The following is a 57,671-nucleotide window of genomic DNA, read 5'->3' as shown; positions in this document are numbered from 1 at the left end:
TGCCGACCGCGGCCGAGCGGGCCGCCGACCGCGATATCATGCGGCGCGGGCTTGCCTGGTGCGCGCGCCATGGCATCACCTCGATCCAGAACATGGACGGCAATCTCTATCAGCTTGAACTGCTGGCCGAGATCGAAGCCGAGGAAGGGCTGCCCTGCCGCGTGCAGATACCGTTCCACTACAAGAATTTCATGACGCTCGACATGCTCGACAAGGCGTCCGACATGGCCAAGCGCTACAACAGTGAGTGGCTGTCATCAGGCATGGTCAAGGTGTTCTACGACGGCGTGCTGGATTCCTGGACAGCGGTCATGGTCGAGCCCTATGCCGACCGTCCGGACTGGGTGGGCGAGCCGCTGTTCACGCCGCAACAATTCATCGACCTGGCTGTCGCCGTCGACAAACGCGGGCTGCAGATCGCCGTGCATTCGATCGGCGACGGCGCCGTGCGCGCGGTGCTCGACGGTTACGAAGCGGCGCAGAAGGCCAACGGCAAGCGCGACAGCCGCCACCGGGTTGAGCACATCGAGGTCACCACCACCGCCGACGTTCCGCGTTTTGCCGAACTCGGCGTCATCGCTTCCATGCAGCCGCCGCACCCGCCTGGCGCCATGGATTTTCCGCTGGAGCCGACCGTATCGCGCATCGGGCCGGCGCGCTGGCCGTTGAGCTATGCCTGGCGGACCTTGAAGGATGCCGGCGCGCGCGTGGTCTTTGCGTCGGACTGGCCGGTGTCGCCGATCGATCCGATCCTGGGCATCCGGGCGGCAGTGTTGCGCAAACCGTGGGCAGAAGGCGACCCGGACCAGAGTTTCTCGCTGCATGAATCCCTCGCCGGCTACACCGTCGAAGGTGCCTATGCCGAATTCGCAGAGCACCGCAAGGGCATGATAAAACCCGGCTATATGGCGGATCTGGTGGTGCTCTCGGCCGATATCGAGGCGACCGCGCCGGAGGCGTTGCACAAGGTGCATCCGGTAACGACGATCTGTGGTGGCAAGATCACCTATCAGGCCTGACTGTGGCATGAGGCTTGCTAGCCAAATTACGAATTGAACTGTGATTCAGTGCCGGGCTTGCCAACATACCGGCCTTGTGTTCACATCGAACAGGGGAACATTCCGCCAGCAAGAGCGGGGTCAACAGTGAGGCGTAGTCGTGCCGGATAAACCGGATCGGAATGCGATTGAAGTTGTCAAAGTAAGCAAAATTTTCGGATCAGGAGAGGGCCAAGTCGCTGCCCTCGATACGGTCTCGGTATCCATCCGCGAAAACGAGTTCTTTACGCTGCTCGGCCCGTCGGGCTGCGGAAAGACGACGTTGCTGCGGCTGATTGCCGGCTTCGACTTTCCAACCGCCGGCGAAATCCTGCTCTACGGCCAGGACATCGCGCCGCTGCCGCCCTTCAAGCGGCCGGTCAACACCGTCTTCCAGTCCTATGCGCTGTTTCCGCACATGACAGTGGCCGAGAATATCGGCTTTGGCCTGGAGATGCTGGGCAAGCCGAAGGCCGAGATCAAGGCGCGCGTCGACGCGATGTTGAAGCTGGTCAAGATGGAAGCGCTCAGCGCGCGCCGCACCAGCCAGATCTCCGGCGGCCAACAGCAGCGTGTGGCGCTGGCCAGGGCGCTCGCACCGCAGCCGAAAGTGCTGCTGCTCGATGAGCCGTTGTCGGCGCTCGACTACAAGCTGCGCAAGGAAATGCAGATCGAGCTGAAGCGGCTACAGCACGAGACCGGGATCACCTTCATCTTCGTCACCCATGACCAGGAGGAAGCGCTGACGATGTCGGACCGCATCGCGGTGATGTCGTCCGGCAGGATCCTGCAGGTCGGCTCGCCGCGCGACATCTACGACCGGCCGTCGGAACGCTTCGTCGCCGATTTCATCGGCGAGTCGAACTTCCTCAAGGCCGAGGTGGTTGGTGTCTCGGCAGGCCGCGCGACGGTAAAACTGTCGTCGGGCACGGAAATCCCGGCCTCGCTGCCGGAGGGCCTGGTTCCCAAGGGCAAGGTTACCATCGTCGTGCGCCCCGAACATGCGCAGTTGAGCGCCGCAAGCCCCAGTGCATCGCTGTCGGGCACGGTCGAGAACATCGTCTATCTCGGTACCGACACGCATTTCCATCTGCGCCTCGCCGATGGTGAGCCCTTCATCGTGCGGCGCCAGAACAGCCGTGGCACCGGCGACGGTATCGTCCAGGGCGGCAAGGTCGGCATCCTGATTGGCGGCGACGCCGCCCAGGTCTTGAAGGACTGACGATGGCGACCGCAGAGGAAGTCGCCAAGGCAGCAGAGCGGCGCGATATCCGCGACCGCTGGCTTTTGTCAGCCCCAGCACTGCTGGTCATTTTTCTCGCCGCGACCGGCCCGTTGCTGATCGTGCTTGTCTATTCGTTCCTGACGCCCGGCGCCTATGGCGACGTGAAGTGGCAGTTTTCATCCGATGCCTGGTTGTCGGTGTTCATGGAACGCGACATTTTCGACGATACGCTTTCTCTCGCGGCAGCGCATGTCACCATCTTCTGGCGCTCGATCAAGCTTGCCGTGGTGACCACGCTCGCCACATTGGCGCTCGGTTTCCCGACCGCCTATTTCATGGCGACACGAAGCGAAAAGACCAGGGATCTCTGGCTCTTCCTGATCACCATTCCGTTCTGGACCAACCTTCTGATCCGCACTTTTGCCGTGCTGCAGATCATCCGCAACGAAGGCATCGTCAACACGATCCTGCTCAAGCTCGGCATCATCTCGGCGCCGATCCAGATCCTCTTCACCGATACGGCGATCCTGATCGGCATGGCCTATGTCTATCTGCCGCTGATGGTGCTGCCGATCTACGCCAGCATGGAGAAGCTCGATTTCCGGCTGGTCGAGGCGGGCTACGATCTCTACGCGACACGCTTCAAGGTGCTGCGGAAGATCATTTTCCCGCTGGTCAAACCCGGCGTCATCGCCGGCTCCATCCTGGTCTTCATTCCAGCACTCGGCGCCTATGTGACACCAAGCGTGCTTGGCGGCGGCAAGAATATGATGCTGTCCAACCTTATCGAATTGCAGTTCGGCCAAGGCCGCAACTGGCCGCTCGGTTCAGCGCTGTCGATCGCCGTCATGATCATCGTGATGGTGGCACTGCTTGCCTATGTGCGCAATGCCGGAACGTCAGGGGTGCGTCATGGCTAGCAATTTCTCCATCAAGCATCAGCCGGGCTTTACCGCGATCGCGGCGACCTGCTTCGTCTTGCTCTACCTGCCCATCATCGTGCTGGTCGTCTATGCCTTCAATGCGGCGAACTCGACATCGGAATGGGGCGGCTTCTCGCTCAAATGGTTCCAGTCGGCGTGGCAGAACACGCAGGTCATCGATGCGACCCTGCGTTCGTTCCAGATCGGCGCCACCGCCGCGGTGTTCTCGACCATCTTCGCCACCATGGCCGCGCTCGCCACGACGCGGACGGCACCCTATCCGGGTCTGACGTTCAAATATGCGGCGATCAACCAGCCGCTGATGGTGCCCGAGATCGTCACCGGCGTGGCGTTGCTGATCTTCTTCTCGCGCATCAAGATCTTCACCGGCTATTCCGGCCTCGGCTACCTGATCGCCGCGCATACGGCGTTCTGCATTCCCTTCGCCTATCTGCCGATCCGGGCGCGGCTGGAGAACATGGATCTGACGCTGGAGCGCGCCGCGGCCGATCTCTACGCGACGCCGTGGAAGACCTTTCGCCGCATCACGCTACCGCTTTTGTGGCCCGGCATGCTGGCCGGACTGATGCTGGCCTTCGTCATCTCGCTCGACGACGTCGTCATCACCGAGTTCGTCAAATCCGGTGGCCAGGACACGCTGCCCACTTACATGCTCGGCCAGATCCGCCGTGGCGTAACACCCGAGATCAACGCGATATCGACCGCTTTCCTGCTGCTCTCGGTCGCGATCGTCACGTTGTTTTTCTTCGTCAGCAGGAAACGAAACTGAAACCAACAATGGGAGTTAGAACGATGAACTGGAAGACAACAGCGACCGCCATGGGGTTGGCGTTGCTCGCTTCGACGGGCCTGGCTCGCGCCGATGGCGAACTGAACATCTACAATTGGGGCAACTACACCAGCCCCGATGTGATCAAGAAGTTCGAGGATAAATACAAGATCAAGGTGACCATCACCGACTACGATTCCAACGACACCGCGCTCGCCAAGATCCGGCAGGGCGGCACCGGCTTCGACATCGCCGTGCCATCGCAGACCTACGTGCCGATCTGGATCAAGGAAGGCCTCCTGCTCGAAACCGATCCGGGCAAGATGGAGAACTTCAAGAACGTGGCGCCGGAATGGGCCAATCCTGAATTCGATCCGGGCCGCAAATATTCGGTGCCGTGGGCGTGGGGAACGATCGGCGTCGTCGTCAACACCGATGCCTACAAGGGGCCGGCCGATACGTGGGGCATCGTCTTCAACACGCCCGACGAGCTGAAGGGCAAGGTCAACGTCGTTCCTGAAATGAACGATGTCATCTTCGCGGCGATCAAATATGTCGGCGGCCAGCAATGCACCGACGACAAGACGGTGCTGAAGAAGGTGCGCGACCTGCTGGTGGCGGCCAAGCCGAACTGGATCGCGATGGAATACAACACCATCGAAAAGATGGTACCCGGCGACTTCAAGGCGACCAGCGACTGGAACGGCTCGGCGCTGCGTCAGCGGCTGGCCAATCCGGCCATCCATTACAACTATCCGAAGGAAGGCTTTGGCCTGTGGAGCGACAATGTGGTCGTTCTTAAGGAGGCCAAGAACGTCGAGAACGCCAAGCTGTTCCAGAACTTCATCATGGATCCGGAAAACGCGGCTGGCCTCTCGGCCTTCCACCGCTACGCCAACGCCATCACCGGCTCGGACAAATACATGCCGGCTGACATGAAGGACGCGCCGGAAGTCGTCATTCCGGCCGACGCCAAGCCGAAAGGCGAATTCCAGAAGATGTGCGCGCCGGAAACGCAGGAACTCTACACGAAGATCTGGACCGAACTGCAGAAGTAATCTCTGAATGACGGACCCGGCGGCACACGCCGCCGGGTCTTTTCTTTTCCGGGAATAGCCTTTCATGGACTCCTATCGCAATTCCGACCCGCGGCCGCCGATCATGCAGGGCTCGCCGCCGGCCATGGTGCTGCCCAAGCTCGACTGGGACCGGCCGCCATGGAACCGCTGGGCGTTCCAGCATGTCCGCGAATTCCTGCCGACCGCCGAAGTCTGGCGCGGCAATGGCCATCGCCATCGCTTCGAACGCGCCGAAGTCGATCTCGATGGACTGGCGGTCAAGGACAGCACGGGTCAGCCAACGACGCTCGCCGGATTGCTCGACGAGACCTACACGGACGGCTTCCTGGTGCTCAAGGACGGCAGGATAGCCTATGAGCGCTATTTCAACGACATGGGCGAGCGGTCGCTGCACCTGTCGCAGTCGATGGCCAAGTCGGTCACCGGCTCGGTGTTCGGCATACTGGTCGGGCGCGGCCTGATCGATCCGGCCAGGCCGGTGACGGACTACCTGCCGGAATTGAGCGTCACCGGTTGGGCGGGAGCCAGCGTCCAGCACGTGCTCGACATGACCAGCGGGGTGCGTTTTTCCGAGGAATATACCGACCGCTATTCGGACATCGGCCAGGTCGATGTCGCCACCGGCTGGAAACCGGTGCCGCCGGGCAGCGATCCGGCCTTTCGCTGGCCCTCGCACATGTTCGAACTGATCCTCGGCCTCACGGAAACGATCCGCCCGCATGGCGCGGCCTTCGAATATCGCTCGATCGAGACCGATGTCCTCGCCTTCATCATGGAACGGGTGACAGGCAAGCGTCTGCCGCAGCTGGTTTCGGAAGAACTCTGGCAAAAGCTCGGCGCTGATGAAAGCGCCTGTTTCACCGTCGACAGTGCCGGCTATGCGGTCGCCGACGGCGGCTTCAACGCGACGCTGCGCGACTATGGCCGCTTCGGCCAGCTGATCCTCGACAATGGCGGCGGCGTGGTGCCGGCCGACTGGATCGAGGCGACGCGCAACGGCAGGCACGGGCCGGACTTCAATCCCAGCCTGCCCGAAGGCAGCTACCGCAACCAGTTCTGGATCGAGGATCCGCGCTCGCGCGCACTGATGTGCCGGGGGGTGTTCGGCCAGATGATCCACATCGACTGGAACACAAGCATGGTCGTGGTGAAGCTTTCGACCTATCCGGACTTCAGCAATGTCGCCTATTCGGTGGCGACGGTGAAGGCCGTGCATGCCATCGCCGCGGCACTCGACTGAGAGGCTGTTTGGAAACCCACTCCGGCGGCCATCGCCGGAGCACCTTTCGAAACAGCCTCCAAGAAACCCAAAGAAATCCAGAAGGATACGCCATGACCGGCAAGACCGCGTTCGAGACCCGCTACGGCTTCCGCCGCAATGAGGTGCTGCTCGCCAACTGGCGCGAAAACCCGTTCAATCGGTGGTCGTTCCAGAATCTCGGCGAGCTGGTGCCGACGGCGCCTGTGACCGCCGCCCCGGGTGGTGTCGAGGCACCGGTGCGGGATATCAGCGGCCTGCTGGGCAACAAGGTCACGATCGCCGGCGCGCCGGAGACGGTGGCTGATTTTCTTGTACGCTCGAACACCGACGCGCTGACGGTGATGAGGGGCGGCACGGTCGTCGGCGACTGGTTCGCACCGCATATGGACTTCGGCGCCCGCCACATCATCTTTTCGATCAGCAAGTCACTGACCGCCATTGTCGCCGGCATATTGGAAGGCGAGGGCTTGTTCGATCCAGAAGCGCCGGTGACGCATTACATTCCGGAAGCCGCCGGATCAGCCTACGCCGACGCGAGCGTTCGGCATGTGCTCGACATGAGCGTCAGCCTCGACTTCGAGGAGGCCTATCTCGATCCGGAAAGCGCCTTTGCCCGCTATCGCCGGGCGACGCTGTGGAATCCGGGGGGTGGCACGGAAAGCCTGCGCGAATTCATCCTGACCTTGCAGCGCCTTGCCGAGCCGCATGGCCAGACCTTCCGCTACCGCTCGCCCAATTCCGACCTGCTCGGCATCCTGCTCGAACGTGCCTCGGGCCAGCGCTTCACCGACCTGATGCGCGAGAAACTGTGGCTGCCGCTCGGCGCCGTCAACGAAGCCTCGATCGGCGTCGACATGGAAGGCACGGCGCGCACTGCCGGCGGCATTTCGGTGACGCCGCGCGACCTGGCGCGTGTCGGCGAGATGATGCGGCAAGGCGGCACGGCCAATGGCCGCCGCATCGTGCCGGAGGCATGGGTGCGCGATACGATTGCCACCGGCGGGAGTTCGGAAGCTTGGCAGCGTGGCGCGATGCTGCCGCTGTTCCCCAAGGGCCGCTATCGCAACAAATGGTACCAGACGGGCCTGCCGGGCGGCGCCTATTGCGGCATCGGCATCCACGGCCAGTGGCTCTATGTCGATCCCAGGACCGAAGTGGTGATCGCCAAGATGTCGTCGCAGCCGGTGCCGGTCGATGATCCGCTCGATATCGAGATCGTTGCCTTCTTCGAGGCGCTGAGCCGGATGGTCTAGCAGGGCAATCGCATCCCACCTCGATGTGAGCGCTGCCCCTCATCCGCCTGCCGGCACCTTCTCCCCGTATAGTGACGGGGAGAAGGGGGCTGGCGGCAGCCCCTGCGCCTCCCTTCAACGCTCGTGATTGGCGAAACCGGCGATGACAGCGTCCCTCTCCCCGTCACTATACGGGGAGAGGATGCGGGCAGGCAGGTGAGGGGCGGCGCCGACGCTTTGGAGGTGTCATTTCTGCGAAGTGGCAGGAGGATTGTCAGGTCCTTTCCTGTGGACCCGCCGGGCTGATGAAAACGCGGCGGTTGGCGGACTGAACGTCTGCGCCTATGGTCGCCGCTCTTTTCGACGAGAGCAGGAACGACATGGCATCCGACATCAAGCGCATCGCAGCCATCATCGCGGCCGAGATCACCGCGCGGCCCGAACAGGCCGCGGCGGCGATCGAACTGCTCGACGAGGGCGCGACGGTTCCTTTCGTGGCACGCTACCGCAAGGAGGTGACGGGCGGGCTGGACGATACGCAGCTGCGCTTGCTTTCGGAGCGTCTCGCCTATCTGCGAGAGCTCGATGCGCGCCGCGACACCATCCTTGGGTCCATCCGCGAGCAGGGCAAGCTGACCGACGAGCTTGAAGGCAAGATCGTCGCCGCCACCACCAAGGCGGAGCTGGAAGACATCTACCTTCCCTACAAGCCGAAACGGCGGACCAAGGCTGAAATCGCCAGGGAGCGCGGGCTGGGGCCGCTGGCCGAAGCCATCCTCGCCGACCGGTCGCTGGTGCCGGCCGAACTGGCGCTGACCTATGTGACCGACGAAGTGGCCGACGCCAAGGCGGCACTTGAGGGCGCGCGCGACATCCTGTCGGAACAGTTCGCCGAGAATGCCGACCTGGTCGGCAAATTACGGACCTACATGAAGGAACGCGCCTTCATGCGCGCCCGGGTGGTCGACGGCAAGCAGGAGGCCGGCGCCAAATTCTCGGACTATTTCGACCATGTCGAGCGCTGGTCCACCGTGCCAAGCCATCGCGCGCTGGCGATGCTGCGCGGCCGCAATGAAGAGGTGCTGTCGCTCGACATCGAGGTCGATGCCGATGACACGTCGCCGGTGAAGCCGGTCGAGCGCATGATCGCCAACGCCTATGCCATCGGCGGCAGCCTGCCGGGCGACCGTTGGCTGATGGAGGTGGCGGGCTGGACCTGGCGGATAAAACTGTCGCTGCACCTGACGCTCGACCTGATGCGCGACCTGCGCGAGCGGGCGGAAGAGGAAGCGATCCATGTTTTTGCCCGCAACCTGAAGGATCTGCTGCTTGCCGCGCCCGCCGGCTCGCGCGCCACGATGGGGCTCGATCCTGGCATCCGCACCGGTGTCAAGGTGGCGGTGGTCGACGGCACCGGCAAGGTGCTGACGACGACGACCGTCTATCCGTTTCCACCCAGGAACGATGTGCGCGGCACGCAGGCGGAGCTGGCCAAACTTATTCGCCTGCACAAGGTCGAGCTGATCTCGATCGGCAATGGCACCGGCAGCCGCGAAACCGAAAAGCTGGTGGCCGACATGCTGTCCGATATGCCGGCGGATGGTGGGCCGAAGCCGCTCAAGGTGATCGTCAGCGAGGCGGGCGCCTCGGTGTATTCGGCATCGGCGACGGCGGCGGCGGAATTCCCCGGCCTCGACGTGTCGCTGCGTGGTGCGGTGTCGATCGCCAGACGCCTGCAGGATCCGCTGGCCGAACTGGTCAAGATCGAGCCGAAGTCGATCGGCGTCGGCCAGTACCAGCACGATGTCGACCAGTACCGGCTTGGCCGCTCGCTGGAAGCGGTGGTCGAGGATGCGGTCAACGCCGTCGGCGTCGATCTCAACACCGCTTCGGCGCCGCTGCTGGCGCGCGTTTCGGGCCTTGGCGCATCGCTGGCCGACGCTATCGTCGCGCATCGCGATGCGACCGGACCCTTTGCCAGCCGCAAGGATCTGCTCAAGGTGCCCCGCCTCGGACCTCGCGCGTTCGAACAATCCGCCGGCTTCCTGCGCATCGCCAATGGCAGTGAGCCGCTCGATGCCTCTTCGGTGCATCCGGAAGCCTATGGCGTGGCCAAGAAGATCGTCGCCGCCTGCGGCCGCGACGTGCGCGCGCTAATGGGCGACAGTGCTGTGCTCAAGGCGCTCGATCCGCGTGTCTTCGTCGATGAGCGTTTCGGCTTGCCGACGGTGCGCGACATCCTGGCGGAGCTGGAAAAGCCCGGCCGCGACCCGCGCCCTGGTTTCAAGACCGCGACCTTCGCCGACGGCATCGACGATATCAAGGATTTGAAGCCCGGCATGCTGCTTGAAGGCACCGTCACCAATGTCGCCGCCTTCGGTGCCTTCGTCGATATCGGCGTGCATCAGGACGGGTTGGTGCATGTCTCGCAATTGGCCGACCGTTTCATCAAGGACGCACATGAGGTGGTCAAGGCGGGCGACGTGGTCAAGGTGCGCGTCGTCGATGTCGACATCAAGCGCAAGCGCATCGCCCTCTCGATGCGCAGGGATGGCGGAGAAGGTGGTGCATCGCGCAGCGGGCCACGTGACACGATTAGTGACGGGGAGAAAGGGCTAGCTGCATCGCCGTCACTCTTCTTGAAACGCTGGCGATTGGTGAAATCGCCAAAGACAGCCCCCTCTCCCCGTCACTATACGGGGAGAGGATGCCGGCAGGCAGGTGAGGGGCGGCGCCACCGCCCGTAAAGGTCACTGGAGGCATTCGAAGCCGCCAGTACTCAAGGCTTGCCGCTCTATCTTGCTTCCAGCCGATCAAACACCTGCTCCGCGGGGATGCCTGGGCCACTCTCCACACCTTTGCGAATGTCCTCGCGCAACCCGACGTGCATCAGCAGCCAGTCGCGAAAACTGGCGACCGGCGGGTGGCCACGCTTGTCGTGCGGGACGACGAGATAGTAGGCGCTGCGGCTTTGCATGGGTTGGCCGGGCGCGGGCACCAGCTGGCCGCGCTGCAGTTCGCCAGCGATGAGGATCAGCGGCAGAAGCGCCACGCCGAGCCCCGCCATGCAGGCTTGGGCGGCGGTGCCGAACTGTTCGAACTGCATGCCCGGTCCGGTCGGCGCGCTCAGGCCCTGGTGATCGAACCATTCGGTCCAGGCGCCAGGGCGCGTCGCCATGTGCAGCAGCGGCAGGCGGCCGATGTCCGCCGGTGTGGCGATGGCGCGGCCGGCGAGGAATTCGGGCGACACGACCGGTGCCACCGTTTCGCGCACCAAGAGCGTCGAGTCGGCCTCCGGCCAGTCAGGCAGGCCGTAGTGAATGGCGGCATCCAGCCGCTCGCGGGCGAAGTCGAAGCGGCCGACGCGGGTGACGAAGTTGATGGTGATATCCGGATTTTTTTCGACGAAATCGGGGATCATCGGCATCAGCCAGCGCGTGCCGAAGGTCGGCAAGATGGCAAGGTTCAGGATGCCGCTATGCCGATTGCTCATCAATCCAAGGGCCGCGTCACGCAACTGGCCAAGCGCCGACCGCACCGCGTCGGCATAGATTTCGCCTGCGGTCGACAGCCTGACATTGCGGCTGTCGCGTTCGAACAGCCGGCGGCCGAACTGGTCTTCAAGAAGCCTGATCTGCCGGCTGACCGCACCCTGGGTCAGGTCGAGTTCCTGGGCGGCAGCGGTGAAACTGCCCAGGCGGGCCACCGCCTCGAAGGCGGCAAGGGCGCTGATGTTGGGCAAAAGACGGCGCTGGACACTCATGATCCATTACTAACGCTCATTGATCGGCGAAGCAATTTCGTTTGATTTTTTTGGGCCGCGGGTCGATAAGCCGGCCAAGATTTTGCTTCATGCATGTCGTCATCCCAAAACCGCTGACACTTTTGGGCGACCTGCATCAGTTGGGAGAGAGCCATGGCCGCCGACAAGAATGCATTCGTCTGGGAAGACCCGTTCCTGATCGAGGACCAGCTTTCGGAAGACGAGCGCATGGTGCGCGATGGTGCCGCGGCCTTCGCCGCCGACAAGCTCGCGCCGCGGATCGAGGACGCCTATCTCAACGAGACGTTCGACACGGCGATCTTTCGGGAAATGGGCGACGCCGGCCTGCTCGGCATCACCATTCCCGAGGAGTTTGGCGGGCTTGGTGCCAATTACGTGACCTACGGGCTGGTCGCGCGCGAAGTTGAGCGCGTCGATTCCGGCTATCGCTCGATGATGAGCGTGCAGTCGTCGCTGGTGATGTACCCGATCTACGCCTATGGCTCGGATGAGCAGCGCAAGAAGTACCTGCCCAAGCTTGCCAGCGGAGAATGGATCGGCTGTTTCGGCCTGACCGAGCCGGATGCCGGCTCCGATCCGGGCGGCATGAAGACTCGCGCCGAGAAGACAGCCAACGGCTACAAGCTCTCCGGCTCGAAGATGTGGATTTCCAACTCGCCGGTCGCCGATGTGTTCGTCGTCTGGGCGAAATCATCGGCGCATGACAACCAGATCCGCGGCTTCGTGCTGGAAAAGGGCATGAAGGGGCTTTCGGCGCCGAAGATCGGCGGCAAGCTGTCGCTGCGGGCTTCGATCACCGGCGAGGTGGTGATGGAAGATGTCGAGGTCGGCGAGGACGCGTTGTTGCCGAACGGCAAGGGCCTTGGCGGTCCGTTCGGCTGCCTCAACCGAGCCCGCTTCGGCATTTCCTGGGGCTCGATGGGTGCCGCGGAAGATTGCTGGCATCGCGCCCGCCAGTACGGCCTCGACCGCAAGCAGTTCGGCAAGCCGCTGGCCGGCACGCAGCTTTACCAGAAGAAGCTCGCCGACATGCAGACTGAGATCGCGCTTGGATTGCAGGCTAGCCTGCGCGTCGGACGGTTGCTGGATGAAGGCAAGATGGCTCCGGAAATGATCTCGATCGTCAAGCGCAACAATTGCGGCAAGGCGCTCGACATCGCCCGCCAGGCCCGTGACATGCATGGCGGCAACGGCATCCAGATCGGCTACCACGTCATGCGCCACGCGCAGAACCTGGAGACGGTCAACACCTATGAAGGCACGCATGACGTGCATGCATTGATCCTGGGAAGGGCACAGACGGGCCTGCAGGCGTTTTTCTAAGCTGCGCCGATATTCAGGTGAGGCCGGCCTGCAAACGTTGGTTTCCTGCGCTTCCGGTGCTCACGTACTATAGGTACGCTCCGCTCCGGTTCTCGGAAACCATCGTTTTCGACTCGGCCTGACCTGAATCTCAATACACCTTAAGCCGGCACACCTGCTTAAATTAGGTGCACCGCAACATCTCTGCTTGGAGAATGGCCGCCATTTGTGTCAGGGTTCAGCGAATTCGTTTGAAACGCTGAATTCCGGGGCCCCATGGCAATTCTGGCAGCTGTCTACCATCTGACCCACTACAAATATGACCGGCCGGTGGTCCTCGGGCCGCAGATCATCAGGCTGCAGCCGGCGCCGCATTCCCGCACCAAGGTGTTGAGCCATTCGCTCAAGGTCGAACCGGCTAACCATTTCGTCAATCTGCAGCAGGACCCCTACGGCAACTTCCTCGCCCGTTTCGTCTTTCCCGAGCCGGTTATGGAACTGAAGATCGAGGTCGATCTCGTCGCCGACATGACGGTCTACAATCCGTTCGATTTCTTCGTCGAGCCGTCGGCCGAGGCGTTTCCGTTCGAGTATCCGGAAGAGATCCGCGACGATCTCGCCATCTACCGCACGCCGGAGCCGGCCGGTCCGCTGCTTTCGGCCTTGCTTGGGACCATCGACCGCAGCGCAAAGAACACCGTCAATTTCCTCGTCGATCTCAATGCCCGGCTGCAGCGCGAAATCGCCTATATCGTTCGCATGGAGACCGGTGTGTTCTCGCCGGAAGAGACGCTGGCCGCGAAAAAAGGCTCGTGCCGCGATTCAAGCTGGCTGCTGGTGCAGATCTTGCGCAATCTCGGCATCGCCGCGCGCTTTGTCTCCGGCTATCTGATCCAGCTCAAGCCGGATCTCGTCGCGCTGGACGGACCGCCGGGAACGGCGATAGACTTCACCGATCTGCATGCCTGGTGCGAGGTCTATCTTCCCGGCGCCGGCTGGATCGGCTTCGATCCGACCTCCGGCTTGCTCACCGGCGAGAGCCATGTGCCGCTCGCCGCCACGCCGCATTTCCGCAATGCGGCTCCGATTTCCGGTATGGCGAGCTTTGCCAATGTCGATTTCGGCTTCGAGATGCGGGTCGACCGCATCGCCGAACACCCGCGCATCACCAAGCCGTTCTCGGATGAAAGCTGGCAGGCGCTCGACGCACTCGGCAACAAGGTCGATGCAGCACTTGCGGAAGGGGATGTGCGGCTGACCATGGGCGGCGAGCCGACCTTCGTCTCGATCGACGATTTCGAATCCGCGGAGTGGAACACCGCCGCCGTCGGACCGACCAAGCGTGAGAAGGCCGATGCGCTGATCCGGCGGTTGCGCGAGCGCTTCGCGCCGGGCGGCTTTCTCCACTATGGCCAGGGCAAATGGTATCCGGGCGAGAGCCTGCCGCGCTGGACCTTCTCGCTCTACTGGCGCGCCGACGGCGAGCCGGTGTGGAGCGACCCGTCGCTGATCGCCCGCGAAAAGAGCGCGGCCGATGTCGGACCGAAACAGGCCGAAGACCTGCTGACGGCGATTGCCGCTGAGCTTGGCATCGAAAAATCCATGGTCAGCGAAGCTTATGAGGATCCGGCCGAGTGGCTGCTCAAGGAAGGCAAGCTGCCGGACAATGTCGATCCCTCCAACTCCAAGCTGGAGGATCCGGAAGAGCGCAGCCGCATGGCAAAAGTCTTCGAACGCGGGCTGACCAAGCCGTCAGGTTATGTGTTGCCAGTGCAGCGCTGGAACAGCCAGGCGTCGGGACCGCGCTGGCGTTCGGAAAAGTGGAAGACGCGGCGCGGCCGGCTGTTCCTGGTGCCGGGCGATTCTCCCGTCGGCTATCGCTTGCCGCTCGGTACGCTTCCCTATGTGCCGCCGGCGCAGTTCCCCTATATCGTGCCGGTCGATCCGTCGCTGCCGCGCGGGCCGTTGCCGGCGCGCGAGGCGATCCTGCCGGTAGCGGCTTCGACCGAACTCGAAGGCGCCGATGAAATGGCGCGCCGCCAGCAGGCGGTGTCGTTCACCGCGGCAAGCGGTCAACAGGACCGGGTCGAGCAGGAAATCACCGAGATCGGCGGCGCGGTGCGCACCGCACTCTCGGTCGAGCCGCGCGACGGCCGGCTCTGCGTGTTCATGCCGCCGGTAGAGGCGCTCGAAGACTATCTTGAACTGGTGGCGGCTGCCGAGAATGCAGCGCGGACCATCGGCCTGCCGGTGCATATCGAAGGCTATGGCCCGCCACACGATCCGCGCCTCAACGTCATCCGCGTCGCACCCGATCCCGGCGTCATCGAGGTCAACATCCATCCTGCCGCCAACTGGCAGGATTGCGTGGCGACGACGACAGCGATCTACGAGGAGGCGCGGCAGACCCGGCTTGGCGCCGACAAGTTCATGATCGACGGACGCCACACCGGCACCGGCGGCGGCAATCATGTTGTCGTCGGCGGCGCGACACCCAATGACAGTCCGTTCCTGCGCCGGCCCGATTTGTTGAAGAGCCTGGTGCTGCAGTGGCAGCGGCATCCGTCGCTGTCCTACCTGTTCTCCGGCCTGTTCATCGGCCCGACCAGCCAGGCGCCGCGCTTCGACGAGGCGCGTCACGACTCGCTCTATGAGCTCGAGATCGCAATGGCGCAGGTACCGCATCCCGACCGGGGCGCCGCACCCTTGCCGTGGCTGGTCGACCGGCTGTTCCGCAACCTGTTGACCGATGTCACGGGCAATACGCATCGCTCGGAAATCTGCATCGACAAGCTGTTTTCGCCGGACGGGCCGACCGGCCGGCTCGGCCTGGTCGAGTTCCGCGGCTTCGAGATGCCGCCCAATGCGCGCATGAGCCTGGCGCAGCAGCTCTTGGTCCGTGCCATTATTGCCCGCGCGTGGAAGAACCCGCTCGACGGCCGCTTCGTGCGCTGGGGCACCTCGCTGCATGATCGGTTCATGCTGCCGCATCATGTCTGGGCGGATTTTCTCGACGTGCTCGACGATCTCAAGCTCAGCGGCTTCGAGTTCCGTCCGGAATGGTTCGATGCCCAGCTCGAATTCCGCTTCCCGTTCTGCGGCGAGGTCCAGCACGCCGGGATCAAGCTGGAGCTGCGGCAGGCGCTGGAGCCGTGGCACGTGATGGGCGAACAGGGAGCGATCGGCGGCACCGTGCGCTTCGTCGATTCCTCTGTCGAACGGCTGCAGGTCAAGACCGAGGGGCTGAACCCTGAGCGTCATGCTGTGGTCTGCAACGGCCGCATCGTGCCGATGAAGGTCACCGACAACCGCGAGGTGGCGGTGGCGGGCGTCCGCTTCAAGGCGTGGCAGCCGGCTTCGGGCCTGCATCCGGCGCTGCCGGTCAACACGCCGCTGGTGTTCGACATCTATGACCGCTGGTCGGGCCGCGCGGTCGGCGGCTGCGTCTACCATGTCGCGCATCCGGGCGGGCGCAACTACGACACCTTCCCTGTGAACGGCAATGAGGCGGAGGCACGGCGGCTCGCCCGCTTCGAACCGCGCGGCCATACGCCGTCCGTCTATGTGCTGCGTGAGGAACAACCGGCGGAAGATTTCCCGATGACCCTTGACCTTCGGCGGCCGGCAAGACTCTGATCAACGATGGCAAAGGGGAATCACAAAAGGGTACGCGGCAAGCCGCAGATCCACAGCCTGCTGGAGCACTACCAGCCGATCGACGGCGTCGTCGACGAGATGGTCGATGCGTCAGGCACTCCCCGTCCGGTCTGGAAGCACTTCATTGAGGCGCTCGACGAACTTGGGGCTGAAAAGCTTGGCCAGCGCTTCGCGCGCGCCGACCAGTATCTGCGCGACGCCGGCGTCTATTACCGCGTCTATGACAAGGCCGGCGCCAATGAGCGCGAATGGCCGCTGGCGCATATTCCCCTGCTTATCGAGGACAGCGAGTGGGCCGCGATCAGCGCCGGCCTGGTGCAGCGCGCCGAACTGTTCGAAGAGACGATTGCGGACATCTACGGGCCGAACCGGCTGGTCGAAAAGGGCATCCTGCCGGCGGGGCTGATCGCCGCCAGCCCGGAATATTTGCGGCCAGTGGTCGGCACCAGCCCGGCTGGCGGCCATTTCCTGCATTTCTGCGCGTTCGAGCTCGGCCGTGGGCCCGACGGCCAATGGTGGGTGCTGGGCGACCGCACCCAGGCGCCATCCGGCGCCGGCTTTGCGCTGGAGAACCGCGTCGCCACCACGCGCGCGCTGTCCGATATCTACGGCGAGATGCATGTGCACCGCCTTGCCGGCTTCTTCCGCCGTTTTCGCGATGCGCTGATCGGTATGGCCAAGGAAACCGACGGCCGTGTTGCCATTCTGACGCCGGGGCCGCTCAACGAAACCTACTACGAACACGCCTATATCGCCCGCTATCTCGGCATCATGCTGCTCGAAGGCGAGGACCTGACCGTCTCCGGCGGCAGGCTGATGGTGCGCACGGTCTCCGGCCTGATGCCGATCAGCGTGCTGTGGCGGCGGCTCGACGCTGCCTTCGCCGATCCGCTCGAACTGCGCCCGGATTCGCAGATCGGCACCCCGGGCCTGGTCGAGGCGATCCGCCAGGGTGCGGTTGCGACCGTCAATGCGCTTGGCTCCGGCCTGATGGAAACACGAGCACTGCTCGCCTTTTTGCCCAAGATCTCGCGCGCCTTGCGGGGCGAGGAATTGCTGCTGCCTAGCGTCGCGACGTGGTGGTGCGGGCAGGCGACGGAGCGCGCGCATGTGCTGGCCAATATCGACCGCATGGTGATCGGTCCGGCGCTGTCGACACGGCTTGCCTTCGAGGATGACAACCAGACGAAGCTCGGCTCGGCGCTGTCCGCCGGGGAACGGGCGGAGCTGGTGGCGCGCATCGAAGGCGAAGGCGGCGCCTTCGTCGGCCAGGAAGCGGTCACGCTTTCGACGACACCGGTCTTTGTCGGCGGTTGGCTGGAGCCACGGCCGGCGAGCCTGCGCGTCTATCTGGCGCGCACGCCCGAGGGCTGGACGGTGATGCCGGGCGGTTTTGCCCGCGTCGGCCTGTCGCTCGATCCGACGGCGATTGCCATGCAGCGTGGCGGCCAGGCGGCGGACGTCTGGGTGGTCAGCGACAGACCGGTGGAGCGCGAGACGCTGCTGCCGCAAGAAGGCGACAGCTTCATCCGCACCAGGCCGGGCAGCCTGCCCAGCCGGGCGGCGGAAAACCTGACCTGGCTCGGCCGTTACATCGAGCGCTCGGAAGACACGGTGCGCATCCTGCGCGCCTATCATGTGCGGCTCGCCGAGACCTCCGATCCGGACATGCCGCTGCTTGCCGACATCAGGGATTATCTCGAACCTTTCGGCATCGATGTCGAGACGGCGATCCCGTCGGGACTGATCGGCACGCTGGATAGCGCCGTCTACAGCGCCGGGCAGATCCGCGACCGGTTCTCACCCGATGGCTGGCTGGCGCTCAAAGATCTGTCGAAGACCATCCATCAGTTCGCAACCACGGTGGCGCCCGGCGACGACGCGACACGGGCCATGACGGTCATCCTGCGCAAGCTCGCCGGCTTCTCCGGCCTGCTGCATGAGAACATGTACCGCTTCGCCGGTTGGCGTTTCCTCGAGATTGGCCGGCGGCTGGAGCGCGGCATCCAGATCGCCCGCACGCTGTCCCGGCTGACCGGCGCCAAGGCGCCGGACGGCGCGCTCGACATGATGCTGGAGATCGGCGACAGCGTGATGACCCACCGCCGGCAATATCCGGTGCAGGCCGGCCGGCGCACGGTGGTCGATCTCCTGGCGCTCGACCCGCTCAATCCGCGCTCCATCCTGTTCCAGCTCGAACGGTTGAAGGCAGAGATCGGCCTGTTGCCGTCGCTCGGCGGCGAGGGGCACATGTCGCCGGCGGCCAAGGAGATCCTGCAGCTCAACACCCAGATCGCCATCAAGGAGCCTTCCGACATGACGGCAAAGGCGCTGGACGATCTCGCCTATGAAATCGGCGGCCTCTACAACAGCCTCGCCAAAGCCTATTTCGGCTAGGCAGGTTCCGCAAAAGGGTCACATGGTTTTGCGACAAGACCCTGCGCCAAGACAAGAAAAGTAGCGCATGCTTTACGACATTCGGCTCCATCTCCATTACGACTATGCCGCGGCGGCCGGCGGCGGCCGCCATCAGATCCGCGTGCTGCCATCGACGATTTCCGGCGTGCAGCGCGTCATCGCCGCGTCATTGTCCTTTGCGCCGGCGCCCAACGAGCGTTCGGATTTTTTGGACTTCTTCGGCAACAACGTCACCTCGATCGCCTTTCGCGACGCGCATGACGCGCTCGACATAAGGATGAGCGCACGCGTATCGGTGTCACGGCCCGAGCCCGGGCTCGACGTGTCGCCGGATATCGGCCGGCTCAGGCAGGAACTCGCCGCAGTGCGGTCGCTGGCGTCAGATGCACCGCATCATTTCCTGACGGGCAGCACCCATGCTGGCATCGATGGTGCGATCACCCTCTATGCGCAAGGCAGCGTCGGCGGCTCCGCCGCCGGCACGGCGATGGACCTGTGCAATCGCATCCATCGCGATTTCACCTATGACGGCGAGGCGACGACGGTGCGGACCCGGGCCAGCGACGCCTTCAGGTTGAAGCGCGGCGTCTGCCAGGATTTTTCGCACATCATGATCGCCGGCCTGCGCGGACTCGGTATTCCGGCCGGCTATGTCAGCGGCTTCCTGCGCACCATCCCGCCGAAGGGCAAGCCTCGGCTGGAAGGCGCCGATGCCATGCATGCCTGGGTCAAGGTCTGGTGCGGGCGGGACGCCGGCTGGCAGGAATTCGATCCGACCAACGGCATGCGGGCCAGCAACGACCACATCACCGTCGGCTACGGCCGCGACTATTCGGACGTGGCGCCGATCGTCGGCGTGCTCAAGACCACCGGCGGACAGGTCGGCGAACAGGCTGTCGACGTCATTCCGGTTGTGCTCGAAAAAGCCTGAAAGCAGGCTCGGCGCCAGCGCTGTCGCCGGCTTTTCACACGACCTTTGGAACCAGCAATCGGCCCGCAGCTTATCTACGGATATTTGCGTGGAGCAGACATGCTGCAAAAATCCGGATCGTCGCACGGCCGGCCGGCTGACGAAGATGCTGTGCCGAAGAACGGGGCGCAAACCTCGGCCGATCATGCATCGCTTACCTATGTCAGCGATGCCGCGCCCGGCATAAGGCGGCTGAAGGCAGGCAAGGGTTTTTCCTACAAGGGACCGGACGGGCGGCCAGTTCCCGACGTCACGCGGGCGCGCATCGAGGCAATCGTCATTCCGCCGGCCTGGACGGATGTGTGGATTTCGCCGGACGCCGACGGCCATATCCTGGCGACCGGCAGGGACCAGCGCGGACGCAAGCAGTACCGCTACCATCCGCATTGGGCCGAAGAACGCGACGGCGCCAAATATTCTAGCCTTGTCGCCTTTGCCGAAAGTCTGCCGGCCCTGCGGCGCCGGATCGACAGCGATCTGCGCCGTCGCGGCCTGCCGCTCGAGCGTGTCGTCGCCGCCGTCGTCTGGCTGCTCGACAACACGATGATCCGCGTCGGCAACGCCGCCTATGCCCGCGACAACAACAGTTTCGGGCTGACCACATTGCGCGACCGCCACGTCGACATCGTCGGTTCAAGCCTGCGCTTCGCCTTCAAGGGCAAGTCCGGCAAGGAGTGGAGGCTGAAGCTGGTGGATCGCCGCATCGCTGGGATCGTGCGCGGCGCGCAGGACTTGCCCGGCCAAAAACTGTTCCAGTATCTCGACGAAGACGGCAACAGGCGGCCGGTCCGTTCAGAGGACGTCAACTGCTATATCAGGGAGGCCGTTGGCGATGCGTTCAGCTCCAAGCACTTCCGCACCTGGGGCGGCACCATCCACGCCGCGTCACTGTTTGCGCAGACGGAATTGCCGGAAAGCCAGGCGCAGCAAAAGCGGGTGATGAACAGCGTCGTCGACAAGGTCGCCGAGCGGCTGGGCAATACGCGCGCCGTCTGCCGCAAATGCTATATCCATCCGCAGGTGTTCGAGGCCTGGTCGCAAGGACGATTGCTCGACGAAATGGGGCAAGCCAACAAGCATAAGAGCTCGATAGACGGCCTCGATGGCGAGGAAGCTCTCGTGCTGAGATGGCTGAAGGTGTGCGAAAGCTGACCGGCGGCAAGGGCGGTTGCCAAATGCGCGGCACCCAGATTTTTTTATCGACGTCGTGTCGGGATCGGTCCTAGTGTTTCGTCCTTTGACAGAGAAAAGGACCAACCATGCTCTACGCAATCCTCTGCTATGCCTCCGAAGACGTCGTCAGCTCGTGGAGCAAGGCGCAGGACGATGAAGTCATAGGCAAGCTTCTCAACGTTCAGGAAAAGTACGTCCAGGCCGGACGACTTGGCCCAGTGGCGCGGCTGTTGCCGACCACGGCGGCAACGACGCTGAGAAAGGTCAAGGGCGAAGCCGTCGTCATCGACGGGCCTTTCGCGGAGACCAAGGAGCAATTCCTCGGCTTCTACACGCTCGAATGCGCAGATCTCGACGAGGCTGTCGAGTTCGCCCGTGAACTGTCCGACGTCAACCCGAGCGGCGGCTCCTACGAGATTCGGCCGGTTCAGATGTTTCACACCAACAAGATTCCCGCATGACCGAACTCGCCTGGATAAGCTCGACAATCAACACCGCCCGTCCGCAGGCGATGGGCGCGCTGCTGCGTTATTTCCGCGATCTCGATACGGCGGAGGAAGCTTTCCAGGATGCGTGTCTCAGAGCCCTGAAGAACTGGCCGCAGAACGGGCCACCGCGTGATCCGGCGGCCTGGCTGATCTTTGTCGGCCGCAACAGCGGCATCGATGCGGTACGCAAGCGTGCCAAGCAGGCGCCGATGCCGGAGGAAGACCAGATCTCCGACCTGGAAGATGCCGAGAGCGATATGGCCGAGCGGCTGGACGGCGCGCATTACCGCGACGACATCTTGCGGCTGCTGTTCATTTGCTGTCATCCCGATCTGTCGCCGACGCAGCAGATCGCGGTGGCGCTGCGCATCGTCTCGGGCATCACCGTCAAGCAGATCGCGCGCGCCTTCCTGGTCGGCGAAAGCGCCATGGAACAGCGCATCACCCGCGCCAAGGCGCGCATTGCCGACGCCGGCGTGCCGTTCGAGACGCCGGGCGCGGTCGAGCGCTCGGAACGGCTCGCCGCTGTCGCCGCCATGGTCTACCTGATCTTCAACGAGGGCTACTCGACCAACAGCGGCGAGGCGCCGGCGCGCGCACCGCTGTGCGAGGAGGCGATCCGGTTGGCGCGGCTTTTGCTCAGGCTGTTCCAGACCGAGCCGGAGATCATGGGGCTGACGGCGCTGTTGCTGCTGCAGCATGCGCGCGCGCCGGCCCGTTTCGATGAAGACGGAGAGATCGTGCTGCTCGAGGATCAGGATCGCAGCCTGTGGAGCCGCAAGATGATCGACGAGGGGCTGGCGCTGGTCGACAAGGCGCTGCGCCATCGCCAACCCGGCCCCTACCAGGTGCAGGCCGCTATTGCCGCGCTGCACGCCCGGGCCGAGAAGTCCGAGGACACCGACTGGGTGGAGATCGACCTGCTCTATGGCCTGCTCGAACAGATGCAGCCGTCGCCGGTGATCACGCTCAACCGCGCGGTCGCGGTCTCAAAGGTGCGCGGACCGGCGGAAGCGCTTGCCATGATCGAGCCGCTCGAACAGAGGCTTTCCGGCTATTTCCACTTCTTCGGCCTCAAGGGTGGCCTTTTGATGCAGCTTGACCGGGGCGAAGAGGCGCGTGTCGCCTTCGACCGCGCCATCGCGCTCGCCAACACGGCCGCGGAAGCCGCCCATATCCGCATGCATATCGACCGGCTGATGAAAGACGGTGCGGTACGGGGACCTGCCCGCACGGCGAAATGACTGACTTTTGGTCTGGTTCAACGGTCTGCTCTCGGCTTGGACCATGCCGGGGTGGCGATTTTCCCCTGGAACGAGTAATGCCACGCCATGACAGTGCCTGAGGTGTCTTTTCGGCACGCAGGCGACATGGCGCAAGGCTTGATCCGGCGCCATATGATGGCGACGGGATCTGAAAGGGACAAAAAATGACCATAGCGAAGGAAACGGCCGAGCTGCTGGCGAAACTGGGTGTGGCCAAGGACGCGCTTGTTGGCGGCGACCTGATCGTGCGCAGCCCGGTGACGGGTGAGCAGATCGCGGCGCTGAAGACGATCTCGCCGGCCGACGCGGCCAAGACCATCGATGCCGCGCACAAGGCGTTCCAGGCGTGGCGGATGGTGCCGGGCCCGCGGCGCGGCGAGCTGGTGCGGCTGCTCGGCGAGGAGCTGCGCACGCACAAGGCCGAGCTTGGCCGGCTGGTCTCGATCGAGGTCGGCAAGATCCCGTCCGAGGGACTTGGCGAAGTGCAGGAGATGATCGACATCTGCGATTTCGCCGTCGGTCTGTCCCGGCAATTGTACGGCCTGACCATCGCCACCGAGCGCCCGGGCCATCGCATGATGGAAACCTGGCATCCGCTCGGCGTCGTCGGCGTCATTTCCGCCTTCAACTTCCCGGTCGCGGTGTGGTCGTGGAACGCAGCGCTGGCGCTGGTCTGCGGCGACGCGGTGGTGTGGAAGCCGTCGGAGAAGACACCGCTGACGGCGCTCGCCTGCGAAGCGATTTTTGCCCGCGCGGTAAAGCGTTTCGGCACCGACGCGCCACAGGGCCTGGCGCCGGTGCTGATCGGTGACCGCGCGGTCGGCGAGATCCTGGTCGATCATCCCAAGGTGCCACTGGTATCGGCCACCGGCTCGACGCGCATGGGCCGCGACGTTGGCCCGCGCCTGGCCAAGCGCTTTGCCCGCGCGGTCCTGGAACTCGGCGGCAACAATGCCGGCATTGTCTGCCCGACCGCCGATCTCGACATGGCGCTGCGCGCGATTGCCTTCGGCGCGATGGGCACGGCGGGACAGCGCTGCACGACGCTGCGGCGCCTGTTCGTGCATGACAGCGTCTATGACGCCCTGGTTCCACGTCTCAAGAAGGCTTACGAAAGCGTCTCGGTCGGCAACCCGCTGGAGACCTCTTCACTGGTCGGACCGCTGATCGACAAGGCTGCTTTCGACGCCATGCAGAAGGCGCTGAAGGAGGCGGGTTCACATGGCGGCAAGGTGACCGGCGGCGCCCGGGTCGAGAACGGCCATCCGGATGCCTATTATGTGCATCCGGCGCTGGTCGAAATGCCGAAACAGGTTTCGCCGGTGACGGAAGAGACCTTCGCGCCGATCCTCTATGTGATGAAATATTCGGATTTCGACGCCGTGCTCGATGAGCATAACGCGGTCGGCGCCGGCCTGTCGTCGTCGATCTTCACCCGCGACCTGCAGGAGTCCGAGCGCTTCCTTGGTGTCGACGGTTCGGACTGTGGCATTGCCAATGTCAACATAGGCACTTCGGGCGCCGAGATCGGCGGTGCCTTCGGCGGCGAGAAGGAAACCGGCGGCGGTCGCGAGAGCGGCTCCGATGCGTGGAAGGCCTATATGCGGCGCGCCACCAACACGGTGAACTATTCCAAGGCACTGCCGCTGGCGCAGGGCGTTTCGTTCGACATCGATTAAGGACGCCGGGGCTCCTATGCATCTCCCGCACGGGGGATGCCGCACCGATCATCTGCCTGCCGGCAAGCCGAAGGCCTCGACGAAGGCGGCATCGATGATGGCCAGCTTCACGGCCTGGGCGGTCATGTATTCGCGGTAGAAATCGGCCGACACCCACATCACCGAATTGCCGCGTTGGCCGAGCCAGCCGACGCTGCCGAGGTCCTCGGCATCACGCAGCTTGCGCCCCAGATGGGTTCGCGACAGTTTGAGCCATCTGGCGAAATCGCCGATCGAGACGATGCCGGTCGGGATTTGATCGAGGCCGGCATGATCGGGATCGACGCTCGATATCAGCCAGTCCATGACGACGCCGCCGTTGTTGAGCCAGGTGAACAGGGAAAAGGTCTGCCTGGGCTCGCGGACGGGGCTGGAGGAGACCAGGCCGTCGGCCACCAGCGGCTGCACCCTGGCGAGCGCGTCGGGCCGTTCGAGGAACGTCGCCAGACGGTTCGCGCCGTCGAGGCTGTCCAGCGTGTGCAGATGCGCCATCATCCAGCCGGCAACCGTCTCCAGCGTGTTTACTGTGGGTTGTATCGGGCGGATGCGGCCGTCCTGCGTCGTCGGCAGAAGCTCGACGAAATTGTAATGCAGCATCTCTTTAATGAAGGCGTCAGCGGTGTTGCGGCTGGCGACGGCGTTCTGGCGGATCACGTCGATGAAACGTGCCGCCGTCAGTTGCTTGCGATAGTCGTCAGGCTTCCGCCTGAAATGCAGGGCGAGGCCGATATGCGCCATCAGCCAACGCTGCTGGGTGGCGAACACCGACGCAAGCCGAGGGCTCATCCCGTAAGCCTGGATCAGCGCCTGTGCCTGGGCACGGACACAGCGATACAATGCCGGGTGGCCGGCAATAAGCTCCGAGGTCAGCGCCATTCTCCCCCTGCTCCGATTCGGCCTGACGGCTGCGAAGACCCAACCACATTTTCAGCCTTCCGCTTCTGTGTCCAGAAGCAGTCCGCCGGTGCCGGTTCACAGCATCGTGGGTTTGGTGCATGACCCGCGCTAGGTCTTGATTTTATGTATGTCGTTGTCCCAGAACCGGGCCACTTTCGGGCAACATGCATCGGGTCACGGCGAGGGTCGGCGGGCCTCGGATAGCGGAAAACAGGCGTTGAAAGCGGCATCCACAATGGCCAGCTTGGCGGCCTGGACGGTCATGTACTCCTGGAAGAACGTCTTCGACACCCACATCACCGAATGGCCGCGCAGGCCGAGCCAGCCGATGCTGCCAAGGTTCTCTGCCGCGCGCAGCTTGCGGGCAAGATGGGTGCGCGAGAGCTTGAGCCATCTGGCGAAGTCGCCGATCGAAACCACGCTGGTTGGAATCCGGTCCAGGCCGGCATGATCGGGATCGATACCGGACATCAGCCAGTCCATGACGATGCCGCCATTGTTGAGCCAGATGAACAGGGAAAAGGTCTGGTTGGGTTCGCGCACCGGCTTGGAGGAAAGCAGGCCGTCCGCCACAAGGGGCTGCAGCCTGGCAACCATCTCGGGCCGCTCCAGGAACCTCGTCAGGCGATCCCCACCGTCGAGCTGATCCAGCGTCTGCAGATGGGCGAGGACCCAGCCGGTAAAAGTCTGCACGGTGGCCGCCGTCGGCTGCAGGGGGTGCGTGCGCCCGTCGCCGCCCGACACATATTCGGCGATGTGGTAGTGCAGCATCTCCTTGATGAAAGCGTCCGCTGTGTTGCGGCTGGCCACCGCGTGCTGGTGCACGACCTCGATGAAGCGCGACACCGTCAGCTCCTTGCTGCGGTCGTGCGGGTCACGCCTGAAATGCATGGCAAGGCCGACATGGCCCATCAGCCAACGCTGCTGCGTGGCGAAAATGGAAGCCAGCCGCGGGCTCTCTTCATAGATGCGGATCAGCGCCAGCGACTGTGCCTGAACATGGCGATGCAGGGCTGGATGGCCGGCAATGTCTTCCAGATTCAGCGAAATCCTCCTTGTGTTCCGAGCGAGCCGCTGCAACCCAGACGACGTAACCACTTTTTCAGCCTTCGCCGCTTGTGTCCAGACGTTCCATCCGGTCCACAGGCACGGAGAGACATGGCTGAGGCGGGCCAAGTTACAAGCCGTTGATCGCAGAGAGGGGAGCTTCGGACTCTCTGCGTCGGCCGGTCGCCATCTCATTCTCCCGGCTGTGCACCGGGCTGCCAAGGGCGCCACGCCGGCGACCGCAGCCCCTGGCACCAGCGGCCGAAGCGGTCGACATAGATGTAGATGACCGGCGTCGTGTAGAGGGTCAGGATCTGGCTCAGGATCAGGCCGCCGACGATGGCGATGCCGAGCGGCTGGCGCAGCTCGCTGCCTTCGCCAAGGCCGATGGCCAGCGGCACGGCGCCGAACAGTGCCGCCATGGTCGTCATCATGATCGGGCGAAAGCGCAGCAGGCACGCCTGGTAGATGGCATCATGCGCCGATTTGTTCTCGTTGCGCTCGGCGGCCAGCGCGAAGTCGATCATCATGATCGCATTCTTCTTGACGATGCCGATCAACAGGATGACGCCGATCAGCGCCATGATGCTGAATTCGATGTCGAAGGCCGACAGGGCCAGCAGCGCGCCGACGCCGGCCGAAGGCAGCGTGGAGAGAATGGTCAGCGGGTGGACGTAGCTCTCGTAGAGGATGCCGAGCACGACATAGACGGCGATGAGCGCAGCAAGGATGAGCAGCGGCTGGTCGGAGAGCGAATCCTGGAACACCCGGGCCGTGCCCTGGAAACTGCCATGGATGGTGGCCGGCATGCCGATGCGGTCCGCCGCGGCATTGATGGCCGCGACCCCGTCGCTGAGCGCGACGCCCGGCGCGAGATTGAACGACAGCGTGGTAGCGACGAACAGGCCCTGGTGGTTGACCGAAAGCGGCGTGCTGCCGGGGCCATAGCTCGCGACCGACGACAACGGCACCATCGTCTCGGCACCGGTGCTGACGGCCGATCCGGTCGATGCGGCAGTCCTGCCGGTGCTGGTGATGGAATTGGTCGCCTGGTTGCGCGCGGCATCCGTCGCTGCGGCCGCGGCGCTGCCGGACTGTCCCGGCGCGACGAATGTACCGGCAACCGCATTGCTCGCCTGCGAACCGTGCACCGATCCGCCCGACGTGCTGACATAGACCTGTTTCAGCGCTTCGGGGTTCTGCCAGTATTGCGGCGCCACCTCCATGATGACGTGGTACTGGTTGCGCGCGACATAGATGGTGGAAACCTGGCGCTGGCCGAAGGCATCGTAGAGCGTGTTGTCGATCTGGCCGACAGTGATGCCGAGGCGCGTCGCGGTGTCGCGATCGATGACGATATCCGCCTCCAGGCCCTTGTTCTGCTGGTCGCTGTTGACGTCGGTCAGCTTCGGCTCCGTCTGCAGTGCCGCCGCGAGTTTCGGCGCCCATTGCGCGAGGTCGTCGAAACTGTCGCCTTGCAGCGTGTACTGATACTGCGCGTTCGACTGACGCCCGCCGACGCGGATGTCCTGCACCGCCTGCAGGAAGAGGGTGGCGCCCGGCACCACCGCGAGTTCGCGGCGCAGCCGGGCGATCACCTGGTCGGCGGAAACCTTGCGTTCGGCCAGTGGCTTCAGCGACACGAACATCGAGCCGGAATTGGTCTGGCCGCCACCGGTGAAGCCGACAGCGGCATCGACGGCAGGGTCCTTGCTGACGATGCCGGCGAACTGGCTGAGTTTTTGCGACATCAGCTGGAAGGAGGTTGCCTGGTCAGCCTGGATTGAGCCGACAAGCCGGCCGGTATCCTGCTGCGGAAAGAACCCTTTGGGGATGGTGACGTAGAGATAGCCATTGAGGCAGAGCGTTGCCGCAAGTACCGCCATGATCAGCAGCGGATGGTCAAGCGCCCAGGAGAGCGAGCGGCGGTAGCCGCTCAGCATGGCGTCGAAGACGCGCTCGCTGAAGCGGTAGAGCCGGCCATGGCTGCGATCCCGTTCGCCGCGCAGCAGGATCGAGCACATCATCGGGGTGGTGGTCAGCGAAATCGCGAGCGAGACCAGGATTGCGGCCGACAGCGTGATGGCGAACTCGCGGAAGAGCCGGCCGATGATGCCGCCCATCAGCAGGATGGGAATGAAGACGGCAATCAGCGAAAGGCTCATCGACAGCACGGTGAAGCCAACTTCCTGCGCTCCCTTGATCGCCGCCTCTATGCGGCCCATGCCGGAAGCGGCGTGGCGGGAGATGTTCTCGAGCACGACGATGGCGTCGTCGACGACGAAGCCGGTGGCCACCGTCAGCGCCATCAGCGACAGATTGTCGATGCTGAAGCCGAGYAAGTACATGGCGCCCAGCGTGCCGACCAGCGACACCGGCACCGCCACGATCGGTACCAATGCCGAACGCAGATCGCGCAGGAAGGCGAAGACGACCAGGATCACCAGGCCAATGGCGATCATCAGCGTCTGCGCGACTTCCCACAGCGAAGCGCGGATAGTGGTCGAGCGGTCGACCGCCAGCGACAGATCGATGGCCGGCGAGATCGAGGCGCGCAGCGACGGCATAAGCGCCTTTACGCGGTCGACCGTGGCGATGATGTTGGCGTTGGGCGATCGGTTGAGGATGATCAGCACCCCCGGCTTGCCATTGGCAAGACCGGCATTGCGGATGTTCTCGACGGAATCGTTGACCTGGCCGACGTCGGAAAGCCGCACCGGCGCGCCGTTGCGATACGCCACCACCAGTGAACGATAGGCGTCCGCATGGTTGGCCTGGTCGTTGGCGTAGATCTGATAGCGCTGCGGACCGACGTCGATGGCGCCCTTGGGGCTGTGGGCGTTGGCCGCGGCGAGGGCCGCGCGGACATCCTCCAGCCCGATGCCATAATTGTAGAGCGCCTGCGGATTGAGCTCGACGCGCACCGCCGGCAGCGAACTGCCGCCCACCGACACCTCGCCGACGCCATCGACCTGCGAGAGTTTTTGCGCCAGCACGGTGCTGGCGGCATCGTAGAGCTGTCCCTTGGACAGAGTGTCCGAGGTGAGAGTGAGAACAACGATCGGCGCGTCGGCCGGATTGACCTTGCGATAGGTGGGGTTGGAATGCAGGCTGGACGGCAGGTCGGCGCGCGCCGCATTTATGGCAGCTTGGACATCGCGTGCGGCGCCGTCGATGTCGCGGTCGAGGCCGAACTGCAAAGTGACGCGCGCGCTGCCGACGCTGCTCGACGACGTCATTTCGTTGACATCGGCGATCTCGCCGAGATGCCGTTCGAGCGGGCTGGCGACCGTGTTTGCCACGACCTGCGGACTGGCGCCCGGCAGCGACGCCTGCACCGAGATCACGGGGTAGTCGACCTCGGGCAACGGCGCCACCGGCAATTGCGGAAACGCCACCAGTCCTGCCGCCAGCAGGCCGAAGGTCAGCAAGGTCGTTGCAACCGGGCGCCGGATGAAGGGAACCGACAGGTTCATGGCGCGGCGTCCGCACCATAGGCACGTGGAAGGTCGGGCTGGACGCCCCGCAGCCGGGCGGCAAGGCGATCAAACCAGAGATAGATGACCGGCGTCGTGAACAGCGTCAGCAACTGGCTGACGAGCAGGCCGCCGACGATGGTGACGCCCAGCGGATGACGCAGTTCCGAGCCGACGCCGGTGCCGAGCATCAGCGGCAGCGCGCCAAGCATCGCCGCCAGCGTCGTCATCAGGATCGGGCGGAAACGCAGCAGGCAGGCTTGGTAGATGGCTTCGCGTGGCGCCTTGCCTTCGTTGCGCTGCGCGTCGAGCGCGAAGTCGATCATCATGATGGCGTTCTTCTTGACCACGCCGATCAAGAGGATGATGCCGATGATCGAGATGATGGTCAGGTCCTCGCCGGCGATCATCAACGCCAGCAGCGCGCCGATGCCGGCTGAAGGCAGTGTCGACAAGATGGTGATCGGGTGGATGAAGCTCTCATAGAGCACGCCGAGCACGATGTAGACGGTGATCACCGCCGCCAGGATCAGGAACAACGTGTTGTCGAGCGAAGCCTGGAATGCGCGCGCCGCTCCCTGGAAATTGGTGATGACGCTGAGCGGCATGCCGATCTCGCTTTGCGCCTGCTGGATCGCGGTGACCGCTTCGCCAAGCGACACGCCGGGAGCCAGGTTGAAGGAGACGGTGGTGGCCGGGAATTGCCCCATATGGGTGATCTGCAGCGGTGCCGTGGCGACGTGGGTGCTGGCGACCACGGCCAGCGGCACCGGACTGCCGCCGCTCGATGACGGCAGGTAGACGGAGGACAACGCGTTGAGCGAATCCTGCAAGGAGGGGTCTGCTTCGAGAATGACCCGGTACTGGCTGGATGTGGTGAAGATGGTCGAGACGATGCGCTGGCCGAAGGCGTCGTAGAGCGCGTTGTCGATCGTCGCCGGCGTGATACCGAAGCGCGCCGCCTGGTCGCGGTCGATGTCGACGAAGACGGCGAGCCCGGCATCCGACAGGTCGCTGGCGACGTCGGCGATCTCAGGCAGCGTGTTCAACCTGGCCAGCAGCTTCGGCGTCCACAGCGTCAACTCGTCAGGATTGGCGTCCTGCAGCACGAATTGATACTGCGTACGGCTGACAGTGCCGTCGATGGTCAGATCCTGCACCGGTTGCATGTAGAGGGTGACGCCGGCCGTGGCGGCGGTCGCCTGCTTCAGCCTTGCTATGACTTGCGTGATATCGGCGGTGCGCTTTTCATGCGGCTTGAGGTTGATCAGGATGCGGCCGACATTGAGCGTGGTGTTGGTGCCGTCGACGCCGATGAAGGACGACAGGCTGTCGACATCGGGGTCTTTCAGGATGATCGCCGCCAGCTCTTGCTGCCGCTCGGCCATTGAGGCGTAGGACACCGATTGCGGCGCCTCGGTGATGGCCTGGATGACGCCGGTATCCTGCACCGGGAAGAAACCTTTTGGGATGACCACGTAGAGTGCAGCCGTCAGCACCAGCGTGGCCGCCGCCACCAGAAGCATCAGCGTCTGCCGGTCGAGCACCCAGGTCAGCGCGCGGCCGTAACCCCTGATCACCCAGTCGAAGAAGTCGCGGCTGGCGCGCTGCAGGGCGTTCTCGCGCACCGCCGACAACGGTTTGAGCAGCTTGGCGCAGGCCATCGGCACCAACGTCAGCGACACCACCGCGGAAATCAGGATGGTGGTGGCGAGCGTGATGGAAAATTCGCGGAACAGCCTGCCGACGACATCGCCCATGAACAGCAGCGGGATCAGCACGGCGATCAGCGAGACGGTCAGCGATATGATGGTGAAGCCGATCTGCTGCGACCCCTTCAGCGCCGCCTGCAGCGGCGTCGCACCCTCCTCGACATAGCGCGCGATGTTCTCGATGACGACGATGGCGTCGTCGACGACGAAGCCGGTGGCGATGGTGAGCGCCATCAGCGAGAGATTGTCGAGGCTGAAGCCGAACAGGTACATCACCCCCAGCGTGCCGACCAGCGACAAGGGCACCGAGAGGCTCGGGATGAGCGTCGCACGGGCGCTGCGCAGGAAGACGAAAATGACCAGCACGACGAGCATGACGGCGAGCGTGAGTTCGTATTCGACGTCGCGCACGGACGCGCGGATGGTGGTGGTACGGTCGGTCAGCACCTTGACGTCGACAGTGCTTGGCAGCGAGGCCTGCAATTGCGGCAGCAGCGCCTTGATGCGGTCGACCACCTCGATGACGTTGGCGCCGGGCTGGCGCTGGATGTTGACGATAATGGCCGGCGTGCTGTTCATCCAGGCCGCCAGCCTGTTGTTCTCGGTGGCGTCGACCACCGTTGCCACATCGCTTAGCCGCACCGGGGCGCCGTCCTTGTAGGCGACGATCAGCGAGCGGTATTCCTCGGCGCTTTTCAGCTGGTCGTTGGCGTTGATGGTGTAGGCCCGCGACGGCCCGTCGAAATTGCCTTTCGGCGTGTTGACGTTGGCGCTGCCCAGCGTGGTGCGCAGATCGTCGAGATTGAGGCCATAGGCGGCGAGCTTGCGCGGATCGGCCTGGACGCGCACGGCGGGGCGCTGGCCGCCGCTGAGGCTGACCAGACCGACGCCCGCCAGTTGCGAGATCTTCTGCGCCAGCCTTGTGTCGGCAAGCTGCTGCACATCGCGCAGCGGCATCGTGTCCGATGTCAGGCCGAGCGTCAGCACCGGCGCATCGGCCGGATTGACCTTGGCGTAGATCGGCGGCGCCGGCAGATCGGCCGGCAGCAGATTGCCGGCGGCGTTGATGGCCGCCTGCACCTCCTGCTCGGCGACATCGAGCGAGATCGCCAGGCTGAACTGCAGCGTGATGACCGAGGAGCCGGCCGAACTGACCGAATTCATCTGGTTCAGGTTGGCAATCTGCCCGAGCTGGACTTCCAGCGGCGCGGTGACCGAGGATGTCATGACGTCCGGGCTTGCGCCCGGGTAGAAGGTCTGCACCTGGATGGTCGGATAGTCGACTTCGGGCAGCGCCGAGACCGGCAAATAGCGGTAAGCCAGCAGGCCTGACAGCATGATGGCGACCATGAACAGCGATGTCGCCACCGGCCGCAGAATGAAGGCTCGCGACGGGCTCATTGCTGCTGCCCGGACTCCGCATGGCGATGCTTGCGGCCCTGGCCCTTGTGCCTCCCGGTGTCGTCCGGCTTCAGCGTCGAGGATACCGGCTGATCGGGTGGCTGCGCCCGCGGTTGAGGCGCTGTCCCTGCCGGTGCAGGCGCCGAGGCCTGCGGGGCTGTCTGTGCCGGAGCCTGTGTCTGGCCGTCCTGTTGGAGGTTGATATGGGCTCCGTCGCGAAGCTTGTCGGCGCCGTCGACGACGATGCGGTCGCCGGGGGTCAGGCCCGCCAGGATCTCGACGTGCTCGCCATTGGTGACGCCAAGCGTGACCTTGCGCACGGAGACGGTGCTGTCGGGATTGACCAGATAGACGAAGGTGCCGGGCTGGCCGCGCTGTATCGAGGCGATCGGGGCGATCGCCACGTCCTTGTGCTCGTCCACCAGCAGCTCGATGTTGACGAACTGGTTCGGATAGAGAATGCGCGTTTCGTTGGCGAAACCCGCCCTCAGCTTGATGGTGCCGGTGCTCGGATCGATCTGGCTGTCGAAGGTTTCAAGCTGGCCGTCGGCGAGCTTCTTGTTGCCGGCGCGGTCGAAGGCGGTGGCGGGCAGCGTGGCGCCCTGCCGCAGGCGCTGCGCGATCTCCGGCAAATCGTCCTCGGGCACGGTGAAGAGGACACTGATCGGCTGCAGCCTTGTGATGACGACAATGCCGTTGGCATCGCCCGGCGTCACGTAGTTGCCCTCATCCACCTGGCGCAGGCCGGCGCGGCCGTCGACCGGCGCCAGGATGCGGCAATTGTCGAGATTGAGGGTCGCGGTCTGAACCAAGGCCTGGTCGACCTGGATGGAGCCGGCGTCCTGCGCAGCCAGGGCGACCTGCGCGTCGAGCGTCTGATGCGTCGCCGCGCCCTGGGTCACCAGTGTCTTGTCTCGTGCAAGGTCGAGCTGGGCGTCCTTCAGCATCGCTTGGTCGCGCGCCAACTGGCCCTGGGCCTGGGCGAGTGCTGCCTGGTAGGGACGGGGATCGACCTCAGCCAACAGATCGCCCTTGGCAACGTCCTGACCCTCCTTGAAGTTCACCTGGACAAGCGGGCCGATGACCTGCGGCTTGACCGTGACGGTGGAGAGCGAGGTCACCGTGCCAAGCGCGTTGAGGGTGACGTCTATCGTGCCCTTCTCGATGGTGGCGGCGCCGATCGACATCGGTTGCGCGTTTCTTCTACCACCGGGCTGCCTGGCCTCGACATGCGGGCGTTGGTAGAGATAGGTGCCGGTGGCGGCGACAATTGCAATAAAGATCAGCCACGGGATCCAGCCACGCGAACGGCGTTGCGCGACATTCGTTTGCAGGGGCGTCTGCAGGGGTATTTCCAACTGCTGGTCCATGGCGGCATCTCTCACCCCCATCAACCAATATGGCTGAAACCGACCCAAGTCGAATTAACAGTTGGACAGGTTTGACCGGCTTTGCCGGCGGTCATTCACCTCGATTTCTGCTGTTTCCGCGGTCGTGTCCAGACGGCCGGCGCGCCGGATACATGCGCATCAGCGGGCCGCCGTCGAAGGCGAGTTCGATGCCGTCGCACATCACCGACCTCGAATGGCAGCGTTATTTTCGTCAGCTGATCATCGGCCGATGAGGCAAAGCGAAAACCGGCCGGCTTGTGCCGACCGGTTGTTCCGGGCGAGATCAACCGCAGACGCGGACTTCCTCGATCACCCTGTGGTGGTGGCGCCAGGTCCTGACCAGTTCGATATGACAGCGGTGATGCCGGTGGTAGCGGCGATATTCGCCGCCTTGGTAATCACCGAACTGTACGCTGTCGTCACCATACTGGTTATCGTAATCGCGCCGGTGGTGGCGGCGATACTCACCACCTTGATAGTCGCCAAACTGCGCGCCGTCGTTCTGATCGTCACCATATTGGTTGTCATCGTAATGACGGTCATGATGGCGGCGGATGATGATCTGGCCACCGTTGTCGGGCTGATCGTCCGATGAGTACTGGTTGTCGTCGGACTGGATAATCAAGCTTGCGGCTTGCGTTGGCGCAATGACGGCGGCCGTTGCGGCCAATGCCATCACCGAAGCCAGGAATAGGTTTTTCATATCTTGTCCTCCTAGGTTCAATCTTATGAACTCGCGGGAAGACTTAGCGTTCCAATATCGCTTTTCATAGCCGTGGACGCCAGGTTGGCCGTCATCGGCGGGACAATTTGCCTTACAGGCGCACAAATGCCGTCAGCGGCAGGTGGTCGGACGCTACCCGCGAAAGCGGCGTGTCATGCGCCTCCACGGCCGAGATCATGCCGTGCCGGTTGGCCATGATGCGGTCGAGCGCCAGCAGCGGCAGGTTCGACGGGAAGGTGGGCACTGCCGGCGGCAGCGGGCCAAAGGTGACATGCAGCGTATTCAGCGCGGAGCGGTTGCCGAGCCGCCATTCGTTGAGATCGCCGAGCAGGAGCGTCGGCGTGGCATCGGGGCTGTTCATGATATCCAGCACGACGCGGGCCTGCTGCGAACGGGACCGGCGCAGCAAACCGAGATGGGCGGCGATGACGCGCAGGGTCCGATTTCCGTCCAGATCGATCTCCGCCACCACGGCGCCGCGCGGCTCCAGCCCCGGCAGCCTGATCTGATGCACGTCGCGGACGACGCCCTTCTTGAACAGCAGGACATTGCCATGCCAGCCATGCCCCTTGCCATTGGCTGCAATCGGCACCGGTACCAGGCCGGTTTCATGTTCCAGGCGAGACAGGTCGAGAAGCCCGTCACGGTCGCCGAAGCGGTTGTCGGCTTCCTGCAGTGCAATCACGTCAGGATCGATTTCGCGGATGACGCGGCTGGTCCGGTCGGGATCGAACTTCCTGTCGAGGCCGATGCATTTGTGGACGTTGTAGGAGGCAACCAGCGTTCCGGTTGTGCCTGTCCGCTTGGGCGCACCGGCGTTTGCCTTCCGCATCCTGCGGTCGCGAATGGATAGAAGCATGCTTGCCGGAAGGCTGCGTCCAGTTCTGTGCATATCCGTGCTGCTCGTCCTCGCTGGCTTCAATTCGGAACCGGGCTACAGTCAAAATAGGCGCCGTCGGCATATATTCCATGACAGGCAGGCTTCACACGCGCCAACCTTGGCTAGAGATAGGGCGAACCGAGCCACAATACCCGGTCGAACAGCCTGATTAGGAAAGGTCGGGCCCGCAAGGCGTCGAGGGTCACCGGCACTGCGGTGGCGAGCGCCGATCCGATCCGTGCCCCGATCTCGCTGGCAAAGCCGGCGTCGAGGACCTCGAGGTCGATCTCGAAATTCAGCCGCAGCGACCGGGCGTCAAGGTTGGAAGAGCCGACATACGCCCACACGCCGTCGATCGAAAGCAGCTTCGAATGGTCGAACGGTCCCTTCGTGCGCCAGATGCGGCAATAGTTCTTCAGCAGCTGATCGAACTGCGCCGTCATAGCGCGGTCGACAAGGAAAAGGTTGTTGACCGCCGGCACCACGATGTCGATTTCGACGCCGCGCCTTGCAGCTGTGGCCAAGGCGCTGATCAGTTCACGGTCCGGCAGGAAATAGGGCGACATCAGGCGGATCGATTTGCGAGCGACGGAGAACGCGCCGATCAGCAGCTTGTGGTTGGTCTCGATGCTGGCGTCCGGGCCGGACGCGACCGCCCGCACCAGCATGGGCAGGCCGGGCGCAGGCGACAGCGGCCCAATTCGCCAGGCATCGCCCTTCAACGGTTCGTCGGTCGCGAAGCGCCAATCCTCGGCGGCGACCGAGAAGAGATCGGCGACGACCGGACCAGTGACCCGGAAATGCGTGTCCCTGGCGCAGTTGGAACCGGCGAACTCGGCCGAGAAGCCCTTGCGGATGTTCATGCCGCCGGTGAAGGCGACCTTACCGTCGATGATCAGGATCTTCCTGTGGGTCCTGAGATTGGCGTAGGGCAGGCGCAGGCCCATGACGATGTTACCGTTGAAGACATCGGCGGTGATGTCGGCGCTGCGCAGATGCCCCAGGATGCTCGGCACGGAATAGCGGGCGCCGACGGCATCGATCAGCACGCGGACCGTGACGCCGCGCCGGACGGCGCCGGCGAGCACCTCGACGAAGAGCATGCCGACGGCATCATTGTCGAAAATATAGGTCTCGAGCAGGATGCTGCGCTCGGCGCCGTCAATCGCCGCGCACATGGCGGCATAGGCTTCGTCGCCTGTCTCCAGCACATCGATTGCGTTTCCAGGGTGGAGCGCGCGCCGCGCCACCCTGTCGCCCAGTGTCCGCAGACCGGTGAACCGCTGCCCGTATCGCTCGACGATCAGGGCCTCTTCGGCGACAACGTCGCGCTCATGCTTGGCGGACACCGCGCCGCCGGTAAGTGGGCGCTGCGCGCTGATCGAGGCGCGACGGATGCGGTTGATACCGGCGACGGCATAGATCAGCACGCCTATGATAGGCGACAGCACCATCACGCCGACCCAGCCGGTGGCTGCGCGGACATCTTCCTTGGTCATGACGACGTGGATGATGCCGACGGTCGCCATCACCACCGAGATGATCGCAAGGATTTGGGGCCAGTGAGTCGCTAGAGTCTCGAACATTGCCGGGACTATCCAGCGAGCGGTTGCAGAAGGCAATGCGGCCCCGGCGTGGGGGGCGAACCCACGGATCGGCGTTACCGGGTAAGTGTCTGCAACCGTTGCGAGCGGCGTAGCCGAGGGCACTATCTGAATTGTCTCGGTACGGAGCAGCAGGCTGGGAGCTCCATCTGCTTTTACCGGCTTCGGAATCTTTCTGTCAGTCAGGGCGATACGATTGAGGATCAAGCCAAGGAACTCGCCGGGCGAAGACTTGTGCGCCTCACTTCCGGTCGAGAAAAGTCCTCACGGCTGCGATCGTGGCCTCCGGCTGCTCTTCCATGAGCCAATGTCCCGAATGGGGTACCACGACTTCGGTCACGTCCGTCGCGGCATTGCGCATGACGACCGCCTCGGTTGCTCCAAAGGATTTTTCGCCGCCGATTGCCAGCACTGGCATGGTGAGTTTCGTCATCATGGATACCTTGTTGTCTTCGACGTCCTGCCGGATAGAGCGGAACTGCGCGAAGGCCGAGCGCATCGCTCCCGGAAGGGCGTAGAACTTGGTATAGTGTTCACGCGTTGCTTCGTTGATCTTGGACGGATCGCCTGCGAATTCGTTCCAGAAACGATCAAGGTAGATGCGTTCACGTCCGGCCACCAGCCGCTCTGCATCCGGCCCGCCAAAATCGAAATGCCACAGCGCCGGGCTGCGCACGACCTCATCCCAGGGCGGAATGCCGGGAACCGGCGCGTCCATCACCACCAGCTTTTCGGTCTTGTCCGGATAACGTGCCGCATAGGCGTAGGCGACCATCGTGCCAATATCGTGCCCGACAATGATGGCATGGTCGATATCAAGCGCGGTCAGAATTGCGCGGATGTCGGCCGCCTGTGTCCGTTTGTCGTAGCCATCGACTGGATGGGACGACAGACCCATACCCCGCAGATCCGGAATGACGATCCGGTGATCGCGGGACAGTTCGGTGGCCAGCGGCCCCCACATATCACCGGTGTCACCGAAACCATGTATCAAAACCACCGGGGAGCCCTGTCCGCCCACACGGACATGCAGCGTCACGTCACCCACCTTGATATCCTGCGTCTGGAAGCCAGGGGGCAACGATTGAACCTGCGCTGCGGCAGGCAATGAAATCACAAGCATGCCAAACAGGCCAAGCAGGAACCTGAACATCTCTTAATCTCCGCCAATTGGTCCCAGTCTCGTGACCATCATCTGTACCTTGTTTGAGTATGGCGCAGGACTTTCGTTCTGGTTAGCCATATAATTCGGGAACTCGATTTCGGAAAATGCGGACAATCATGAAGCTTGAAGGCATCGGCACGTTCGTCACCGTCGCGGAAGCGGGTTCGATCAGCGAAGCTGCCCGGCGTCAACGATTGTCCAAATCGGTGGTGAGCGAGCGTTTGGCCGAGCTCGAAAGAAGCCTGGGCACGACATTGCTGCATCGTACGACGCGCAGACTTACCCTGACGGAGGATGGGATAGCTTTCCTCGCACGAGCGCGCCGCATCGTCAGGGAAGTGGGGGACGCCGGCGCCGACATGGCGGAACGACGCGGCGAACTGGTCGGGCCGCTGCGTATCTCCGCGCCGGTCACATTTGGACGCATGCATCTCGGGCCGGCGCTTTACCCTTTCCTGGCGCGCCATCCAGGGATCGAACTGACGCTCGATCTCGACGACCGGCGCGCCGATGCCGCTGCAGATGGTTACGATGCGGTTGTGCGACACGGTGCGATCCAGGATTCGCGGCTGATAGCATGGCGCCTCGCGGCGAGCCGACGCGTTCTCGTCGCGTCGCCGGAGTATATCGCCCGGAACGGTGCGCCTACGTCAATGGCTGACCTGGCCAGCCATCGGGGCATTTTCTACACCCATCGCGGCGTCGCCGATTGGCGCTTTCCCAGCCCCGACGGCGCTGCGATTGTCCGGGGTCGGATCGGGTTGCTCGTCAACAATGGTGACGTCATGCGTGAGGCTGCGATCGCGGGTCTAGGAATAGCCTTGCTGCCGACATTCATTGCCGGAGGAGCGATCAGAACCGGTGAACTCAAGGTCGTCGGTATCGGCGTCGAGGCCGAAGGCGAATTCATCTATATCGCGTATCCTGAAGGACCGCCGCCATCGGCCAAGCTCAAGGCGTTCGCGGAATGTCTGATCACTGCAATCGGTGATCCGCCCTACTGGGATGTGCCTGATTGCCGCCCGACGGACAAATGATTATCCGCTCCATCTAGGCAAATCACTAAAGACCCAGGGCAATCTTGAAAGCAGAAAGCTCGTCGTCGGTGACGGGGACCACGTGCTGCGGCTCGGGGTAGGCGCCCGTCTGCACGTCGGATATGAACTCGCGATAGGCGGCGATGCGCTCGCGCTGTAGCCGCTCATATTCGGCGGCGAAGTTGCGGTAGGTCTTGGCGTGGCGCGGCCTGTGGCCAGCGGTGTGGCCGAGCACGTCCTCGCTGAAAAGATACTGCGCGTCGGCATGCGGCCCGGCGCCCATGCCGAGCATGATCATGGGCGTATTCCTGGTGATCAGATCGGCAACCCGGTCGGGCACCACCTCCAGCTCGGCGCCGAAGCAGCCAATGGCCTCCAGGCGCTTGACGTGATCCCACACCGCACGCGCACTCTCGGCCGTCCTGCCGACGGCCTTGAAGCCGCCGGTCCAGGTGCATTGCGAGGGGATCAGGCCGACATGGGCGACGACCGGCACGGCGTTGTCGCAGAGCGCCTTCTGGATATCGAGCGAGGCGGCGCAGTAGAAGCAGTCGCCGCCGATGCGCATGAACTGGTAGGCGGTTTTCAGATAGTCCTTCGAGGTGACCAGATTGCCGGCAGGACCGTAGGGCAGTCCGACCTGCCCGAAGCATCGGCCGGCCGCCTCGCGCATCTCGGGCGAGAAGAAGCGGCCCTCGATCGAAAGCATGTCTATGCCGGCCGCATCAGCTGCCGCCGCCTCTTCGAGATTGGTGACGTAGAGCATGGAAATCTTTTGTCCACGGCCCTTCATGGCGCGGATGCCGGCGACGGTGGGACGGCTGTTCTTGGTGACCATTCTTGTTCCTCAGATGGTGAAAGCGTCGCGGAAGGCGTGCAGTGCCGCTTCGGGATCACCGGAGGCAAACGCTTCCATGCCCACCGGCCCGCGGTAGCCCATGTCCTTCAGCGCGCGGGCGATGCCGCGATAGTTGATCTCGCCCGTGCCGGGCTCCATTCGTCCCGGCACGTCGGCCACCTGGACCTCGCCGATCCATGGCAGGCAAGCGCGGCACAGCTCGATCAGGTTCCCTTCACCGATCTGTGCATGGTAGAGGTCGAGGTTGAGGCGCAGGCCCGGCCGGTTGACGCTCGACACCAGTGCAAGCGTGTCTTCGGCGCGTGCAAACGGCACGCCGGGATGGTCGACCGGAAGGTTCAAATTCTCCAGCGTGAATGTCACGCTTTCAGCCTCGGCAAGGTCGGCAATCCGGTTCAGCGTGTCGCGTGCCTTGAGCCACATGGCGCCGGTGACGGTCTCGCAGGGCGTGACCGGCAGGCCGCCTTCGCCCAGCCCGGTGCCGTGCAGGTTGAGCCGGGCGACGCCGAGGCGTTTGCCGACCGCCGCGGTCTCTTTTGCCGTCTTCAGCAGTTCCGCGGCGCCCTCGTCATCGGAGAGACGGCCGCGCAGATAGCCGTTCATGATCGAGAAGGTCGCGCCGGATTTCTCGAGCATTGCGAGGTCGTGATCGGGCCAGTTCCAGAGGCCGACCTGGAAGCCCATTTCGGTCAGGCGACGCACGCGCCATTCCATCGGCCGGTCGCGCCAGAGCATCTCGGCGCAGGCCGCAAGGGTGAAGGTATCGGACATGTCAGACCTTGATGTACACGCGGCCGTCCTCGACCTTGGTGCTGTAGATTTTAAGGTTCACGCAGACCGGTGCGCGCAGCGCTTCGCCGGTCCGGTAATCGAACACGCCATTATGCTTGGGGCATTCGATCCTGTATTCCATAACCAGCCCGTCGCTCAGATGCACCTTCTCATGCGTGCACAGCCCGTCGGTGCAGAAGAAAGCATCGTCGGGGCTGCGGTAGATGGCGAATGTCCGGCCCTCGTGATCGAAGCGGATAACGTCCTCTTCCTCGATATCATCGGCCGCACACGCATCAATCCACTTTGCCATTGTCGCCCTGCAGTCTGTTCTTGGGGTGGTCGAAAAGACAGCCGGCGGAACCACGCGTTCCGCCGGCCGCACAGGAAGATGCCCGGGAGGAGGAGATGGGCGTCTTCACTGGGTTCATGCATGGCTTGCGCCATGCGGCGCATGCCTGTCGTCAGCCGCCGAGAAGCTCTCGATCTCGGCTTCGAGTTCAGCCATCTGCTCGCCGCCTGCCATCAGGTCGGTGATCGCTTCACGGCTTTTTTCGCCCTTGCGGAAGTCGGCGGCCTTGGCGCCCCTGATGAGGACGGCGAAGTGGTCGCCGACGGTCAGGGCATGAACGACATTGTGGGTGATGAAGATGACCGCGATGCTCTTGCGGCGTGCCTGCAGGACGATGCGCAGGACATGCGCCGCCTCCTTGACGCCAAGAGCCGCAGTCGGCTCGTCGAGGATCAGCACGCTGGCGCCGAAATGGACGGCGCGCGCGATCGCCAGCGCCTGGCGCTCACCACCGGACAGTCCACCGACCAGGCGATCGCCGTCGTCGATGCGGGTGATGCCGAGCTGGCGCATCTCGGTGACGGCGATCTCGTTGGCCCGCTTGCGGTCGTAGATGGTGAGCGGTCCCCAGCGCCGTGTCGGCTCGGCGCCGACGAAGAAGGAACGGCCGATGCTCATCAGCGGGAACGTCCCGCCGAATTGGTGCACCGTCGCGATGCCGTGGTCGCTGGCGTCGCGCGGGCTGTCGAAGGCGACAGCCTTGCCATCCATTTCCATCGTGCCCGATGTCGGTTTGTGGACGCCGGAGAGGATCTTGATCAGCGTCGACTTGCCGGCGCCATTGTCGCCGAGCAGGCACAGCACCTCGCCTCTGTTGACCTCCAGCGAAATGTCGTGAAGCACGTCGATCGGACCGAACGACTTGTTGATCCCGGTCAGCCTGAGCAGGGGCGTGGTCATGAGCGGACCCTCGATTTGGTACGCGGCGCGTAGGTCAGCGCCATGGTGCGGAAGGTGTTGTTCATCAGCACGGCCGCCAGCAGCAGGACGCCGATGATCAGGCTTGCCCAATTGGCGTCGAAGCCGGTGTAGAAAATGCCCTGGTTGACGATGGAGAAGGTCAGCGTGCCAAGCACGATGCCGACCACCGAACCATAGCCGCCGGTGAGCAGCACGCCGCCGATGACCACCGCGATGATCGAGTTGAAGATGAAGGACTGCCCCGCAGCCACCTGGGCGCTGTTGTAGAGGATCGCCTGCGACATGCCGACGAAGGCCGCGCACAGGCCGCTGCTCATGAACAGCGCGATGGTGACCCGGTCCGTCGGGATGCCGGCATTGCGGGCGCTGACCGCGTCACCGCCCATGGCCAGGATCCAGTTGCCGAAGCGCGAGAAGTTCAGGACGAACCCGACGACCAGGACGATGGCGATCCACCAGAACAGGGTCACCTGGAACTTGCCGCCGAGATAGTCGCCGAACACGAGCTTGGCGATCGGTCCGCTCTTCAGCGCAACACTGGTGCTGCCGGACAGGATGATCGAGAGACCGAGCGTCAGGCCGGCCAGCGCGAACAGCGTTGCCAGTGTGACGACGAAGGACGGCACTTTGGTGTGGATTACCAGGAGCCCGTTGATGAAGCCGACGATGAGGCCAAGGGCGAGGGCTGCGAGGATGCCGACGATGATCGGCAGGCCGTAGTGGCCCGAGATGATGGCGATGGTCATCGAGCTGGCGGGGATCATCGAGCCGACAGAGAGATCGAGATGTCCGGCGATCATCAATAGCCCCACCGGGAGGGCGATGATCCCGAGTTCCGAGGCGACGTTGAGCCAGCTCGCGGCACCGCCGGCCGACATGAAGTTGGCGCCGCCGAAGATCGAGAAGAACACCAGCACGGCGATCATGCCGATCAGCGAGCCGACCTCCGGACGCCGGACGAGCCTGCCGATCGAGGGTATCGAGGAATGCGGGGTGGGTAGCGCAGTCGCTACCACGGCGGGTTGGTCATGGGCTTGGGATGTCATCGAAGTGGTCCCTGGCTTGAACAATGGGGGTGCCTGGCGCGGCCCTCGGAGGGGCGCCGGCCGGCGATGTCCGGCCCACGGCGGGGCCGGACACTCGGTTGCGCGAATTAGCGGGCGCCCGCCGCCGCACCACCCATCGTCGCGCCGACGTTGGCGGCATCGACGATCCCCGGTCCGGTCAGCACCGGCTTCGTCGGCAGGTCGAGCCCGTAGTTGACGAAGCCGTTGAGCAGCGACACGGCGAGATAGCCCTGCAGATAAGGCTGCTGGTCGATCGAGAACATCTGCGTGCCGTCCTTGATGCGCTGCAGGCCGGTTTCGTCCATGTCGAAGGAAGCGAGCTTGACCTTGTCGCCAAGATTGGCCTGGCTGATGGCGTTGGCCGCACTGTTGGCGTCGCCGGCGCTGATGGTGATGAGGCCGTCGAGGGTGTTGTCTTTCAGCACGGCGGCCTTGATCGCCTCGGCGACCGCGGTCGGGTTGCCGAAGCTGGATGAAGGCAGCGGCAGCTGGATGGATTTGCCGCCGCTCTTGGCGATGGCGTCGGCGATGCCCTTGCAGCGGTCTTCGGTGTTGGTGGAGCCCGGCAAGGTGTTGACGCACAGCACATTCTTGGCGCCATGGCTGCCGAAATAGGCGCCGCCGCCGACACCGGCCACGTATTCCTCGTTGCCGACATAGTTCATGGCGCCGAGCCGCTTGGCTGCGTCCATGCCGCCGGAATTGTAGATGATGAGCGGCACGCCGGCGGCAACGACTTCCTTGAAGGCGTCATCCATGGCCTCGGGCACCCAGTCGGGACCGACGATGGCGCTCGGCTTCTGGCTGAGCGCGGTGCGGATCAGCTTGGCGGCGTCCGGGCCAAGATTGTCGTAGTTCTGCGGGCCGAGCCAAGTCACCGAGCCGCCGGTCAGTTCGGCGACCTTTCCGGCGTCGTCCGCACCTTTCTTGACCTTCGACCAGAACGGGTCGTCCGCCTTGCCGCCGATGACGAAGATCTTCGCCCCATCAGCCATTGCGGCTGTGGCACCTGTCGCCACCAAGGCTGCCGTCATCGCCGCAGTCAAAAGCTTCGTGATATGGTTCATTTCATTTCCTCCCGGTTGCCGTCATCAGACGGATTGGAAAACTTGGTCCCGACGCTCCCCTCCCGGCGCGTCGCGTGAACAATGCTTCGCCCGGCGTCGGTTACGCCCTGGCATTCATGCGCTGCTTCTTTTTCTGGAACCGGGCGTCCATCATGGCGTCGCCCTCTCTGGTGCCGTCGTGCAAGGTGCCGAACCATCTATCGAGCGGGATCAGCCCGTCGCCGCCGTAGTTCACCTCGAAATATTTATGGTGCAGGTAATGCGCGTAGGCGTGGCTCGATACGGCTGTGTCCTGCGTGAGTTCCAGCTTTTCGAAGCCGAGATGGCCGTTGACGGCACCGAAGCCGGCGACGTGCAACTGGAACAGTGCGACGATGGGGTTGGACGGTATAAGGAGGTGCCAGAAGGCGACCGCGTGATAGAGGAACCCTTCCACCGGGTGCATCGACAGCGACGACCAGGGCGACGGGTTGATCGAATTGTGGTGGACCGAGTGGATCCAGCGATAGAGCGGACCCCAGTGGATCAGGCGATGGATGAAGAAGAAATGCACCTCGTGAATGGCCGGTGCGACCAGCACCAGCGCGGCGAGGTAGACCGGGTGGTCCTGCCAGCCGACCCACGGCACGTAGCCGTTGGCAAAGCACCACAGGAAGATGACTTCGACCACCGTCCATAGCGGGATGGTGATGAAGAACGAGCGCAGGAAGTTGTCGAGGTTCTGGCTCTGGAACCAGAACACGTCGGAGGGCGCATCGGCGGGGAACTTGTGGTTGTATTTGAAGCGCGTCGTTTGCGCCCGCCTGACGTAATAGCGCAGCTCGAAAATGCCGTAGAAGACGAGGATCGCCGAGGCGTTGACGGCGTAGAGCCAGAGCGCCCAACCCCAGCTGAGCGTCTTCATCGTTTCGACGCCGGGAACGACATAGAACCAGTAGAGGAGGGCGGTGGCCATGTGGAAGGCATTCCACGGCCAGATATAGCCGGGCAGCCACGCCAGGATCTTCGGCAGCCTCGGTGGCCAGTTCCACAACGGCACGGCCTCGATGCGCCCGTTCGGCTTCCAGTCGCCGCGCTTGTCGCGCACGCCGTATTTGAGATCGTCCATCCCGGATCCTCCACCCGCAGTGCCTGGGATGGCTCGCACGCGCACGCTGCCTCACACCGCCGTCGGGCGGAGGGTCAGAACCTTGTCTGCGCTGTGCTGCTTCTATCCCTGGGCTGGCGGTGCTTGCGCCTTCTTTGCTTCTTCCCGAGATAAACATCTTGATCCAAAGTGAATCAAGAATAGAATGTTTATTCCAAATTAATTGTATCATTCGTCTCAGGATTGCCTGACCAATGATATCTTCGTATCAATTGCTATAGGCTGATGACACGAAATGGATCAGAACAAGCGGCCGACCATCAAGGATGTTGCCGCCGAGGCCAATGTTTCGGTGGCCACCGTCAATAGGGTGCTCAGCGGCTCGGGCGGCGTGCGCCAGGGCACGCGCGAGCGCGTCATGCTGGCAGCGGAGCAGATCGGTTTTTACGGCATGGGCGCGCTGCGCAGCCGTATAGCGGCCGCCCGGCCGCGCTACCGGTTGGGTTTCCTGCTGCACCAGCCCGGCCGAGCCTTCTACCGCAACATGGCCGAGGCACTGCGCCTTGCGGCCCAAACGATGCCCGACTGCGAAATAGAGTTGCGTACTGAGTTTCTCGACGATCTGTCGCCGCAGAACGTCGCCTCGCGGATGCTGGCACTGGGYGCCGAATGCGATGCCGTCGGCGTCGTTGCCGCGGTCCATCCTCTGGTCACCCAGGCGGTGGACGCGCTGCAGGCCCGCAACGTGCCGGTTTTTGCGCTGATCTCGCAGATCTCGGCGACCGGCCATATCAACTATATCGGCCTGGACAACTGGAAGGTCGGGCGCACCGCGGCCTGGGTGTTCGAGCATGTTTGCCGGGCGCCCGGCAGACTGGGCATCCTGGTCGGCAACCATCGCTACCGCTGCCAGGAGATGAACGAGAGCGGCTTCCGTTCCTATTTCCGCGAACATGCTCCTGGCTTCACGCTGCTGGAGCCGCTGCTGACCTTCGAATCCAGCGCCATCGCCCAGGAAATGACCGAAAAGCTGCTGAACGAAAATCCGGATCTGTCTGGCCTCTATGTTGCCGGCGGCGGCATCACCGGCGCCATTGCGGCACTGCGGTCCACCGGGCGGGCCGGCAGCGTCGTCGTCGTCGGCTATGAACTGATGGACACGACCCGCGCCGCACTTCTCGACGGCACACTGACCTTCGTCATTTCGCACCCGTTGGCGCGCATCGCACAAGAAGCGCTGGCCGGCATGGTCCGCGCCGTCTCGGCCCCGAACGAAGGCGGCAACTTCACGACGATCCTGCCCTTCGACATCTACACCCGCGAGAACATCTAGTTCACGGAGCCGTCGCAATCCTTGATCCCCCGAAAAGATTGCCGCAACAGCGATCCGCCTTTGGTCTGGTCGCAAATAGCGGCTATCCCTGCTTGATTCTGCCCGCGTTGGTTAACCACCTTCCGTTTTTGGTCCTTTTCCCAACTGACAGCGTCAGGATACGATCGCAGGGGGTCTATGCTTATGTGCCATTTTTGCTACATCTAACAATCTTGTCGCCTGAATCATCGATTTAGCAGGAGCTAATTCAATAATTCCTCACACATTTCGTGAAACTGTGGATAGTTCTCGGAGGCAGGCCTTGGCTTGGCGTAGCGCTCTCGAATAAGGGTGCTGGGGGAAACTTTAGGGTGGGTTATATGAATAAGACAAGCATCTCGGCCGTCGGCAAGCGCCTTGGTCTTTTGATGGCGGCTACAATGCTGACCTGTGCGAGTGCTCATGCGCTCACGCTCAAGGAGGCGATGGCTGTTGCGGTGGAATCCAATCCCGAGATTGGACAGGCAATCGAAAACCGCGAAGCAATCGAGTTCGAGTTGCGACAGGCCAAGGGCCTTTATCTTCCCAGTGTCGATGTCGAGGCATCGGCTGGAGTTCGTCGCCTCGACAATACGTCCCGGCGCGCACTGTCGATAGAGGACGATTCGCTCTATCCGGCGGAAGCGGATCTGGTGGTCACACAGAAGCTGTTTGACAGCGGCGCGCGGCGGGCGGAATTGAACCGCCAGGCATCGCGGGTCGACGGAGCGTCCTTTCGGGTGCTGGAACGCTCGGAATTCATCGGGCTGTCGGTCGTCCAAGACTACCTTGAATACATGCTGCAGGCTTCGATCGTCGCCGAAGCCAAGAAGAACCTCGGTTTCCATCAGGCGATACTCGGCGACATCCGGCAAGGCATCTCGGGCGGGGCGCTGAACGAGGCCGACCGGCAGCAGGCCGAAGAGCGTCTGTTCGCAGCCCAGGCACGCATGCAGGAGGCGAGCGAAGAACTGGAAGCCTCTAGGATCCGGTTCTTCAAGACCGTCGGCAAACCGCTGGTCAATGCTTCGCGGCCCGGTGATGTCGCCGCCGCACTGCCGAGGTCACTTGACGATGCGCTGGGCCTGGCACGACAGAACAATCCACGCGTTCACATGGCCACCAGCGATATCGCCGCTGCTGCTTCCATGGTGGATGCGGCCCGGGCGAAATACGGCCCCGAAGTTTTGGCTGAAGGCCGTGCCAGGGGAGGGTATGATATTGACGGCGACAATGGCGACGCCAGTGACCTGCAGGCGCGTCTGGTGCTGCGTTGGAACCTGTATCGAGGCGGCATAGACAAGGCCAATGAACAGGAGCAGATCCGCCGTGCCAGCGAACAGCGGCTTGCCTATCACCAGGTCTTGCGTGAGATCGAGGAGGCTGTCCGCACATCATGGGATCGCCGTTTCCGGCAAGCCGACCTGGCAAAGACGCTCAGGCTGCAAGCCGCTTCCAGTGAAAAGCTGGTTTCGTCCTACCGCGAGCAATTCAAGGTAGGGCAACGGTCGCTGCTCGACGTGCTCGATGCGCAGAATACCCGGTTCAACACGGCAACGCTGGCGGACACAGCATCCTATGCATCGCTGTTCGCCCAATACCGACTTCTGGCCGCGACAGGTCAATTGCTGAAAACGATGGGTCTTCAGCCGGCAAAGCAAGCGACGGCCTATGCACGATCCGAGTTCAACGCACCAGAAACCGCGGACACTGAAACCTATGCGCGGACGCCATCGGAGCAGAAAAACGACCTGCCTTTCGATATCCTTGCGCCAGTGAGGAAGAAGTAGGACGGTGCAAGGTCCAGCGAGGGTCCTTACGGGCATATCGTGAACCAGCAACCCAACATCCTCTCCCCCAAGGAGGCATTCAAAGCCTGCTTTTCAGCGGTCGCCGGCTATCTTGGCAGGCCGAGCGCCGAGACAGTGCTGTTTGCCGGGGTGCCGATTTCAGAGACGCGAATTGAGGTAGAGGATATTCGGCACCTTGCCGAGCGCATCGGCCTCGAGGTCAAGGACGTCAGTCATCGCGATTTCCTGCGCGGGCGCGTCGATCTGCCCGCCATTCTGTTTCGCGCCAGCCAGCTGCCTGTCGCCCTGCTCGCGGAGATTGAAGCGGGCGAATACCTGACTGCGCCCCAAGAAGACGGCCGCACCACGATCAGCAGATCCGAGCTGGCTGCCAGCTATATCAGCGGCGGCGCGTCCTTCTCGATCACCTATGCCAATGCCACCGAGGCGATGAAGGTCGGCTCGGCACAGAAGATCGAAAGGCGCCATTGGCTGACGGGGACGATGGGCGCCTTCTGGCGCACCTATTCGAAAGTCGTCCTTGCAGCGATATTCATCAATGTGCTGGCCATTGCCTCACCCATCTTCACGATGAACGTCTACGACAGGATCCTGCCGAACAAGGCAATATCCACATTGTGGGTCCTGGCCATCGGCATCGGCGCCGTCATCCTGTTCGATCTGCTTTTGAAGACGGCCAGGGCTTCCCTCATCGACTATGCCGGGCGCAAGGCGGATCTTCGGATATCGTATCTTCTGTTCGAAAAAGTGCTGAACTCGTCACTGTCGGCGCGTCCCGACTCGACCGGTGAGTACGCAAACCGGGTCACGCAATATGAGTTCGTCAGAGAGTTCTTCACCTCGAACACCATCAGCGTGTTCATCGACACGGCATTCGTCTTCGTCTTTCTTCTCGTCATCTATGCGATAGGCGGCTGGCTGGTGATCATACCGGCGCTGGCCTTTGTGATGTCCGTCATCGTCGGCTTGATTACCCAGCGCCGCATCGGCAAGCGCGTCGCCGCCTCGATGAACGAAGCTTCGCAACGCCAAGCCTTGCTGGTCGAATCCATCTCGACGCTGGAGACGATCAAGTCGCTGCGCGCCGAGGCGTATCTGCTGCGAAAATGGGGAGAGCACTCCAAGAACGCCGCCAACACGTCCGAGAAGATCAAGCAGCTCTCGGCGGCCGCAGGCAACATAACCCAGTCGATACAACAGCTGGTGACCGTCGCTCTGGTGGTGGCCGGCGCTTACGCCTTCTCGGAAGGGCATGTTTCGACAGGAGCAATCATAGGAACGGTCATGCTGGCGAGCAGGGCGGTGGCTCCGCTCGGCCAGATCGCCATCACGCTGTCCCGGTTTCGCCAGGCCATGCTCTCGTTGAGGATGGTGAACTCGATCATGGAGCAACCGGAGGACCGGCCGGACACGGTGGGTTTCGTCAACCGACCCATTCGCAACGGGGCGATGGCGTTCAGGAATGTCGGGTTTGTCTATCCCGGCGCGGAAAACGAGGTTTTGACCGGTCTGAATTTCACGGTGAAGCCGGGAGAGCGGATCGGCATCATCGGTCGCATAGGATCGGGAAAGACGACGATGGGTCGTCTGGTCGGCAGGCTGTTCCTGCCAACCTCGGGTGAGCTGCTGCTGGATGGGATCGATATTCGCCAGTATCACCCGTCAGAAGTTCGCGCCGCTGTCGGCATCGTTGCGCAGGCTGGCGATCTGTTCTCGGGCACCATCAAGGAAAATCTCCTGATGGCTTGCCCGGAGGCTACCGATGAGCAGATCATCGACGCGGCAAAGGCGGCTGGCGTCGACGATTTCGTCTCACGCCATCCGCGTGGCTACGACATGAATGTCGGCGAGCGTGGCACCAATCTTTCAGGCGGCCAGAGGCAGACAGTGGCTATCGCACGCCTGCTGCTGACCAAGCCGAAAATCGTCTTTCTGGATGAACCATCGGGCTCGATGGATCTCGCATCGGAACGCCAGTTGATAAAGCAGCTCAAGGTCGCCTTTGACCGCGACACAACGCTGATCGTGTCCACACATCGCTTCAGCATGCTTGAACTGGCCGATCGCCTGATCGTTATCGAGCAGGGCAAGATCGTTGCTGACGGACCGAAGGACCAGGTTATACAGGCGTTGCAGAAAACAAGCGCCTGATCGAACAAATTGAATGCATCCAATGCGTTGGGGCGTAGGAAATGCTTGCAAGGGAAGATCGGCCGCCGCTCTTTGCGTCGGCGTCCATATTCATCATAGGAGCGCTTTTCGTTGTATTTGTCGCCTGGGCAGCCTTTGCCGAAGTCGATGAGATCGCGCGGGGAGACGGCAAGGTGATACCCGCGTCCAAGACCCAGATCATTCAGGCGAGCGAAGCCGGTGTCGTCCAGGAAATCGCAGTGACGATTGGCCAGGTCGTCAAGAAGAATGATCTCATCATTCGCCTCGACAACACGCTCAACACCTCCAGCCTTGGTGAGCAGCAGGCCAAGGCGCGAGCCCTGCAGGCGCGCATTGCGCGGCTCCAGTTCGAGCAGAGCGGCAATCTCGAAGGCGCATTTCCCTGTCCGCCCGAGATCCAGAAGCCAGCGCCGGAAATCTGCGAAAACGAGCAGAAGCTGCTCGTCGCGCGCCGCGAAAACTTCGAAGTCAAGCTGTCGGTTCTCAAGTCGCGCCTCGATCAGCGCCAGAATGAATTGGACGAAGCCACCGCCAATCTCGATCGCCTCACCAAGAACCTGGCCGTTAGCGACCAGGAAAAGGAGCTGGTCGATTCCATGGTCAAGAAGGGGCTGATGGCGAGGACCGAGCAGATCCGCGTCGAGCGTGAGCATACCGAACTGCAAGGGCAGTTGAACCTCGCCGGTGAGACCATCAAAAAAACCAAGGGGGCTATTACGGAAGCCCAGCTTCAGGTCGACGAGCTCGGCCTGCAGTTGCAGCAGGAAGCCCTGAGCGACCTGACGGAGGCGCTGGCCGATCTCTCGGTGGTGGATGAGACCATACGTGGCGCCACCGACAAGGTCGCGCGCACGGATATCCGGTCTCCGGTGGATGGGATTGTCAACACGCTGGAGCTGAACACGGTCGGCGCCTTCGTCCAGCCTGGCGCGGTCGTGGCCGGCATCGTCCCGACCTCCGAGACCCTTCTGGTTGAGGCGCGGGTTTCACCGCGAGATGTTGCCTTCATCCGGCCGGACCAGGACGCGCTTATCAAGGTCACCGCCTACGATTTCTCGATCTTCGGCGGCATCGAAGGCAAGGTCTCCAACATCACAGCCGACAGCCTGGTCGACCAGAAGACAGGCGAACCCTATTACCAAGTGCGCGTGTCGACGGACAAATCGACACTCGAGAGAGACGGCAAGGCCTATTCGATCATCCCGGGCATGATCTGTTCCGTCGACATCAAGACCGGGCGCAAGACGATCCTGAATTACCTCTTGAAGCCGATCAACAAGGCACGTCAGGAGGCGATGAGTGAGCGGTAGCGCCAGCTCTCCTCTTCCCGATCACGAGCGGCTGCTGCCTCCTGTCACGGCTGAGGATTTTGGGCTGGAATTTCGGGTTGTGGCACGCGGCGGCGTACGACGCGGCATCCGTTTGGAACGGGCTTTCTGGGTCACGCTGAAGCAGATGGCCGAAAGCAGGAAGTGCACGATCGGGATGCTCATCGATGAGATCGCCGAAAGTCAGGCACAGACAGGTAACCTGACATCTGCGATCAGGGTGGCCTGCATGCGTGGATTGGGGGAGGAAAACCTGACCTTGCGAAGGCTTGCGTCGATCAACACCATCAACGCCATAGTGGTCGCCTGCCCGTCGCCAGCCTTTGCCTTGGCATCGTCGAAGAAGATCCTGACGTTCAACGCGCCGTTCCAGCAACTGGTCAAGCGTCAATTGCCGATAGCTCCAAACGACGATGCGCGCCATGACCTCAAGCTGGCGCTGGACCTCAATGTAGCCGACATTTTCGCGCGGCTCGACGCCAATGGCCAAGCGCCGGTGGCTACCGGCTTTGTCATCGGCGCCGGTGAACGTCGATACCGGGGTCATTTGAATGTTGTGCGAGCCCCGGTGGTCGAGCCGGAATTGCTGATGGCGTTCGTCTTCGGCGGCTGAGGCGCGTCACGTTGACCCGGATTCAGCCGATGCGCTCACGCTCTGGTTTTCATGCAAATCATTGTCCCAAAATCACTTTTGGCGACATGTGATCTTGCCGGAAAATCTATCGCTGAACGCCTTCGCCCGGCGCAACGGTCGCGAAGCCGCCTTTGATCTCAGCCATCTGGGCTGCGCCCGGTTTCGAGCCGTGGATCCAGGCCCGGTCCGTGCTGAACGAATAGAGCGGAACGTAGTCGGGAAGATCGCTGTCGCGCACGACGGTGTTGCTGAGGCTGTCGAGAATGAAGGTGCCGCTGCCTGTGCTCACCGACAGCACCGCGTGAAAGAAGCCTCGCTTGCGGTCCTGGAGAACAACGAGCGCCATGCTTTGCGTTGGAATGCCGGCCCTTAGCAGAGCCGTCATCTTGAGGATGGCAAAATCCTCGCAGTCGCCGGCTCGCCGTTCGAGAATTTCCGATGGCTTTGCCCAATAGTCTGTTTTGCCGTAGACGACGCTGTCTTTCCTGTAGGCAATCAGGTGATTTACGCTGCTGTTGACGAAGGATAGTTTCTCGCTGAACCCCTTGCCCTGGGCAGCGGCGACCATGCTGGCAAATGCCGCACTCTTGCGCTCGCAGGCGCTGCCTGCCGAGCAGCTGGTGATTGCCTGGTAGACGGGTGCCCAACGAGCCGAGACGGGGAAATTGCGCATCGACAAGGCGACCGATCCGAATACGCCGGGAATAATCGATGCCGTCTGCACCGGATCTATCCCGGCATCAGCTCGCGCCGTCGACGAACCATCCTCGCGATCAGCAAATGCCGGGCCGTAGCTGCCGAAAACCATGCTGATCCGGTAAGGCGCCAAAGGCTGCCAGGGCTGCGGCCTCGCCAGCGAAACACCGCCGAGGCAGGGTGGCGTCAGGACCCTTTCCAGAGGCGTGCCAGTAGCGGCAGCCTCCCCGGAAACGGCACTTGCGAATGAAGGTCCTGCCAGGCCGACAAGGCCGATTGCCAGCAGGAGCACCTTGAGCCCGGTTTTTCCCAGGACTGATTTTTCTTTTTTCATAGCGCCCACCTTTGACTGTGGACGCTACCAATCTTGTCTCAAATTATTGGCAAGAAAGGTGGATAACTTTACGGCAAGTGGCTTTGTCTATTTTATCTAAAATTTTATTCAATTTTATACTCCCATTTACCAAGAGACCGCGTCGAACCTCCACCGAGCGCGCTACGCAGAAGCCGGCATATATCAGGTTATATGTTCGAGGTTTACCAACGTGTAAAAAATGATGGGGCAAGCATATCGGAGTATATGAAACAGATTGCGGGGTTGTTGCAAAGCAGAAGTGGCCAATGTCTCTTGCCGGGAAATGTCGGAGGGGTTTCAGCAATGATCACCAATAATGAGTTGGACAGTTCTTCGGGTTCCTTGAACGAGCATTCCGCGTCCAGCGAACACAATGGTCAGGCATCGCCGGGAGAGATCCTGGTCGCACAAGCAACTTCGACCCAGCAGCCCGCGCCGGCAGCGGCTGAACCGGTGCCGGTCGATGTTGGTGGCGGAGCACCTGTCAAGCCGGAAGCGCCGGCGACAGCGAACGCACCCGCAGCGGCGGCACCCCATGAATATGTGGCTGACGCCAGCAACATCGTGAAACTTCCCTCCAACGTTTCGATCGACAACATCAAGGTCGACGGCCACAACCTTGTGCTCGAGCAGGCCGACGGCTCGGTGATCGTGATCAAGGACGGCGCCTTGAACGTGCCGACCTTCGTCATCGGCGACGTCGAGGTGCCGCGCGTTGCGTTGCTGGCCGCGCTCGAGGCAAGCCATGTCGACGTTGCCTTCGGCGCCGACGGTTCCATGTCGGCCGGCACGGGCGGTTCGCCACCCAGTGCAGGCGGGAATTTCGAAATCCCCCCCGGCGGCATCGGTGACGGGTTCGGCCTTTCGGCCTTGTTGCCCCCGACAGACTTGCAGTTCGGGTTGCTGGACCGGCGCGAGCTGACGATTGGCGTTGCGGAAAAGGAAGACTCCACCCCCTCGATCGATCTCATAGGCTCGGCAACAGTCAACGAGGCCGGTCTGCCGGCGCGTGGCGGCGAGCCCGCCGGCTCGGACGCGTCCGCGTCGTCGGAGACGACCTCGGGCAACATCGGCTTCACCTCGCCTGACGGCGTGTCGGTGGTCTCGCTCGACGGCCATGTGCTGAGCGGTGTGGCTCAGACCTTCACCGATGGGACCGGCTCGCTGACGGCGAGCTATGTCTTCGATGCGGCGACCGGTATCGGCACCATCCACTACACCTACACGCTTCTCGACAACACCGCCGGCAACGCCACCAATGTGAGCTTCCCGGTCGCGGTGACGGATGCAAATGGCAATCCGGCCCCGGGCGGCAATCTGGTCATCAACATCATCGATGACGCACCGACGGCAGTTGCCGACACCGACGCGGTGGCGGCGGGTTCGCACGCGCCTATAGGCGGCAATGTGATAAGCGGCGCCGGCAGCGACGGCAATGCGGCAGGCGCCGACACCAAGGGCGCCGATGACGCGAAGGTTGCGGGCGTTGCCGCCGGCACGACCAATGCCGATCTGGACAGCGGGGTCACACTGAACACGCCGATCCATGGCGCCTATGGCACGCTGACGCTGCAGGCGGACGGCTCCTACACCTATGTGCGCGATGCCGGCACGCCTGGCGGCGTCCACGACGTGTTCACCTATACGATCAAGGATGGCGACGGAGACCTGTCGCACACGACGTTGACGATCTCGATCGGCAATTCGACACCGACGATCGGCGACCTGACGCCGGCGGCCGGAGGCGGCGACGTCGTCGTCAACGAGAATGACCTGCTGGCCAACCGTGGATCCGGTGAGTCGGACGGCTCCGACACTGCCAAGGAAAGCACCACGCAAGGCGGCACTTTCGCAATTTCCTCGCCCGACGGCATCGCCTCGCTGGCGATCGACGGCCACAATTTCATCACCAATGGCGTGTTCACGGCGGGCTCGTTCACGACGGCGCTGGGCAACACGCTGACGGTGACGGCCTACGATGCCGCGACCGGTCAGGTGAGCTACACCTACACGCTCCTCGACAATGAGGCGCATCCCGCCGTCCAGGGCACCAACAGCCTGTTCGAGAATTTCACCGTCACGCTCACCGACYAGGACGCGCAGAGCGTACACGGCACGCTGTCGGTCAACATCGTCGACGATGTGCCGACGGCCACGACCGAGGCTTCGCAGAATGTTCTTGAGGGCGCGACCATCACCGGCACGCTGGACTTCGTCGCCGGCGCCGACGGCGCCACGGTGACGCATATTGGCGCCACCGCCCTGGTCTTCGGCGGCGACGGCTACTCGCAGGCGATCGACATCGGTGACGGCTTTATAAAGGTCAAGGCCGACGGCAGCTATGCATTCACTGCCAACAGTCCGGTCATCGGGGCCGGTGCGGCCTCGGCGACCTATACCGTGACGGACGGCGATGGCGACAAGGCGACTGCCGGCATCAGCTTTGCGGTGACCGACGCCAACCATCCGACGACCGGCACGGCGGCGGCCACGGTCGATGATGACGGGCTGGCCGGCGGCAATGCGGCAAGCACGGCGGGCGACATCGACGCCAATGCCGGCGAGGTTCCGCTCAGCGCCAGCGAAGCAACCTACAACGGCACGCTGGGCGGCAGCGTCGGCGGCGACGGCGCCGGTTCCAACGGCTTCTCATTCGCGACGCTGGACGGCACCAGCGGGACGGTCGGCCAGGAGAACGTTACCTACAGCTGGAACGCCGCCAGCGACACGCTGACGGCGACGGGTCCACGCGGCGACCTGTTCACGGTGCATGTGACCGATCCGGCCACCGGCGCCTACACGGTGACGCTGCTCGACAACGTGCTCCAGGTACAGGGTCCTAACGACGAGAACAATGCGACGGTCAACCTCGGCTATGTGATCACCGACGCCGATGGCTCCACGGCACCGGGCACGCTGACCATAACCTTCAACGATGATGCTCCGACGGTCGCGCTGGCTGATGTGAAGCTGCCGTCGCTGAGCGTCGACGAGACCGATCTGACGACCAACGACACGCAGAGCTTCGCCAGCGCCTTCACGTCCAATTATGGCGCCGATGGCGCCGGCACGATCACCTACGCGCTGGGCTTCAATGCCGGCGTCACTGGGCTGGTCGACACGGCGAGCGGCCAGGCGGTGGTGCTGAGCCTCGAGGCTGGGCAGGTGGTCGGCCGTGCGGGCGTCGGTGGCGTGATCGTGTTTACGGTCAGCACTGATGCGTCTGGCAATGTGACGCTCGACCAGCAGCGGGCGGTTGTCCATCCGACGACGGATCCGAACGAGCCGGTCAGCCTGAACGCCGACAATCTGGTGACGCTGACGGCGACGGTGACGGATGCGGATGGCGATCATCAGTCGGCGACGCTGAATATCGGTAACAACCTGACCTTCCTGGATGACGGCCCGTCGATCACGAGCGCGGTTGTCGGCAGCTCGGTGACGCTTGACGAGACCAACAACGGTGCGACGACGGACGGCGTGCTGAACCCGGCGCTGATGACGGCAACGAGTGCCGCGGCGATCGTGACGGTGACGTCGAACT

The 57,671-nt window shown here is 63.2% G+C and carries 42 protein-coding genes (1 of these 42 running past the window's edge); 24 read left to right on the top strand and 18 right to left on the bottom strand.

What is annotated here, in order from left to right; genetic code table 11:
- The 8 genes from AC1D0I_RS24925 to AC1D0I_RS24890 all read left to right on the top strand — a co-directional run.
- A protein-coding gene (locus AC1D0I_RS24925; RefSeq protein WP_457152090.1) for an amidohydrolase crosses the window boundary here: on the top strand, positions 1–1,019 show its 3' portion. Its footprint begins 661 nt before the window's first position; the window shows 1,019 of its 1,680 coding nt (coding positions 662–1,680); its start codon lies off the left edge, out of view; the stop codon is at positions 1,017–1,019.
- Between the two features lie 139 nt (positions 1,020–1,158).
- Positions 1,159–2,259, top strand: a complete 1,101-nt coding sequence (locus tag AC1D0I_RS24920; protein WP_477228063.1) for an ABC transporter ATP-binding protein — start codon at positions 1,159–1,161, stop codon at positions 2,257–2,259.
- A 2-nt stretch (positions 2,260–2,261) separates the two neighbouring features.
- Entirely contained in the window at positions 2,262–3,182 is a 921-nt protein-coding gene (locus AC1D0I_RS24915) for an ABC transporter permease (protein ID WP_457152088.1), read from the top strand.
- A complete protein-coding gene (locus AC1D0I_RS24910; RefSeq protein ID WP_477228064.1) occupies positions 3,175–3,975 on the top strand; it encodes an ABC transporter permease in 801 nt (266 codons plus the stop codon). The genes AC1D0I_RS24915 and AC1D0I_RS24910 overlap by 8 nt, the downstream gene beginning before the upstream one ends.
- Before the next feature lie 23 nt (positions 3,976–3,998).
- Positions 3,999–5,033, top strand: coding sequence for an ABC transporter substrate-binding protein (locus AC1D0I_RS24905; protein ID WP_457152086.1), 1,035 nt, complete (start codon positions 3,999–4,001; stop codon positions 5,031–5,033).
- A gap of 64 nt (positions 5,034–5,097) precedes the next feature.
- Entirely contained in the window at positions 5,098–6,294 is a 1,197-nt protein-coding gene (locus AC1D0I_RS24900) for a serine hydrolase domain-containing protein (protein WP_477398446.1), read from the top strand.
- A gap of 92 nt (positions 6,295–6,386) precedes the next feature.
- On the top strand, positions 6,387–7,568 hold the full coding sequence (locus AC1D0I_RS24895) for a serine hydrolase domain-containing protein (protein WP_477398444.1): 1,182 nt from the start codon (positions 6,387–6,389) through the stop codon (positions 7,566–7,568).
- Positions 7,569–7,927: 359 nt separating this feature from the next.
- Positions 7,928–10,294 (top strand): Tex family protein, encoded by a 2,367-nt coding sequence (locus AC1D0I_RS24890; protein ID WP_477398442.1) that lies wholly within the window; start codon positions 7,928–7,930, stop codon positions 10,292–10,294.
- Positions 10,295–10,341: 47 nt separating this feature from the next.
- Here the strand turns inward: AC1D0I_RS24890 and AC1D0I_RS24885 are convergent, their stop codons facing one another.
- A complete protein-coding gene (locus AC1D0I_RS24885) occupies positions 10,342–11,310 on the bottom strand; it encodes a LysR family transcriptional regulator (RefSeq protein WP_477398440.1) in 969 nt (322 codons plus the stop codon).
- 153 nt (positions 11,311–11,463) lie between these two features.
- Here AC1D0I_RS24885 and AC1D0I_RS24880 point away from each other — a divergent pair, with 153 nt between their 5' ends.
- The 8 genes from AC1D0I_RS24880 (at position 11,464) to amaB (ending at position 24,283) form a co-directional block, all read left to right on the top strand.
- On the top strand, positions 11,464–12,654 hold the full coding sequence (locus AC1D0I_RS24880; protein WP_477398438.1) for an acyl-CoA dehydrogenase: 1,191 nt from the start codon (positions 11,464–11,466) through the stop codon (positions 12,652–12,654).
- Between the two features lie 255 nt (positions 12,655–12,909).
- Positions 12,910–16,269, top strand: coding sequence for a transglutaminase family protein (locus AC1D0I_RS24875; protein ID WP_477398436.1), 3,360 nt, complete (start codon positions 12,910–12,912; stop codon positions 16,267–16,269).
- Between the two features lie 6 nt (positions 16,270–16,275).
- Positions 16,276–18,687: a circularly permuted type 2 ATP-grasp protein gene (locus tag AC1D0I_RS24870; protein WP_477398434.1), complete on the top strand. Its 2,412-nt coding sequence runs from the start codon at positions 16,276–16,278 to the stop codon at positions 18,685–18,687.
- A gap of 67 nt (positions 18,688–18,754) precedes the next feature.
- A complete protein-coding gene (locus tag AC1D0I_RS24865) occupies positions 18,755–19,639 on the top strand; it encodes a transglutaminase family protein (protein WP_095084479.1) in 885 nt (294 codons plus the stop codon).
- A gap of 99 nt (positions 19,640–19,738) precedes the next feature.
- A complete protein-coding gene (locus tag AC1D0I_RS24860; RefSeq protein ID WP_477398432.1) occupies positions 19,739–20,830 on the top strand; it encodes a DNA topoisomerase IB in 1,092 nt (363 codons plus the stop codon).
- Positions 20,831–20,937: 107 nt separating this feature from the next.
- Positions 20,938–21,312, top strand: coding sequence for a YciI family protein (locus AC1D0I_RS24855; protein ID WP_095084477.1), 375 nt, complete (start codon positions 20,938–20,940; stop codon positions 21,310–21,312).
- A complete protein-coding gene (locus tag AC1D0I_RS24850) occupies positions 21,309–22,583 on the top strand; it encodes an RNA polymerase sigma factor (protein ID WP_477398430.1) in 1,275 nt (424 codons plus the stop codon). Before AC1D0I_RS24855 ends, AC1D0I_RS24850 begins: the two co-directional genes overlap by 4 nt.
- A gap of 185 nt (positions 22,584–22,768) precedes the next feature.
- Positions 22,769–24,283, top strand: coding sequence for an L-piperidine-6-carboxylate dehydrogenase (gene amaB / locus AC1D0I_RS24845; RefSeq protein WP_095084475.1), 1,515 nt, complete (start codon positions 22,769–22,771; stop codon positions 24,281–24,283).
- 48 nt (positions 24,284–24,331) lie between these two features.
- Here the strand turns inward: amaB and AC1D0I_RS24840 are convergent, their stop codons facing one another.
- From AC1D0I_RS24840 to AC1D0I_RS24820, 5 genes are all read right to left on the bottom strand, one after another.
- A complete protein-coding gene (locus AC1D0I_RS24840) occupies positions 24,332–25,198 on the bottom strand; it encodes a hypothetical protein (RefSeq protein ID WP_477398428.1) in 867 nt (288 codons plus the stop codon).
- 195 nt (positions 25,199–25,393) lie between these two features.
- Positions 25,394–26,269 carry a hypothetical protein gene (locus tag AC1D0I_RS24835; RefSeq protein ID WP_477398457.1) on the bottom strand — a complete coding sequence of 292 codons (876 nt, stop codon included), beginning with the start codon at positions 26,267–26,269 and terminating at the stop codon, positions 25,394–25,396.
- 188 nt (positions 26,270–26,457) lie between these two features.
- Entirely contained in the window at positions 26,458–29,742 is a 3,285-nt protein-coding gene (locus AC1D0I_RS24830) for an efflux RND transporter permease subunit (protein WP_477398426.1), read from the bottom strand.
- Entirely contained in the window at positions 29,739–32,855 is a 3,117-nt protein-coding gene (locus AC1D0I_RS24825; RefSeq protein ID WP_477398424.1) for an MdtB/MuxB family multidrug efflux RND transporter permease subunit, read from the bottom strand. Before AC1D0I_RS24825 ends, AC1D0I_RS24830 begins: the two co-directional genes overlap by 4 nt.
- The gene (locus AC1D0I_RS24820; protein ID WP_477398422.1) at positions 32,852–34,225 is read right to left on the bottom strand and encodes an efflux RND transporter periplasmic adaptor subunit; all 1,374 of its coding nucleotides are present in this window, start codon (positions 34,223–34,225) and stop codon (positions 32,852–32,854) included. The genes AC1D0I_RS24825 and AC1D0I_RS24820 overlap by 4 nt, the downstream gene beginning before the upstream one ends.
- A gap of 29 nt (positions 34,226–34,254) precedes the next feature.
- Here AC1D0I_RS24820 and AC1D0I_RS24815 point away from each other — a divergent pair, with 29 nt between their 5' ends.
- The gene (locus tag AC1D0I_RS24815) at positions 34,255–34,479 is read left to right on the top strand and encodes a hypothetical protein (protein ID WP_477398420.1); all 225 of its coding nucleotides are present in this window, start codon (positions 34,255–34,257) and stop codon (positions 34,477–34,479) included.
- Between the two features lie 50 nt (positions 34,480–34,529).
- Here the strand turns inward: AC1D0I_RS24815 and AC1D0I_RS24810 are convergent, their stop codons facing one another.
- From AC1D0I_RS24810 to AC1D0I_RS24795, 4 genes are all read right to left on the bottom strand, one after another.
- Positions 34,530–34,949 carry a hypothetical protein gene (locus tag AC1D0I_RS24810; RefSeq protein ID WP_095084469.1) on the bottom strand — a complete coding sequence of 140 codons (420 nt, stop codon included), beginning with the start codon at positions 34,947–34,949 and terminating at the stop codon, positions 34,530–34,532.
- Between the two features lie 112 nt (positions 34,950–35,061).
- Positions 35,062–35,862, bottom strand: a complete 801-nt coding sequence (locus tag AC1D0I_RS24805) for an endonuclease/exonuclease/phosphatase family protein (protein ID WP_477306711.1) — start codon at positions 35,860–35,862, stop codon at positions 35,062–35,064.
- 110 nt (positions 35,863–35,972) lie between these two features.
- Complete coding sequence (locus AC1D0I_RS24800; RefSeq protein ID WP_477398418.1) at positions 35,973–37,436, bottom strand: phospholipase D-like domain-containing protein; 1,464 nt, start codon at positions 37,434–37,436, stop codon at positions 35,973–35,975.
- Between the two features lie 259 nt (positions 37,437–37,695).
- Positions 37,696–38,607 carry an alpha/beta fold hydrolase gene (locus tag AC1D0I_RS24795; protein WP_477398416.1) on the bottom strand — a complete coding sequence of 304 codons (912 nt, stop codon included), beginning with the start codon at positions 38,605–38,607 and terminating at the stop codon, positions 37,696–37,698.
- Between the two features lie 125 nt (positions 38,608–38,732).
- On the opposite strand from AC1D0I_RS24795, the gene AC1D0I_RS24790 reads away from it, so the two are divergent.
- Positions 38,733–39,656, top strand: a complete 924-nt coding sequence (locus AC1D0I_RS24790; RefSeq protein WP_477398455.1) for a LysR family transcriptional regulator — start codon at positions 38,733–38,735, stop codon at positions 39,654–39,656.
- 25 nt (positions 39,657–39,681) lie between these two features.
- On the opposite strand, the gene AC1D0I_RS24785 is transcribed toward AC1D0I_RS24790, so the two are convergent.
- The 7 genes from AC1D0I_RS24785 to AC1D0I_RS24755 all read right to left on the bottom strand — a co-directional run bounded on the left by AC1D0I_RS24785 (position 39,682) and on the right by AC1D0I_RS24755 (position 45,801).
- A complete protein-coding gene (locus AC1D0I_RS24785; RefSeq protein ID WP_477398414.1) occupies positions 39,682–40,494 on the bottom strand; it encodes a 3-methyl-2-oxobutanoate hydroxymethyltransferase in 813 nt (270 codons plus the stop codon).
- A gap of 9 nt (positions 40,495–40,503) precedes the next feature.
- Entirely contained in the window at positions 40,504–41,286 is a 783-nt protein-coding gene (locus AC1D0I_RS24780) for a TIM barrel protein (RefSeq protein ID WP_477306719.1), read from the bottom strand.
- Position 41,287: 1 nt separating this feature from the next.
- Entirely contained in the window at positions 41,288–41,599 is a 312-nt protein-coding gene (locus tag AC1D0I_RS24775; RefSeq protein WP_477398412.1) for a MocE family 2Fe-2S type ferredoxin, read from the bottom strand.
- A gap of 114 nt (positions 41,600–41,713) precedes the next feature.
- Complete coding sequence (locus tag AC1D0I_RS24770; RefSeq protein WP_477398410.1) at positions 41,714–42,538, bottom strand: ATP-binding cassette domain-containing protein; 825 nt, start codon at positions 42,536–42,538, stop codon at positions 41,714–41,716.
- A complete protein-coding gene (locus AC1D0I_RS24765; RefSeq protein WP_477306751.1) occupies positions 42,535–43,485 on the bottom strand; it encodes an ABC transporter permease in 951 nt (316 codons plus the stop codon). The genes AC1D0I_RS24770 and AC1D0I_RS24765 overlap by 4 nt, the downstream gene beginning before the upstream one ends.
- Positions 43,486–43,712: 227 nt before the next feature.
- A complete protein-coding gene (locus tag AC1D0I_RS24760; protein ID WP_477228079.1) occupies positions 43,713–44,693 on the bottom strand; it encodes a sugar ABC transporter substrate-binding protein in 981 nt (326 codons plus the stop codon).
- 100 nt (positions 44,694–44,793) lie between these two features.
- On the bottom strand, positions 44,794–45,801 hold the full coding sequence (locus AC1D0I_RS24755; protein ID WP_477398408.1) for a sterol desaturase family protein: 1,008 nt from the start codon (positions 45,799–45,801) through the stop codon (positions 44,794–44,796).
- 274 nt (positions 45,802–46,075) lie between these two features.
- Between AC1D0I_RS24755 and AC1D0I_RS24750 the strand changes: the two genes are divergently transcribed.
- The 5 genes from AC1D0I_RS24750 to AC1D0I_RS24730 all read left to right on the top strand — a co-directional run bounded on the left by AC1D0I_RS24750 (position 46,076) and on the right by AC1D0I_RS24730 (position 53,055).
- A complete protein-coding gene (locus AC1D0I_RS24750; protein WP_477398406.1) occupies positions 46,076–47,113 on the top strand; it encodes a LacI family DNA-binding transcriptional regulator in 1,038 nt (345 codons plus the stop codon).
- Between the two features lie 359 nt (positions 47,114–47,472).
- Positions 47,473–48,921 (top strand): TolC family protein, encoded by a 1,449-nt coding sequence (locus AC1D0I_RS24745; protein WP_477228082.1) that lies wholly within the window; start codon positions 47,473–47,475, stop codon positions 48,919–48,921.
- 39 nt (positions 48,922–48,960) lie between these two features.
- Entirely contained in the window at positions 48,961–51,093 is a 2,133-nt protein-coding gene (locus tag AC1D0I_RS24740) for a type I secretion system permease/ATPase (protein ID WP_477398404.1), read from the top strand.
- 41 nt (positions 51,094–51,134) lie between these two features.
- A complete protein-coding gene (locus AC1D0I_RS24735; RefSeq protein WP_477398402.1) occupies positions 51,135–52,424 on the top strand; it encodes an HlyD family type I secretion periplasmic adaptor subunit in 1,290 nt (429 codons plus the stop codon).
- Positions 52,414–53,055, top strand: coding sequence for a ribbon-helix-helix domain-containing protein (locus AC1D0I_RS24730; RefSeq protein ID WP_477398400.1), 642 nt, complete (start codon positions 52,414–52,416; stop codon positions 53,053–53,055). The genes AC1D0I_RS24735 and AC1D0I_RS24730 overlap by 11 nt, the downstream gene beginning before the upstream one ends.
- Before the next feature lie 106 nt (positions 53,056–53,161).
- On the opposite strand, the gene AC1D0I_RS24725 is transcribed toward AC1D0I_RS24730, so the two are convergent.
- The gene (locus AC1D0I_RS24725) at positions 53,162–54,106 is read right to left on the bottom strand and encodes a transglutaminase-like cysteine peptidase (RefSeq protein ID WP_477398398.1); all 945 of its coding nucleotides are present in this window, start codon (positions 54,104–54,106) and stop codon (positions 53,162–53,164) included.
- A 324-nt stretch (positions 54,107–54,430) separates the two neighbouring features.
- On the opposite strand from AC1D0I_RS24725, the gene AC1D0I_RS24720 reads away from it, so the two are divergent.
- Positions 54,431–57,671: DUF5801 repeats-in-toxin domain-containing protein (locus AC1D0I_RS24720; protein WP_477398396.1), on the top strand; the 3,241-nt coding region annotated here is incomplete at its 3' end.

The sequence above is a fragment of the Mesorhizobium sp. P2_D1 genome (genome assembly GCF_056404455.1).
The sequence above is the reverse complement of the archived record's forward strand: the minus strand, read 5'-3'. Positions and strand labels throughout refer to the sequence as shown.

Bases quoted from the DNA above. Each gene is read 5' to 3' on its own strand.
- AC1D0I_RS24915 (WP_457152088.1), top strand. From the start codon at position 2,262: ATGGCGACCGCAGAGGAAGTCGCCAAGGCAGCAGAGCGGCGCGATATC.
- AC1D0I_RS24910 (WP_477228064.1), top strand. From the start codon at position 3,175: ATGGCTAGCAATTTCTCCATCAAGCATCAGCCGGGCTTTACCGCGATC.
- AC1D0I_RS24905 (WP_457152086.1), top strand. From the start codon at position 3,999: ATGAACTGGAAGACAACAGCGACCGCCATGGGGTTGGCGTTGCTCGCT.
- AC1D0I_RS24900 (WP_477398446.1), top strand. From the start codon at position 5,098: ATGGACTCCTATCGCAATTCCGACCCGCGGCCGCCGATCATGCAGGGC.
- AC1D0I_RS24895 (WP_477398444.1), top strand. From the start codon at position 6,387: ATGACCGGCAAGACCGCGTTCGAGACCCGCTACGGCTTCCGCCGCAAT.
- AC1D0I_RS24890 (WP_477398442.1), top strand. From the start codon at position 7,928: ATGGCATCCGACATCAAGCGCATCGCAGCCATCATCGCGGCCGAGATC.
- AC1D0I_RS24885 (WP_477398440.1), bottom strand. From the start codon at position 11,310: ATGAGTGTCCAGCGCCGTCTTTTGCCCAACATCAGCGCCCTTGCCGCC.
- AC1D0I_RS24880 (WP_477398438.1), top strand. From the start codon at position 11,464: ATGGCCGCCGACAAGAATGCATTCGTCTGGGAAGACCCGTTCCTGATC.
- AC1D0I_RS24875 (WP_477398436.1), top strand. From the start codon at position 12,910: ATGGCAATTCTGGCAGCTGTCTACCATCTGACCCACTACAAATATGAC.
- AC1D0I_RS24870 (WP_477398434.1), top strand. From the start codon at position 16,276: ATGGCAAAGGGGAATCACAAAAGGGTACGCGGCAAGCCGCAGATCCAC.
- AC1D0I_RS24865 (WP_095084479.1), top strand. From the start codon at position 18,755: ATGCTTTACGACATTCGGCTCCATCTCCATTACGACTATGCCGCGGCG.
- AC1D0I_RS24860 (WP_477398432.1), top strand. From the start codon at position 19,739: ATGCTGCAAAAATCCGGATCGTCGCACGGCCGGCCGGCTGACGAAGAT.
- AC1D0I_RS24855 (WP_095084477.1), top strand. From the start codon at position 20,938: ATGCTCTACGCAATCCTCTGCTATGCCTCCGAAGACGTCGTCAGCTCG.
- AC1D0I_RS24850 (WP_477398430.1), top strand. From the start codon at position 21,309: ATGACCGAACTCGCCTGGATAAGCTCGACAATCAACACCGCCCGTCCG.
- amaB (WP_095084475.1), top strand. From the start codon at position 22,769: ATGACCATAGCGAAGGAAACGGCCGAGCTGCTGGCGAAACTGGGTGTG.
- AC1D0I_RS24840 (WP_477398428.1), bottom strand. From the start codon at position 25,198: ATGGCGCTGACCTCGGAGCTTATTGCCGGCCACCCGGCATTGTATCGC.
- AC1D0I_RS24825 (WP_477398424.1), bottom strand. From the start codon at position 32,855: ATGAGCCCGTCGCGAGCCTTCATTCTGCGGCCGGTGGCGACATCGCTG.
- AC1D0I_RS24820 (WP_477398422.1), bottom strand. From the start codon at position 34,225: ATGGACCAGCAGTTGGAAATACCCCTGCAGACGCCCCTGCAAACGAAT.
- AC1D0I_RS24815 (WP_477398420.1), top strand. From the start codon at position 34,255: ATGGCTGAAACCGACCCAAGTCGAATTAACAGTTGGACAGGTTTGACC.
- AC1D0I_RS24810 (WP_095084469.1), bottom strand. From the start codon at position 34,949: ATGAAAAACCTATTCCTGGCTTCGGTGATGGCATTGGCCGCAACGGCC.
- AC1D0I_RS24805 (WP_477306711.1), bottom strand. From the start codon at position 35,862: ATGCACAGAACTGGACGCAGCCTTCCGGCAAGCATGCTTCTATCCATT.
- AC1D0I_RS24800 (WP_477398418.1), bottom strand. From the start codon at position 37,436: ATGTTCGAGACTCTAGCGACTCACTGGCCCCAAATCCTTGCGATCATC.
- AC1D0I_RS24795 (WP_477398416.1), bottom strand. From the start codon at position 38,607: ATGTTCAGGTTCCTGCTTGGCCTGTTTGGCATGCTTGTGATTTCATTG.
- AC1D0I_RS24785 (WP_477398414.1), bottom strand. From the start codon at position 40,494: ATGGTCACCAAGAACAGCCGTCCCACCGTCGCCGGCATCCGCGCCATG.
- AC1D0I_RS24780 (WP_477306719.1), bottom strand. From the start codon at position 41,286: ATGTCCGATACCTTCACCCTTGCGGCCTGCGCCGAGATGCTCTGGCGC.
- AC1D0I_RS24775 (WP_477398412.1), bottom strand. From the start codon at position 41,599: ATGGCAAAGTGGATTGATGCGTGTGCGGCCGATGATATCGAGGAAGAG.
- AC1D0I_RS24770 (WP_477398410.1), bottom strand. From the start codon at position 42,538: ATGACCACGCCCCTGCTCAGGCTGACCGGGATCAACAAGTCGTTCGGT.
- AC1D0I_RS24765 (WP_477306751.1), bottom strand. From the start codon at position 43,485: ATGATCGCCGTGCTGGTGTTCTTCTCGATCTTCGGCGGCGCCAACTTC.
- AC1D0I_RS24760 (WP_477228079.1), bottom strand. From the start codon at position 44,693: ATGAACCATATCACGAAGCTTTTGACTGCGGCGATGACGGCAGCCTTG.
- AC1D0I_RS24755 (WP_477398408.1), bottom strand. From the start codon at position 45,801: ATGGACGATCTCAAATACGGCGTGCGCGACAAGCGCGGCGACTGGAAG.
- AC1D0I_RS24745 (WP_477228082.1), top strand. From the start codon at position 47,473: ATGAATAAGACAAGCATCTCGGCCGTCGGCAAGCGCCTTGGTCTTTTG.
- AC1D0I_RS24735 (WP_477398402.1), top strand. From the start codon at position 51,135: ATGCTTGCAAGGGAAGATCGGCCGCCGCTCTTTGCGTCGGCGTCCATA.
- AC1D0I_RS24725 (WP_477398398.1), bottom strand. From the start codon at position 54,106: ATGAAAAAAGAAAAATCAGTCCTGGGAAAAACCGGGCTCAAGGTGCTC.